55 protein-coding genes are annotated in these 56,935 nt (G+C 59.7%); 23 read left to right on the top strand and 32 right to left on the bottom strand.

All coding sequences use genetic code 11. The annotated features are described in order from the left end of the window. The 3 genes from HZA03_07880 to HZA03_07870 form a co-directional block, all read right to left on the bottom strand. Positions 1–884 (bottom strand): aspartate carbamoyltransferase catalytic subunit (locus HZA03_07880; protein ID MBI5637872.1); only part of this gene is annotated, 884 nt, incomplete at its 3' end. Next, positions 884–1,423, bottom strand: a complete 540-nt coding sequence (gene pyrR / locus HZA03_07875) for a bifunctional pyr operon transcriptional regulator/uracil phosphoribosyltransferase PyrR (GenBank protein MBI5637871.1) — start codon at positions 1,421–1,423, stop codon at positions 884–886. The genes pyrR and HZA03_07880, both read right to left, overlap by 1 nt. A gap of 330 nt (positions 1,424–1,753) precedes the next feature. Further along, positions 1,754–3,190 (bottom strand): hypothetical protein, encoded by a 1,437-nt coding sequence (locus HZA03_07870; protein ID MBI5637870.1) that lies wholly within the window; start codon positions 3,188–3,190, stop codon positions 1,754–1,756. Positions 3,191–3,626: 436 nt separating this feature from the next. Here HZA03_07870 and polA point away from each other — a divergent pair, with 436 nt between their 5' ends. Further along, a complete protein-coding gene (gene polA / locus HZA03_07865; GenBank protein MBI5637869.1) occupies positions 3,627–6,329 on the top strand; it encodes a DNA polymerase I in 2,703 nt (900 codons plus the stop codon). Between the two features lie 17 nt (positions 6,330–6,346). On the opposite strand, the gene HZA03_07860 is transcribed toward polA, so the two are convergent. The 7 genes from HZA03_07860 to HZA03_07830 form a co-directional block, all read right to left on the bottom strand. After that, positions 6,347–6,562, bottom strand: coding sequence for a hypothetical protein (locus HZA03_07860; GenBank protein ID MBI5637868.1), 216 nt, complete (start codon positions 6,560–6,562; stop codon positions 6,347–6,349). Positions 6,563–6,693: 131 nt separating this feature from the next. Next, positions 6,694–8,052 (bottom strand): DNA repair protein RadA, encoded by a 1,359-nt coding sequence (gene radA / locus HZA03_07855; protein MBI5637867.1) that lies wholly within the window; start codon positions 8,050–8,052, stop codon positions 6,694–6,696. Beyond that, on the bottom strand, positions 8,049–8,867 hold the full coding sequence (locus tag HZA03_07850; GenBank protein ID MBI5637866.1) for a hypothetical protein: 819 nt from the start codon (positions 8,865–8,867) through the stop codon (positions 8,049–8,051). Before HZA03_07850 ends, radA begins: the two co-directional genes overlap by 4 nt. A gap of 308 nt (positions 8,868–9,175) precedes the next feature. Beyond that, positions 9,176–9,781 (bottom strand): hypothetical protein, encoded by a 606-nt coding sequence (locus tag HZA03_07845; GenBank protein MBI5637865.1) that lies wholly within the window; start codon positions 9,779–9,781, stop codon positions 9,176–9,178. 8 nt (positions 9,782–9,789) lie between these two features. Next, positions 9,790–11,448, bottom strand: coding sequence for a S8 family serine peptidase (locus HZA03_07840; protein MBI5637864.1), 1,659 nt, complete (start codon positions 11,446–11,448; stop codon positions 9,790–9,792). A gap of 170 nt (positions 11,449–11,618) precedes the next feature. After that, positions 11,619–12,410, bottom strand: coding sequence for a response regulator (locus tag HZA03_07835; GenBank protein MBI5637863.1), 792 nt, complete (start codon positions 12,408–12,410; stop codon positions 11,619–11,621). Positions 12,411–12,430: 20 nt separating this feature from the next. Further along, positions 12,431–13,204, bottom strand: coding sequence for a response regulator (locus HZA03_07830; GenBank protein MBI5637862.1), 774 nt, complete (start codon positions 13,202–13,204; stop codon positions 12,431–12,433). A 225-nt stretch (positions 13,205–13,429) separates the two neighbouring features. Here HZA03_07830 and HZA03_07825 point away from each other — a divergent pair, with 225 nt between their 5' ends. The 4 genes from HZA03_07825 (at position 13,430) to HZA03_07810 (ending at position 16,610) form a co-directional block, all read left to right on the top strand. Beyond that, positions 13,430–13,903: a DUF3015 family protein gene (locus HZA03_07825; GenBank protein MBI5637861.1), complete on the top strand. Its 474-nt coding sequence runs from the start codon at positions 13,430–13,432 to the stop codon at positions 13,901–13,903. Between the two features lie 26 nt (positions 13,904–13,929). Beyond that, positions 13,930–15,816: a DUF4105 domain-containing protein gene (locus HZA03_07820; protein MBI5637860.1), complete on the top strand. Its 1,887-nt coding sequence runs from the start codon at positions 13,930–13,932 to the stop codon at positions 15,814–15,816. A 135-nt stretch (positions 15,817–15,951) separates the two neighbouring features. Further along, positions 15,952–16,194, top strand: a complete 243-nt coding sequence (locus tag HZA03_07815) for a type II toxin-antitoxin system prevent-host-death family antitoxin (protein MBI5637859.1) — start codon at positions 15,952–15,954, stop codon at positions 16,192–16,194. Continuing rightward, positions 16,191–16,610, top strand: coding sequence for a type II toxin-antitoxin system VapC family toxin (locus tag HZA03_07810; protein ID MBI5637858.1), 420 nt, complete (start codon positions 16,191–16,193; stop codon positions 16,608–16,610). Before HZA03_07815 ends, HZA03_07810 begins: the two co-directional genes overlap by 4 nt. A 33-nt stretch (positions 16,611–16,643) precedes the next feature. Here the strand turns inward: HZA03_07810 and HZA03_07805 are convergent, their stop codons facing one another. The 7 genes from HZA03_07805 to HZA03_07775 form a co-directional block, all read right to left on the bottom strand. Beyond that, entirely contained in the window at positions 16,644–17,411 is a 768-nt protein-coding gene (locus HZA03_07805; protein MBI5637857.1) for a formylglycine-generating enzyme family protein, read from the bottom strand. Positions 17,412–17,935: 524 nt separating this feature from the next. Continuing rightward, a complete protein-coding gene (purE, locus tag HZA03_07800) occupies positions 17,936–18,400 on the bottom strand; it encodes a 5-(carboxyamino)imidazole ribonucleotide mutase (GenBank protein ID MBI5637856.1) in 465 nt (154 codons plus the stop codon). Positions 18,401–18,429: 29 nt separating this feature from the next. After that, positions 18,430–19,212 (bottom strand): ABC transporter permease, encoded by a 783-nt coding sequence (locus HZA03_07795; GenBank protein ID MBI5637855.1) that lies wholly within the window; start codon positions 19,210–19,212, stop codon positions 18,430–18,432. Continuing rightward, positions 19,205–20,125, bottom strand: coding sequence for an ABC transporter ATP-binding protein (locus tag HZA03_07790; GenBank protein MBI5637854.1), 921 nt, complete (start codon positions 20,123–20,125; stop codon positions 19,205–19,207). The genes HZA03_07795 and HZA03_07790 overlap by 8 nt, the downstream gene beginning before the upstream one ends. Before the next feature lie 93 nt (positions 20,126–20,218). After that, positions 20,219–20,719, bottom strand: coding sequence for a nuclear transport factor 2 family protein (locus tag HZA03_07785; GenBank protein MBI5637853.1), 501 nt, complete (start codon positions 20,717–20,719; stop codon positions 20,219–20,221). A gap of 59 nt (positions 20,720–20,778) precedes the next feature. Beyond that, positions 20,779–22,539 (bottom strand): cobalamin B12-binding domain-containing protein, encoded by a 1,761-nt coding sequence (locus HZA03_07780; protein MBI5637852.1) that lies wholly within the window; start codon positions 22,537–22,539, stop codon positions 20,779–20,781. Between the two features lie 467 nt (positions 22,540–23,006). Further along, entirely contained in the window at positions 23,007–24,491 is a 1,485-nt protein-coding gene (locus HZA03_07775; GenBank protein ID MBI5637851.1) for a leucyl aminopeptidase, read from the bottom strand. Between the two features lie 92 nt (positions 24,492–24,583). On the opposite strand from HZA03_07775, the gene HZA03_07770 reads away from it, so the two are divergent. Next, positions 24,584–25,075 carry a hypothetical protein gene (locus tag HZA03_07770; GenBank protein ID MBI5637850.1) on the top strand — a complete coding sequence of 164 codons (492 nt, stop codon included), beginning with the start codon at positions 24,584–24,586 and terminating at the stop codon, positions 25,073–25,075. Positions 25,076–25,108: 33 nt separating this feature from the next. On the opposite strand, the gene HZA03_07765 is transcribed toward HZA03_07770, so the two are convergent. From HZA03_07765 to dnaK, 3 genes are all read right to left on the bottom strand, one after another. Beyond that, complete coding sequence (locus HZA03_07765; protein MBI5637849.1) at positions 25,109–26,449, bottom strand: PAS domain-containing protein; 1,341 nt, start codon at positions 26,447–26,449, stop codon at positions 25,109–25,111. Positions 26,450–26,539: 90 nt separating this feature from the next. Continuing rightward, the gene (locus HZA03_07760) at positions 26,540–27,457 is read right to left on the bottom strand and encodes an ankyrin repeat domain-containing protein (GenBank protein MBI5637848.1); all 918 of its coding nucleotides are present in this window, start codon (positions 27,455–27,457) and stop codon (positions 26,540–26,542) included. 20 nt (positions 27,458–27,477) lie between these two features. Then, positions 27,478–29,394, bottom strand: coding sequence for a molecular chaperone DnaK (gene dnaK / locus HZA03_07755; GenBank protein ID MBI5637847.1), 1,917 nt, complete (start codon positions 29,392–29,394; stop codon positions 27,478–27,480). 192 nt (positions 29,395–29,586) lie between these two features. On the opposite strand from dnaK, the gene moaC reads away from it, so the two are divergent. From moaC to HZA03_07735, 4 genes are all read left to right on the top strand, one after another. Further along, positions 29,587–30,063 (top strand): cyclic pyranopterin monophosphate synthase MoaC, encoded by a 477-nt coding sequence (gene moaC / locus HZA03_07750; protein ID MBI5637846.1) that lies wholly within the window; start codon positions 29,587–29,589, stop codon positions 30,061–30,063. Positions 30,064–30,896: 833 nt separating this feature from the next. After that, a complete protein-coding gene (locus HZA03_07745; GenBank protein MBI5637845.1) occupies positions 30,897–31,145 on the top strand; it encodes a DUF4926 domain-containing protein in 249 nt (82 codons plus the stop codon). A 250-nt stretch (positions 31,146–31,395) separates the two neighbouring features. Continuing rightward, on the top strand, positions 31,396–31,926 hold the full coding sequence (locus HZA03_07740) for a macro domain-containing protein (GenBank protein MBI5637844.1): 531 nt from the start codon (positions 31,396–31,398) through the stop codon (positions 31,924–31,926). A 23-nt stretch (positions 31,927–31,949) separates the two neighbouring features. Next, positions 31,950–32,423: a hypothetical protein gene (locus tag HZA03_07735; GenBank protein MBI5637843.1), complete on the top strand. Its 474-nt coding sequence runs from the start codon at positions 31,950–31,952 to the stop codon at positions 32,421–32,423. 37 nt (positions 32,424–32,460) lie between these two features. Here HZA03_07735 and HZA03_07730 read toward each other — a convergent pair whose 3' ends face one another. The 3 genes from HZA03_07730 to HZA03_07720 all read right to left on the bottom strand — a co-directional run bounded on the left by HZA03_07730 (position 32,461) and on the right by HZA03_07720 (position 33,729). After that, the gene (locus HZA03_07730; GenBank protein ID MBI5637842.1) at positions 32,461–32,859 is read right to left on the bottom strand and encodes a type II toxin-antitoxin system VapC family toxin; all 399 of its coding nucleotides are present in this window, start codon (positions 32,857–32,859) and stop codon (positions 32,461–32,463) included. After that, the gene (locus tag HZA03_07725) at positions 32,846–33,103 is read right to left on the bottom strand and encodes an AbrB/MazE/SpoVT family DNA-binding domain-containing protein (GenBank protein ID MBI5637841.1); all 258 of its coding nucleotides are present in this window, start codon (positions 33,101–33,103) and stop codon (positions 32,846–32,848) included. Before HZA03_07725 ends, HZA03_07730 begins: the two co-directional genes overlap by 14 nt. 95 nt (positions 33,104–33,198) lie before the next feature. Then, on the bottom strand, positions 33,199–33,729 hold the full coding sequence (locus HZA03_07720) for a flavoprotein (GenBank protein ID MBI5637840.1): 531 nt from the start codon (positions 33,727–33,729) through the stop codon (positions 33,199–33,201). 199 nt (positions 33,730–33,928) lie between these two features. Between HZA03_07720 and pabB the strand changes: the two genes are divergently transcribed. The 13 genes from pabB (at position 33,929) to HZA03_07655 (ending at position 46,158) form a co-directional block, all read left to right on the top strand. Continuing rightward, positions 33,929–35,308, top strand: a complete 1,380-nt coding sequence (gene pabB / locus HZA03_07715; GenBank protein ID MBI5637839.1) for an aminodeoxychorismate synthase component I — start codon at positions 33,929–33,931, stop codon at positions 35,306–35,308. Between the two features lie 89 nt (positions 35,309–35,397). Then, positions 35,398–36,462 carry a branched-chain amino acid aminotransferase gene (locus HZA03_07710; GenBank protein ID MBI5637838.1) on the top strand — a complete coding sequence of 355 codons (1,065 nt, stop codon included), beginning with the start codon at positions 35,398–35,400 and terminating at the stop codon, positions 36,460–36,462. A 34-nt stretch (positions 36,463–36,496) separates the two neighbouring features. Next, complete coding sequence (locus HZA03_07705) at positions 36,497–36,805, top strand: nucleotidyltransferase domain-containing protein (GenBank protein MBI5637837.1); 309 nt, start codon at positions 36,497–36,499, stop codon at positions 36,803–36,805. Beyond that, positions 36,795–36,959, top strand: coding sequence for a hypothetical protein (locus HZA03_07700; GenBank protein MBI5637836.1), 165 nt, complete (start codon positions 36,795–36,797; stop codon positions 36,957–36,959). The genes HZA03_07705 and HZA03_07700 overlap by 11 nt, the downstream gene beginning before the upstream one ends. Beyond that, a complete protein-coding gene (locus HZA03_07695; GenBank protein MBI5637835.1) occupies positions 36,956–37,939 on the top strand; it encodes a site-specific DNA-methyltransferase in 984 nt (327 codons plus the stop codon). Before HZA03_07700 ends, HZA03_07695 begins: the two co-directional genes overlap by 4 nt. Then, complete coding sequence (locus tag HZA03_07690; protein MBI5637834.1) at positions 37,936–38,937, top strand: HNH endonuclease; 1,002 nt, start codon at positions 37,936–37,938, stop codon at positions 38,935–38,937. Before HZA03_07695 ends, HZA03_07690 begins: the two co-directional genes overlap by 4 nt. Positions 38,938–38,988: 51 nt before the next feature. Further along, positions 38,989–40,311 carry an FAD-binding protein gene (locus tag HZA03_07685; protein ID MBI5637833.1) on the top strand — a complete coding sequence of 441 codons (1,323 nt, stop codon included), beginning with the start codon at positions 38,989–38,991 and terminating at the stop codon, positions 40,309–40,311. Positions 40,312–40,437: 126 nt separating this feature from the next. Then, a complete protein-coding gene (locus HZA03_07680; protein ID MBI5637832.1) occupies positions 40,438–41,007 on the top strand; it encodes a ubiquinol-cytochrome c reductase iron-sulfur subunit in 570 nt (189 codons plus the stop codon). Positions 41,008–41,019: 12 nt separating this feature from the next. Further along, a complete protein-coding gene (locus tag HZA03_07675) occupies positions 41,020–41,823 on the top strand; it encodes a cytochrome b N-terminal domain-containing protein (protein MBI5637831.1) in 804 nt (267 codons plus the stop codon). Positions 41,824–41,836: 13 nt separating this feature from the next. Then, positions 41,837–42,646 carry a hypothetical protein gene (locus HZA03_07670; GenBank protein ID MBI5637830.1) on the top strand — a complete coding sequence of 270 codons (810 nt, stop codon included), beginning with the start codon at positions 41,837–41,839 and terminating at the stop codon, positions 42,644–42,646. A gap of 11 nt (positions 42,647–42,657) precedes the next feature. After that, positions 42,658–43,911, top strand: coding sequence for a cytochrome c (locus HZA03_07665; protein ID MBI5637829.1), 1,254 nt, complete (start codon positions 42,658–42,660; stop codon positions 43,909–43,911). 76 nt (positions 43,912–43,987) lie between these two features. Further along, a complete protein-coding gene (locus tag HZA03_07660; GenBank protein ID MBI5637828.1) occupies positions 43,988–45,769 on the top strand; it encodes an FAD-dependent oxidoreductase in 1,782 nt (593 codons plus the stop codon). Next, complete coding sequence (locus HZA03_07655; protein ID MBI5637827.1) at positions 45,769–46,158, top strand: CBS domain-containing protein; 390 nt, start codon at positions 45,769–45,771, stop codon at positions 46,156–46,158. Before HZA03_07660 ends, HZA03_07655 begins: the two co-directional genes overlap by 1 nt. A gap of 302 nt (positions 46,159–46,460) precedes the next feature. Here the strand turns inward: HZA03_07655 and HZA03_07650 are convergent, their stop codons facing one another. The 9 genes from HZA03_07650 to HZA03_07610 all read right to left on the bottom strand — a co-directional run bounded on the left by HZA03_07650 (position 46,461) and on the right by HZA03_07610 (position 56,752). After that, positions 46,461–47,240, bottom strand: coding sequence for an undecaprenyl-diphosphate phosphatase (locus tag HZA03_07650; protein ID MBI5637826.1), 780 nt, complete (start codon positions 47,238–47,240; stop codon positions 46,461–46,463). A gap of 222 nt (positions 47,241–47,462) precedes the next feature. Further along, complete coding sequence (gene lpxB / locus HZA03_07645; protein MBI5637825.1) at positions 47,463–48,593, bottom strand: lipid-A-disaccharide synthase; 1,131 nt, start codon at positions 48,591–48,593, stop codon at positions 47,463–47,465. Positions 48,594–48,601: 8 nt separating this feature from the next. Continuing rightward, on the bottom strand, positions 48,602–49,987 hold the full coding sequence (locus tag HZA03_07640; protein ID MBI5637824.1) for a YchF/TatD family DNA exonuclease: 1,386 nt from the start codon (positions 49,985–49,987) through the stop codon (positions 48,602–48,604). Between the two features lie 5 nt (positions 49,988–49,992). Then, positions 49,993–51,273, bottom strand: a complete 1,281-nt coding sequence (locus HZA03_07635; protein MBI5637823.1) for an adenylosuccinate synthase — start codon at positions 51,271–51,273, stop codon at positions 49,993–49,995. A gap of 36 nt (positions 51,274–51,309) precedes the next feature. Continuing rightward, on the bottom strand, positions 51,310–52,533 hold the full coding sequence (hisZ, locus tag HZA03_07630) for an ATP phosphoribosyltransferase regulatory subunit (protein ID MBI5637822.1): 1,224 nt from the start codon (positions 52,531–52,533) through the stop codon (positions 51,310–51,312). Further along, a complete protein-coding gene (locus HZA03_07625) occupies positions 52,530–54,119 on the bottom strand; it encodes a phosphoglycerate dehydrogenase (GenBank protein ID MBI5637821.1) in 1,590 nt (529 codons plus the stop codon). Before HZA03_07625 ends, hisZ begins: the two co-directional genes overlap by 4 nt. Further along, complete coding sequence (locus HZA03_07620; GenBank protein ID MBI5637820.1) at positions 54,119–55,267, bottom strand: alanine--glyoxylate aminotransferase family protein; 1,149 nt, start codon at positions 55,265–55,267, stop codon at positions 54,119–54,121. The genes HZA03_07625 and HZA03_07620 overlap by 1 nt, the downstream gene beginning before the upstream one ends. A gap of 110 nt (positions 55,268–55,377) precedes the next feature. After that, on the bottom strand, positions 55,378–55,893 hold the full coding sequence (locus HZA03_07615) for an RDD family protein (protein MBI5637819.1): 516 nt from the start codon (positions 55,891–55,893) through the stop codon (positions 55,378–55,380). Further along, a complete protein-coding gene (locus HZA03_07610; GenBank protein MBI5637818.1) occupies positions 55,886–56,752 on the bottom strand; it encodes a hypothetical protein in 867 nt (288 codons plus the stop codon). The genes HZA03_07615 and HZA03_07610 overlap by 8 nt, the downstream gene beginning before the upstream one ends. Between the last annotated feature and the right edge of the window lie 183 nt (positions 56,753–56,935).

The following is a 56,935-nucleotide window of genomic DNA, read 5'->3' as shown; positions in this document are numbered from 1 at the left end:
TGCGTGACCTGCGAAAGGATGAGGCTGTAGGGGCCGTCCGCCACGTCGGAGGCTATCTCCACCCCCCGGTTTATCGGGCCGGGGTGCATTATCAGCACGTCGGGCCGCGCGCGTTTCAGCACCTTCGCCGAGAGGCAGAAGTGCTCGCTGTATTCCCGCAGGCTGGGGAACAGCCCCTGCTGCATCCGCTCGGTCTGGATGCGGAGCATCATCACCACGTCCTTGTCCGCCACCGCCGCGCGGATGTCGTGCGTCACCTCCACCCCCAGCGCGTTCACGCCGTGGGGGAGCAGCGTGGGGGGGGCGCACACGGTCACCTCGGCCCCGAACATCTTCAGCGCGTTGATGTTGCTGCGCGCCACGCGGCTGTGCAGGATGTCGCCGACGATGGCGACCTTGAGGTTTTCCACCGTCCCTTTTTTCTCGTGGATGGTCATGAGGTCCAGCAGCGCCTGCGTGGGATGCGCGTTGGCGCCGTCGCCGCCGTTGATGACGGAGCAGCCGGCGATTGTCGCGGCGTAGGCCGGCGCGCCGGGACTGCCGTGGCGGACCACGATGGCGTCCGGCTTCATGGCGGCGATGTTCAGCACCGTGTCCTTGAACGTTTCGCCTTTGGTCACGCTGCTGGAACTGGTGGAGATGTTGATCACGTCCGCCGAGAGCCGCTTTCCGGCGATCTCGAACGAGGTGCGGGTGCGGGTGCTCGGCTCGTAGAAGAGGTTGACGATGGTTTTGCCGCGCAGGGTGGGAACCTTTTTTATCTCGCGTTCGGAAACGTCCTTGAACTTGTAGGCGGTGTTGAGCAGCCCCATGATCTCGTCCGCCGTGAGGTCGGCTATCTGGAGCAGGTGCCGCCCCCTGAATTTTTTCTCCACCGTCTCCATCAGGCGCCCTCCACCACGGCGAGGTCTTCGCCGTCGGTTTCGGAAAGTTTCACCCGCACCCGCTCGCCGCGGGCGGTGGGGATGTTTTTGCCGATGTAGTCGGGGCGTATCGGCAGCTCGCGGTGGCCGCGGTCCAGCAAAACGGCCAGTTGGATGCGCCCCGGGCGGCCGATATCCATCACCGCGTCGATGGCGGCGCGGATGGAGCGGCCGGTGAAGAGAACGTCGTCCACCAGGATGAGCGTCTTGCCGTTGATGTCGTGGCTGATGTCGGTGCGGCCGGCGTTGAGGTCCGGCCCCTTGCTCTGGATGTCGTCGCGGTAGAAGGTGATGTCCAGGCCGCCGCACGGCACGTCGACGCCGGTGATGGTTTTTATCTTGTCGGCCAGGCGGCGGGCCAGCGGCGCGCCGCGGGTGATGATGCCCGCGAGGATGATCTGGGAACAGTCGGGATTTTTTTCGGTGATCTCGTGGGCCATCCGGGCCAGTGTGCGGCCCATCTCCGGCGCGGAAAGAACGGTCTTGGCGGCGGGGGTCATGGCCGCGCTCCGGCGGCCCGTCGTGGGGCGGTGTGCATCGTGGTCTCCTTTTGTGGGCCTCTCGGAACCCGTTTAAAAAGGTTTTTAATTTATCTGAGGGCAAATTTTATCAGCTTTGCCGCGCACGGGCAACGGAAAGCATGGAGAAATTTTTTGCGCATCCGCAACCCGCTGAAAAATATGCTTGGTAGGTACACAATTCATTGTGTACATTGCCGCGTAGCGGCAACCTGTCGGCCGCGGGCCGATGACACGCAGGAATGCGTGTCCTACCAAAATCGCGCAAAAAAAAGGGGGCGGTTGCCCGCCCCCACGTGATGGCGTTGCGCCTTACGGCATTTTGAAGTAGACGATATCTCCCGGCGTGGTGGTGGTGGGGTTGTAACCGGCCACCGACTGGCCGTCCAACACCCCCTGCATGTCGATGATGGCGATGTGGGTGCCGCTGCCGCTTGCCCAGAGGGCCAGCGCGGTCTGCGTGGTATAGGTCGGGTGACCCGAAGGGGTCAGATAGGCCCCCGCGCCGTGCGGATCGTAACTGCCGTACCAGGAAACGGTCGCCGAGGTATTATCCGCGGCCGACGGCATGCTGACCGGTGTGGTGGTGACGGAAGAAAAGCCGAGCGTGGTTGCCGGGTCGGCAAGCTTGCCGACGACGAACGTGGTGCCGCCGTAACCCTTCCCCATGAAGACGAGGTGCTTCGTGCTTTCGATGGCGAGGTTGGTGTATTTGCTGAAAGTGGTGATCCGGCTGACCGCGGTGGAGGGAAGCGTGTAGCTGTAGTAGCCGTTGGCGTCCAGCGTTGTGCCGAGCGTCAGCTTCGAAAGGTCGACGAACGTCGTCCCGGTTCCTTCGTCGGCCAGCACCGCCACATGGTAGACGGTATCGACGGCGATGTGGTCGATGTAGCTGGAAACGGTAAAGAGCGCCTTGGTGGCGGTATCGGGGATGTACATGTTGCCGGTGGCCACATCCACCAGTTCCAGCGCGTTGCCGTTGGTGGAAGAATATTTCCCGCCGGTGAGGATCAGGGAGCGGCTGGTTCCGCCCAGCGTGATGGCCGGCTCGTAGCCGAAGTTCTCGTTGATCTCCACGCCGCCCTTGTTCGCCCCGCCGGCGATGGCGACGGACTTTATCTCGCGCACCTTCGCGGGGGCGGTGGAGGTTGCATAGTCGATGATCTCGAAACCGTCGCCGGTCGCCGCGACGGCGTATTTCCTGGTGGTATCCATGACCACGCCGGGGATCAGGGCGCTGCCGCCGCTCCACGAACCGGTGGTGACGGTGGCGGTGTCATAGGCCGCCACTTCCGTGGCGGTGGAAAGCTTGAAGAACGAGATGGAGGTGCTGGTATAGCTGTAGGCCAGCCCCAAATCGTTCGCCGGGTCCACCGAGGTGCCGTTCACCGGCGCGGCGGCGGCCGCCGCGGTTTTAAGCGTGGTGGTGATTTTGGTGGCCGATATGGATGTCACCGAAAGCGCTCCGACGGCCGTGCCGGTGTTGGGGAGCGTTACCAGCGATGCCTGGCTGCTGCCGGCCGTTACGCTGGCGGCTGCCGTCGGCGTGACCGCGTAGGTTGCGCCGTTATTCGAGTAAACCGCCGTGGAGCCGGAGCTTGACGCCGAACTGCCTACGGTTGCGGTCGTAGTTGTGGTGGTCGTGGTGGTGGTTGCCGCCGCTCCGCCGCCACCGCCGCACGAGGCCAAAAGGCCAACGGTTCCGATAACCGCCAGCGCCATGATAAATCCATTACGAATCTTCTTCATTTACACCCTCCTTAATATTTCGGGACCGCTAAACTTTACGATTACAGGAAATAGCTGCTTCATCCCCCCCCGGTTCGCATAATTATCATCCTTAATAGGCTCGTTACGCAATACCCCTAAAGGGTTATTTTTTGGCGGGTACACAATTCGGGAGGCGCGGAAGGATTTTTACAATCCGCGCCGGATGTGGCCTATAGGCCATCATGGGTACATCGGCCCGTGGGCCGACAGGCCTGGCGCATTGCGCCAATGTACACATTGAAATGTGTACACCTACCGGCCGTATTGGCAAAAGAGGCGGTTCTTTGCGACAATGGCGCTATATGAGACTTGGAGCCATGCCCCCAATTGCCGCCGCATTTTTATTCCGCCGCTCCCCCAGGACGGCAAATTAGCCTCGGCGCGCCGCGCCGGCTTTGACGGTATAATCTTCCGCATGACCCGCAAACGTCTCTTCATCATCGACGCCGCCGGTTTTTACTACCGCGCCTTCTACGGCCTGCGGCTCCACCTCTCCGCGCCGGACGGCACCCCCACCAACGCCGTCTACGCGTTTAACCGGATGCTGGCGAAAATCATGAAGGAGGAAAAACCCGACCTGCTGGTGGTGGCGCTGGATTCGAAGGGAAAAACTTTCCGCCACGAACTGTACGCGGACTACAAGGCGAACCGGCAGGCGATGCCCGAAGAGCTTGCCGTCCAGATACCGCTTATCGAACAGCTCATCGACGCCTATAACCTGCCGGTGCTCAAGCGGCAGGGCCTCGAAGCGGACGACCTGATAGGCCACGCCGCCCTGCACGCGGCCGATGCGGGGTACAGCGTCACCATTTTCAGCGGCGACAAGGATTTGATGCAGCTCGTCGGCGGGCATATCGCCATGTTCGACCCGATAAAGGAAAAGCCGATCGGCCCCGCCGAGGTGAAGGAAAAATTCGGCGTCGCCCCGCCGCAGGTGGCCGATGTGCTGGCGTTGATGGGGGACAGCTCCGACAATATCCCCGGCGTGCCGGGCATCGGCGAAAAAACGGCGCAGGCGCTCATCGCCGAATATCGCAGCGTGGAAAACCTGCTGGCGCACGCCGCCGGCATCAAGAAACCGAAGCTGAAGGCGGCGCTGACCGAACACGCCGATACCGCCCGCCTCTGCAAGGTGTTGGCCACCGTCAAAACCGATCTCGACCTGCCGCTGGACTACGAGGCATGGCATCAGGGGGAGCCGGATACCGCGCGGCTGGCCGCGCTGTTTGAAAAACTCGGCTTCAAGACATTTCTTGCTGAATTGGGGCAAACGTCCGCTCCGGCCGCCGGAAGGGAAACCCCGGTTCCGTCTCAAAAAGAAATCGCAAAACATTACCAAACCATCTATACGGAGGATGAACTTGCGGCGGCGGCCGCCGTCCTCAAGCACAGCGGCGGATTCGCGGTGGATACCGAAACCACATCCACAAACCCGGTGGACGCGGCGCTGGTGGGCATTTCCCTGTGCGCCAAAGAGGGAGAGGCGTGGTACCTGCCGCTGGCGCACGATTACCTCGGCGCTCCCGCGCAGCTGCCGAAGGGGGCGGCGCTGAAAATGCTCAAACCGCTGTTGGAGGATGCCGCCATCCCCAAGTACGGCCAGAACCTGAAATACGACATCACCGTGCTGGCGGGCGAAGGAATTTCCGTGAACCCCGTCGGGTTCGATACGATGGTCGCCTCCTACCTCACCGCGCCGGAAGAGCGGCGGCACGGCCTTTCATACCTCGCCCAAAAATATCTTGGGCTCGCCATGATTGAATACGCCGATGTGGCCGGCAAGGGGGCCAAGCAGGTGACGTTCAACCAGGTATCCATCGACCGCGCCGCCGAATACTCCGCCGAGGATGCCGACATGGCGTACCGCCTCACCGGCATGCTGAAAGCGGAGATCGAGGCGCACGGGCTGAACGACCTCTACTACACCATCGAACAGCCGCTTATCGGCGTGCTGGCGCAAATGGAGCAAAACGGCATAAAACTGGACGTCCCCCTCATGAAGGGCTATTCCCGCACGCTGGAAAAAAAACTCAAGGCCCTCGAAAAGGATATTCACGCCGCCGCGGGGGAGGAATTCAACATCGCCTCCCCCAAGCAGCTCTCCGCCATCCTGTTCGATAAATTGGGGCTGGCGAAGCAGCGCAAGACCAAGACCGGCAGCTCCACCGACCAGGCGGCGCTGGAAACGCTGGCGATGGAGCACCCCCTGCCGGCGCTGATGCTGCGCCACCGCGTGTTGAGCAAGCTCAAGTCCACCTACGTCGATCCGCTCCCCGAAATGGTTTCGGCCAAGACGGGGCGCATCCACACCTCGTTCAATCAGGCGGCAACCGCCACGGGGCGCCTGAGCTCCTCCGACCCGAACCTGCAAAACATCCCGGTGCGCACGGAGGAGGGGCGGGAGATACGCCGCGCGTTCGTGGCGGAAAAGGGATGCCTTCTGATTTCCGCCGATTACTCGCAGATAGAGCTGCGGATTCTGGCGCACCTGAGCGGCGATGCGCTGCTCACCGAATCGTTCAAAAACGACGAGGACGTCCACACGAGAACGGCCCGCGAGATATTCGGGGCCATCGGCGGCGCGTCCCCCGAAATGCGGCGCGCGGCCAAGGCGGTGAATTTCGGCATCATCTACGGGCAGACCGCCTTCGGGCTTGCGCGGGAGCTGGCGGTTTCCCGGCGCGAGGCGCAAGGGTATATCGACGGCTATTTCGCCCGCTACCGCGGCGTGCGGGAATTCATCGACGCCGCCATCAAGAAGGCCCACAAAGAGCGGATGGTCCGCACCATGTACGGCCGCAAGCGTTCGTTTCCCGATATCGGGTCGGTTAACCGCGCCGTGCGTGAAATGGCGGAGCGGATGGCGGTGAACACCGTGGTGCAGGGCTCGGCCGCCGACCTCATCAAAAAGGCGATGCTGGACATCGCCCCCCGGCTGGCCGCGCTGCACGCCAAAATGCTGCTGCAAGTGCATGACGAGCTGATCTTCGAAGCGCCGGAAAAAAACATTGAAAAGGTCAAAAAGGCGGTGCGGGAACTGATGGAAAAAGCCGCGCCGCTTTCGGTGCCGCTGAAGGTGAGCGTGGAATCGGCCCCCAACTGGGGCGACATGCACTAGCCGCCCGCGCGGCGGGGTCAGGCGTTGTCGGGGTTTTTTATCGCCTGTTTCCTGGCGGCGCGCTGATACCCGTCTATGAAAAAGTTGATCGAGCGGCGCACCACCTCGGACTGCGACAGCCCCAACTGCTCCGATACTTTCCGCAGCGGGTGAAGCTGCTCCGACTCAAGGTGAAACGTCCGGGCCACCATCTCCTTCTTCCGCAACCCCTGAAACATCTCCATTTTGTCCATGCCGGCCTCCCCCGCTATTTCCATGAATATGTAAAACCGGCGCGGCCAATGCCGCCGCGCGCCATAGGTGAACTAATTTATACCATAAGATAGGCAATATTGAAATGGGCGGCGGCGGGCGCGGAACGGGGTCAGAACATCTCGTCCGAAAGCGCCCCCACGTGCTCGATCCGGACGAGGGCGAGGCCCGCGATGTTCTTCACATCGCCGGCGCCGGTTTTGGGGATGAAGGCGGTGGCCATGCCCATCCGCGCCGCTTCCTTGAGCCGCTGTTGCAGCGAGGCGACGGGGCGGATCTCCCCGCCCAGCCCCACCTCGCCGATGAAGACGGAGCGTTGTTGCGCCGGACGGTTGCGGTAGCTCCCCAGCAGGGCGGCGGCGAGCGCCAGGTCGGCGCCGGGGTCGTCCACCCGCACCCCTCCGGCGGCGGAGACATAAATATCCTCGCCGTCCAGCATGACGCCGGCCCGTTTTTGCAGGATGGCGGCCATCAGGATGATCCGGTTGTAATCGAATCCCACGACGGTGCGGCGCGGATTGCCGAAGGTGGTGCCGGTGACCAGCGCCTGCAGTTCCACCAATATGGGGCGCGTGCCGGAAAGGGTGCAGGCGATCACCGAGCCGCTGACCGCTTCCGACGCGGGGGAGATGAATATGCCGCTCGGATCCTTCACCTCGCGCAGCCCCTCGCCGCGCATCTCGAACACGCCGATCTCGTGCGTGGAGCCGAAGCGGTTCTTCACCGAGCGGAGGATGCGGAAATAGTGGTCGCGGTCCCCTTCGAAATAAAGCACGGTGTCCACCATATGCTCCAGCACGCGCGGACCGGCGATGGCTCCTTCTTTGGTGACGTGGCCGACCAGAAAGGCCGGGATGCCCGACCGCTTGCAGGCCTGCATGATGAGGGCGGCCGATTCGCGCAGTTGCCCCACGCTTCCCGGCGCGGCCCCCAGCAGGGATGTGTAAACGGTCTGGATGGAATCGATGATGACCAGCGCCGGTTTCAGCGTTTCGATCTGGGCCACGATGGTCTCGACGTTCGTTTCGGGATATACCAGCAGCGGCGCGTTGCCGATGCCAAGCCGGTCGGCCCGCATCTTTATCTGCGCGGCCGATTCCTCGCCGCTGACGTAAAGCACCGCGCCCTTGAGCGCGATGGTGCCGCAGAGTTGCAGCAACAGCGTCGATTTGCCGATGCCGGGGTCGCCCCCGATCAGCACCAGCGAGCCGGGAACGATGCCGCCCCCCAGCACCCGGTCCATCTCCTCCATGCCGGTCGGCAGGCGCGTCCCCTCGCTGAGCGGCACGGATGCCAGCGGCTGGGGGCGGCTCCCCTCTTCCGCCAGTCCCCGCCGGGTTTTCAACCCCTCCGGTTTCACCGTCTCTTCAACCAGCGTGTTCCAATCGCCGCAATCGGGGCAGCGCCCCACCCATTTCGGCTGGCGCCCGCCGCAGTTTTGGCAGGCGTATGCGGTTTTAGGTTTTTTCACCGCGCCCCCCGCCACTGGCCGCTGAAAATGCCCCAGTGGATCGCGGCGCGGTAGAGGAACGGATACCAGAGGTATTGCGGCTTGCGTTTGGCGATGCAGTAACCGATATCTCCCGCCAATTCGCGCAGGGCGGCGGCCAATTCGGCAACCAGGCCGTGCGCCTTGCCCGCCGCCGCGCGGTCGGCCCCGAAGGCGCGCGCGTTGTGCAGCACCTCTTTCAGCGGGAGAAAGCTGTCCTGCATGGCGATGGCTTCCGGCACATAGACCGGCGCAACGCCGTTGCGCCAGCACCAGACGGCCGCGGGGTCGTGTACCGCCTCTTCCGGGAACGGTTTGGCCAGCAGCGCGGCGCGGCTGATGGCGCACTGGTCGATGGTGAGCGCCGCCGACGCGCCCCGCTGCGGGTAGCGCCTGCGAAGGTCTTCGATGATGAAGTAGTTGCCGCCGGGCGCGGTGATGTTCCGCCCGAAGGCGGCGTCGGCCCCGTGCGCCAATGGCGCGGTGAGCCGCTTCAGCCAGTGATCGTGCGTGGGGAGCACCCGGTCGGTGAAGAAAACGATATGGTCGTTTTCCAGGCCGCGCACAACCTCGTTGAGCCGCGCGCCGAGGGCGGGCGCGTCATCGCGGATGAGCGTTACCGCCGCCTTCGCCATCGCCGGGAGGATTTTCGCCGCGCCGCGGCTCCGGTCGATGATCGCCAGATCAAAGCCCCCTGCCTGCCGGTGCATGATGCTCCAGATGTCGGGGGAGTGGAATTTTCCGTCGGGGGGGAGAATCAGCACCGCCGCCGGTTTTTTTTGGGTCTCGGATGTCATAGCGTTATTGATTATCAGTCACGCCGCCGCATTTCACAACCGGCGAAAAAAGCCACTCCTGTCGTCCTGAGCCGGAGGCGAGGGAGCGGCGGAACAAAAAAGCGGCGGCGAAGCTTGCGGAGCCAGCCGCGTACAAGCCGCCGCGGAAATGCCCTTCAAGGGCGAAGGATCACTTTCCGGAAAGAGATTCTTCGCTACGCTCAGAATGACATGCATAAATAGTTTTTCATCAGCCCGCTAAAGGGGGAGCAGACGTTTTCCCTGGTGCGCGGGCGGGATTTTCCGCGCCACCGGAAACCGGAAACAGGTCAGCGGGTGGAGACTTCCTTCCACCAGTTCGGGGTGGCGGAAACCACTTCGCCGGATTGCTGTATCTGGTTGGCGAGGTCGAGCGATGCCTGGCCGGGAGCGCTCTTGATCGCGTACCAGTTTTCGCCGATGGCGAGCTTTTTATCGACCGCCAGCCCCTTGGCGGCGGCCCAGCCGTTCACCTGCGCGGCGGTCCAGCCCGCCTTGAAATTCACCAGCACCCCGCCCGGCAGCGCCATCAAGCGTCCGGCGGCGGAGCCCCCTTCGTGGAACACCGGCGAAATGGACGCCTTCGGGGCGGCGCTTGCCGCCGCCTTGTACGAGCCGGGCTGCACGCGGTATATCGTCGCGCCGCCGCCGCTTTTTGCGGATTGCGCGCCGGGGATGGCCGATTTCACGGCGTTCGGCGTTTGTCCGAACTCCGCCACCAGCGTATCGTCCAGCAGGAGCGCGCGTTGCCGCCCGCCGTCATAATAAAAATTTCCCGCCGGGCCGGCGGCCAGGGCGAAGGAAACGGAGAGGGCGCAGAACGCCAGCGCCGTCAATGTCATTTTCACGGTCATTGCCTGTTTCATGGCTTCAAATCCTTTATATGTTGTGTTCATGCCCCGCCTCAGTGTCCGTAGACCGCTATGTTCCAGGAGGTGAGGTTCCCGGTGTCGGCCACCAAACCGTCGCTGACCGAAAGCGTCCATGTGCCGTCGGCGGCTTCGTTGACGAGCCGCGCCACGCCGAACCGGAATCCGCCGTTGAGCAGATTGCCGCAAGCGACGGCGACGCTGTTGGCGGTGCAGCCATGCGGCAGGGTCAGCGTGCTGATGGTTCCCGCCGGACTGGTGAGGGTGATTTTCAGGTCGCCGAATTGAAGGTGATTGCTGTCCACCGTTACTTCGACGAACTCTATTTTGGAAATGCCGCTGCTTGCCAGCGTAATGGCGCTGGTGGTGACGGCGCCGTACACGGCGGAGGTGGTGCCGGTGCCGTCGGCGATTGCGGCGGCGGTGATGTTGCTCCCCGCTTTGGATACGAGTGTGGTGGCTCCCCCCACGCTGGTCCAGCCGAGCGCGGCGTTTACCGCTGCTTGCGCGTCGACTGCGCCGTAGCCGTATTTTTCGTTGATGTGCAGCGGGGTGGCCGCGCCGTTGACGCCCCACCCGGCGTCGGTGGCGTCGTTCTTGCGGGCGGTGGTGGCCAGGATTATCCGCACGTCGCGGAAGGTGAGGGCGGGGTTGGCCTCAAGAATCAGCGCCACGGCGCCGCTCACTTCGGGCGTCGCCCCCGATGTGCCGTTCATGCACTTGGTGTAGCTGGTGTCGGTATAGTCGCTGACGCCCGCGGTGGCCGCGGTGTTTGACCCCGCCGCGCCGGTGATGTCGGTGGTGGTGAGGGTGTGGGTGGAGCAAAATTCGCCGCCGTATGCGCTCACCAGAACGTTCGAGCCGGGTTCGGAATAGGAGGACTTCTGCCCCTTGTCGTCGAGAGCCGCCACGGCGATGACGCCGGCGTAGTTCGCCTGCCCATCGTAGTCGGAGCGGTCGGTGGGCGCGCCGTTGCCGCCCGCCCAAGCGTAGACGATGCCCTTATTGCTCCGGCCGGTGGTGATGCCGGTGTTGATGGCCGTCTGCCATGTGGCGCTTGATGGCTGCAAGGTGCCGGTGCCGTCCGTCGCGCCCCAACTGTTGCTGGAAACGCTGTTGGTGGTTGCGCCGCGGGTCATGGCGTCGGCCTCATTCGCGCCGACGGCGGCTTGCAGCAGGTTGTAGCCGACCAGCTTGGCGGCCATCGCCACGCCGACGCCCCCTTTGGAGTTGCCCCCCGCCGCCGCCGCGAGGCCGCCGCAGGAGGTGCCGTGGGCGCTGTTTCCGGTGATGAGGTTGCTGACGGGAGCCGCGCCGGTGAGATAATCCCAACTGTCGGCCAAAACCGCGTTGGGTGAAAGGTCTTCATGGACTATATCCAGCCTGTCGTCGACGATGGCGATGCGGACGCCGGTTCCCTTAAAGGAGGTCCATACCTTTTCCACGTTCAGGTCTTCCCCGGCGGTTCCCGCTCCACCGGCGGTTCCGGTCTGGCCGGTGTTCTTAAGGTGCCACTGGTCGGCGAAAAACGGGTCGGTCGGCGCATAGGCGGCGTTGCCGGTCACGCTGGTGACAGTCGTTGTGGTTGTGGTGGTAGTTGTTGTGGATGTCGATGTGCTGCCGCCGCCGCTGCCGCAAGCGGCAAGCGCAATGGCGGACATGGCCGCCGCGCAAAGACGAACAAATTTTTTCATTCCTGGTTTTCCCTTCAAGTTTTTATTCCGCCGAATCCGCCGCCAGCCCCAAAACCGGGCAGGCAGGTACATTTTTCATCGACAACCCGTATATGTCAATTACCTGAAAGGATAATTTTTCGGCGCGCCGGTTTTCCGGCCGATATTTGCCGCATAACACGCCGCGCCGTTCAGCCGCCGGCGGGTTCCCCGCCGTCGGCGATGAACTCCGGCATTTCGGCGGCCAGGCGCGCCACGAGTTGATCCAGCCGCCCGCGCGATCCCGCGTCCATCGCATTCGGCCCGAAGTGAAAGGCGCAGACGCAATGCGGCTCGTCCTCCCCTATTTCGTCGACCGCTCCCTCGATGCGCAGCAGCGTGGCATCCGCCGGGCCGATATCGAATGCGCCGGTCTTTCCGGCCGCCTCGAACGCGATATGCACGCGGTAGTTGCCGTACAGCGTGTGCAACGGCGCGTAGGGAAAGCGTCCCGCCAGCCCCCCCGCGCTGATGTCCAAAACCTCTCCCCGCGTTTCCTCCCCGTCCAGCGTCATCGTCAGCGTGTGGGGGGGGAGGCTGGAGTAGCGTTTCGCCTTGCGGCGCACCGCGTCGGTCCACGAGGTGCGAACCGCCATTTCCAGCTCGTCGGGCTTGAACGGCTTGAGGAGATAGCGCACCGCGCCGTGCTGGATGGCGTCGACGCGGGTGCGGTCGTCCTCATGGGAGGAGACGACGATCACCGGCATCTGGCCCAGCTTTTGGCTGTTTTTGATGAAGTCGAGCAGCACGAGGCCCGAGGTGTGGGCCAGCTCCACCGCGGTAATGACCATGTCTATTTTGAGCGCTTCCAGCAAGGCCATCGCCCGGCGGCCGTCCTCCGCCTCGTACGTGGCAACGGCGCCGAAGCGGGTCTCCAGCACGCGCCGGATCATCGAACGCGTCCACGCCGAATTGTCCGCCACGAGAATATTGAGATCCCTCATTCCCGCCCCTTTCCGCCGCCCTACTTGTCGGTGATCGACTCCGGCTCGAACGATGCCAGCCACCGTATCAGCTCGTTGAGCTTTTCTTCCACTTTCCGGTCGATGGTATTCGCGCCGAAGTTGAGCGCCACCTGGCACATCTTGTCGGTGATGGCCATGCTCGCGCTGTCGGCCTCCATCCGCACGGCGGTGCCGAACAGCGGGTTGATCGCCCACGGCTGCTTGCCCGGCCCGCTGTCGAATTCCAGCGAGAGCTGGTATTCGCCAAAAAGCTTGATGCTGTCGGTGTACTCCATTTTCACCAGCGCGCCGAGGCGGCTGATGTTTATCACCTGCGCCGAAAACGCCTTGCCCCCCACTTTCACCATCATCTGGTGCGTCGGCAACGCGGAGAACCGGTCGGCCTGCCGCTTCGCCGCGCCGTTCCACGACTTGCGGACCCGGTCTTCCAGTTCGGCGGCGGTGAACGGCTTCACCAGGTAATGGGTGACGCCGTTCTGGATGGCGGTCATGATGAAGTCGCGCCCGCCGTGCGAGGTCATCATGATAAAAGGGATTTCCTTCCAGCGGGGGGAGTTGCGCACCTGGAACAGGAACTCGTCGCCGCTGACGTTGGGCATCTCCCAGTCGGAAAGGATGATGTCGATGGATTGCCCTTCCAGCACCTTGCGGGCCTCCACGCCGTCGCCCGCCTCGAATATCTGTTTGACGCCGAGTTTTGCTTCAAGGACTTTGCGCACCAGTATGCGCAATGTGGGGGAATCATCCACCACGAGGAATTTTACATCCCGCAAAAGCCAACTCCTTAACTTAAAAAACGAAAGGCCCTGGGCGGAGCCGCTCCTCCTGATTACGCTACTTCATATTCTATCCCGTAACGGCACCCCTAAATCAAGTTTCTCTTTAACCGGCGCCGAAGGAAGATTGAGGCCCCCCCAATTCATCGTGATAGCTGCCGCGAAGTGTAATAGAATAAGCTGGCGTTAACGTACATAACCACCGTTTAAGGAGGACATCGCATGAAAAAGACCCTGCTGGCGCTTGCAATCGTCTCCATCGCCCTCGTTTCCTTCTCCGGCACCGCGTATGCCGACAAACGCAGCAACACCGGCTGCGGACTCGGCCATCTCATTTTCAAGGACTCCGGTGAAAGCCTTGTCATTCAGGTGCTGGCGGCCACCACCAACACCAGTTTCGGCACCCAGACGTTCGGCATCACCACCGGCACCTCCGAATGCGACCAGTTCGGCAAAGTGGCGCAGAACGAAAACCTGAACCGCTTCGTCTCCGGCAACATGGAAAACCTGGCGAAAGACATCGCCATGGGCAAGGGTGAAACCCTCGACACCGTGGTCGAAATGATGAACGTCCCGGCTTCGCAAAAGACCGCCGTCTACGCGAAACTGCAGGCCAACTTCGGCGCCATCTACACCTCCGACAAGGTGCAGGCCGGCGAAGTGGTCGACCGCATCTCCGCCGTCATCAACGGCTGATCCCGTTCAGCCGAAAGGGGAAGGAAATGAATAAAATTTCCTTCCCCTTTTTTATTTTGTGCGCGCTGCTCGCCGTTCCCCTTCACGCCTCCGCCGACGACGCCTACCGCGAAGAGCTGCTCCAGAAGGCGCGCGCCCTCAACCTGCACAATGAACGCTATTGGGACATCCTGCTCCACTACCAGCCGCGCGGCGGCGGGCGGAAAAGCCTGGTGGACGACCCCAACTTCTTTCTCTCCCCCCAAGGCAAGGCCAATCCGCGGGCCGAGATGGAAGCGGACATCGCCATGTTTTTCTTCCCCGCGCCGGCGGGAACCGACCCGCTCCGCTGCGAATACATCGCCCGCTACGAGTGGCTGAAAGAGCGTCTGGCGATAGACGAAACGAGGCTCCCCGGCGGCGCGTGCGCGGCGTTTGACGAATTTGTGAAGGAGGCCGATCCGCAATCGGCGGTTCTCGTGTTTCCCGCCGCGCACATAAACGGACCCGCCTCCATGTTCGGCCACACGCTGATACGGGTGGACGGCCGCCGCGAGAGCCGCCTCGTCAGCTATGCCATCACGTACGCCGCCACCGAGGTGGATACCAACGGCTTCCTCTACGCCGCCAAGGGACTGTTCGGTTTCTACCCCGGCCGCTACACCATCCTCCCGTACTATGAAAAAATCCGCGAGTACAACGACATCGGCCAGCGCGACATCTGGGAATACAACCTGAACCTTACCCGGCCGGAAGTGCTCCGCATGCTGCGGCACGCGTGGGAACTGCGCGACCGGTACGCCGACTATTACTTCTTCGACGAGAACTGCTCCTATGTGCTTCTCTTTTTGCTGGAAAGCGCCCGCCCCGCGGCGCACCTCACGGACCGCTTCCCCGTTTCGGCGCTGCCCATCGATACCGTCCGTTGGGCGCGGCGCGAGGGGATGGTAACCAGCCTCGTTTACCGTCCATCGCTGGCGACAAAAATTTTGCGCACCGAAGCCGCGTTCACCGGCGATGACGTGCGGCTGGTCAAAGATATCGCGGAAGGGAAAATTTCCCCGGAAGAGGGATTGCGGAAACCGCTGCCGAAGGAAACATTGGCCGGCATCGCCGATACCGCCGCCGACCTCGCCAACTACATGGCGGCGAAACGCGAGATAACCGAAGACGAATTCACCAAACGCTTCATCGATACGCTGCGCGTCCGCACCACGCTGGGGCCGGCGGCGGACAACACGGCGGCCGCGCCGCCGCCGCCCGACGAAGGGCACGAATCGGCGCGCCTCGGCATCGGCTTTGGCGCGCGCGGCGGCGCGCGGTTCGCCGAATTCCGCTGGCGTCCCGCCAACCACGACCTGCTCGACCCCGATGAAGGCTACCTGCCGGGGGCGCACATCGATTTTCTCGGCGCCACCCTGCGCGCCTACGACGGCGGACGGGAAGAACGCCTCCGGCTGGAAACGATGGATTTTGTGAACATCACTTCGCTCTCCCCCTTTAACCGCTTTTTCCGCCCCACATCGTGGAAGGTTAATTTCGGCCTCGCGCAAGGAACATTCGCGGACGGGAGCGAGGGAATGACCTTCCGGCTCAACCCCGGCGGCGGTTTGGCGGCGCAATGGGGAAATGCATTGTCGTACGCGATGGTGGAAACCGAGATACGCTACGGCGAGGGCTATGAGGACCGCTACACGCTGGGAATGGGCGGGGGAGTTGGCGTTTTGTGGCCGGTGACCGCCCGCTATAAAATCCATCTGCGCGGCAGGGCGCTCGATTTCTGGGTGGGAGACAAGCACAAGGCATACGAAGCGGCGCTGGAACAGCGGCTCACGCTTGGCGGCAACGCCGCCCTGAAACTGTTTTTGAACTACGCGAAGGTGTATGGCGTGGACCGCAACGAAGCGCTGCTCGCGCTTGACGTCTATTTCTGACCCGCTTTATTCACGATACGGCGGGCATGGCAACACAACCGGCTTGATGAAATAGGCCCGCGAAATTCCATTGATTTTAAGAAGGCTGGTCTATATACTGGTCTAAAGCCACAAAATGCATTGCGGGGGAATATTATGAAGAGGGAAATCGGGTCATATGAAGCTAAAACCAAGCTTCCTGAACTGCTCAGGCTGGTAAAAACCGGACAGCGGTTTACCATCACCAACCGGGGGGAAGCTGTCGCGGACCTGATTCCCAGTTTGGGCGCGAAGGCGAAGGACAAGGTTGCGGCGGTAAAGAAACTCAAGGCGTTCATGCTGGCTGACCCGGTGCGGGGAGTAAATATCAAGGCTCTCGCTGAAGATGGCCGCGCATGAGTTTCGTCCTGGATAATTCGGTGACGATGCGTTGGTTTTTTGGCGACGGCAAACCGCACGAACTTGCGTATGCCGGCAAAGTGCTTGATGCGATGAAAAACGGCAACGCCATCGTGCCCGTAACCTGGGGACTTGAGGTGGCAAACGTCATTGCCGGGGCGGAAGCAAAAGGCCTGGTGACTGAAGCGCGAAGCGGCGCTTTTCTTGAGATGCTGGAAGGCGTGGGTATCGAGGTGGACGCGGCCACATTTCCGCGCGCGCTGGCCGATACCCTTCAACTGGCGCGGCGATACAAACTATCCTCTTACGATGCCTCCTACCTGGAAGTGGCCTTGCGGCTGGGCTTGCCGCTGGCCGCCCTGGACGAAGATTTGCTGAAAGCCGCAAAGAAAGCCGGCGTGAAAAAGTTTGGTTGAAGTTCCAAAACGAGGTGAAGTGTAAAGTCCCCTTCAAGGGGACTGGGAACAACGAAAGCCGAAATGGGAGAAACTATCATCGGGACCGCCGTAGTTCCGGTAGGCCGCGCGCAGAGGACCCGCACTATTGCCCCACGAACCGCCGCGACAAACCCGTTCCTCTTTTTTATCGTTATACCAACTGTCCGTCCATTCAGACACGTTACCGCTCATATCGTACAAGCCCAGGCCGTTAGGCTTTTTCTTGCCCACAGGGTGTGTTTTACCAGAAGAAAATAAGCTCATCCCCCCACCGCCGGAATTATCTTTATACCAGGCATAGTCACCCAGTTCGCCCTCATTGCTCGTCCCGGCATAGATTTCGCCCTTCCCGCCGCTGGTTGCCGCATACTCCCACTCCTGCTCCGTCGGCAGACGCTTCCCCACCTTCGTGCAATAGGCTGCCGCTTCGTCCCAAGTCACCTGCTCCACCGGGCATGTGGGACAACCTTGGAACTTCGATGGATTGCTTCCAATAACCCGCTGGTACGCCTCCTGCGTTACCTCCGTCTTGTCCATAAAAAAACCGCCGTCCCCATGTTTTACAAATACCATTCCCTCAGGCGCGGACGGCGCGGCTTTCGCTGGGGCGGGCGCCGCCGCTTGCGCCTGCGGCGCGGCGGCCTGCCCCGAAACTATCCCCTGCAGGGAGCGCATGGCGGCAAAATCATCGCAGTTTTGACAGGGAACGTTCTTGGACAACACCACCGTGTCCTCGATCACGTTCTGTATCTTCAGCGAAAGCATGAAACCGCCCGCCATCTTCTTCACGTTGCAGACGGCGATCAATTCCGTCTGGAATTCCATGGCGATGTCCTGCAGGCACTTCGTGTCGTCGCACTCTTTCCCCGCCTTCGCCTCGGCGCTCCGCTGCTTGTATACCTTTTCGACCGTATCCTGCACCTTCTTACCGTAATACACCTTATAGGTGGTGGAAAGCGATTCGATAAGCGCGTTCTCGAAGTTCCCCACCATGTCCCGTTCCACGCCGCTGACGATGAGCGGCATCAGAACCACCGCCTCCTTCTTCGATTTCTCCTCCTTGGCCGCGGGAAGGGCCGAAACCGGTTCGGCGGCTGTGGCTGGCTCCGGAGCGGCTTTCGAAGGTTTCTCCGTTTCTTGGGCTGAGGTTTCTTTATTCGGGGGCTTGCGGATTATTAGGTCGGCGAGACTCCCGGCAAAGGAAACAGAGCCGAATGCGAAAATGGCAAATATGGAAATAACCAGAGCGCGGTACTCTTTCATCTTCCCCCCCCATTTACAGCATCATTCCACAAGGGCGGCGGTCAGAGGCCGACGGCGTCGGCCTGTTCCTTGATGAAGCGGCGGTTTTTTTCGGCCAATTCCGGATTTGAAAGCGCCAATATCCGCACCGCCAGATAGGCGGCGTTTTTCGCGCCGCTGTTTCCTATCGCCATGCCGGCCACCGGCACGCCGCCCGGCATCTGCACGGTGGAAAGAAGGGCGTCCATCCCCTGCAGCGGGCCGCCGTCCATCGGCACGCCGATCACCGGCCTGTCCGTGTGGCTGGCGACCACCCCCGCCAAATGCGCGGCGAGGCCGGCCGCGGCGATAAATATCTTCACCCCCGCCTTGTGCGCCTTGTCGACGATCTGCGCGGTGCGCGCCGGCGAGCGGTGCGCGCTGGTGACGTGTACCTCGAACGAAACGCCGAAATCTTTCAGGATGTCGGCCGCCTTTTCCATCGCCGCCATGTCCGACTTGCTGCCCATCATTATCACAACGTCCATCGGAATCCTCCTTTTGTCAGGCGCCCCTTTCAGGGGGCGGGAACCAGCCGCCGTTTCACCAGCCGCATGGCGCACCAGATCAGCGGCGGCGCGCAGGCGGCCAAACACAGGATACCTATTATAGGCATAACCGCGCCGCCGCCGTGGAAAAGATAGCGGGCGATGTTCACCGCGTGCGGCGTGGGGAAGATCAGGAAGCTGTTCGCAAGCCACGCGGGGAGCTTCGCGGCCGGAAACCAGATGCCGGAAAAGACCAGCATCGGCGTGAGAAACAGCGTGAAGAAGTAATTGAAGAACTCATAGCTTTTCGACACCGCCGTGATGCACATGGTGAGCGCGGCGAACACCGTGCCGAAGAGCGCCATCTCGATAAGCAGGAACGGCACGGCCACCCACCGGTCGAACAGCCCCAGCGCCGCCAGCACCAGCAGCAGGATGCCGCTGCTCATCAGCCCCTTGGTCGCCCCCCAGAGGATTTCCCCCAGCACGATGTCCTCTATCTCCAGCGGCGTCGCCATCACCCCGTCGTACACCTTTTGCTCCGCCATGCGGGTATACGCGCCGAAGGTGCATTCGAAGGCGGCGGCGTTCATCGCGGCGGCGACCATCATGCCGGGCGCGATCCACTGGAGGTACGGCACGCCGTCCACCTTCTCGATCATCCCCCCGATGCCCGCGCCGAGGCCGAAGAGGTAGAGCAGCGGCTCGCCGATGTTGCCGACGACGGAGGAGAGGTAGTGGCTGCGGAAGACGTCGAAATTCCGCTGCCAGAACCGGAACGCGCCGGTGAAGCGGGCTTTCGCGCTATTCATTGAGCGTCCTCCCGGCGAGCTTCAGGAAAAGGTCTTCCAGCGTGGCGCGGCGATGCACGATCATCCGGTGCTCCAGCTTCATAACCTCCCGCGCCAGCTTCTTGCACTCGCCGCTGTAGAGGTAGAGCGTTTCGCCATGCACATCGTAGTTCCCGCATATCTCCCGCACCGCGCCGATGGCGGCGGGCATCTTCCCTTCTTCCACATGTATCTCCACCACCTCTTCGCCGATTTCGCGCGCGATGAGCTCCCGCGGCGGCCCTTCCAGCAAAATCTCCCCGCCGTTCATGATCGCCACGCGGTCGCAAAGCTGTTCCGCCTCCTCCATGTAGTGGGTGGTGAGGATCGTCGTGATCTGCTGGCGCTTGAGCATGTTCAGCCGCCGCCAGATGAGGTGGCGCGCCTGCGGGTCAAGCCCGGTGGTCGGCTCGTCCAGTATCAGCAGGCTTGGATTGTTGATGAGCGCGCGGGCGATGGCGAGCCGCCGCTGCATCCCGCCGGAGAGGGTGGCGAGGCGGTCGTCCGCCTTCGCGTCGAGCTGCACAAAGGCGAGCAGCTCGGCGGCGCGGCGGCGGGCTTCCGGCGGCGGTATCTCGAAGTAGCGGGCGTAGGTGAGCAGGTTTTGGCGGACGGTGAGATCGCGGTCGAGGTTGTTCTCCTGCGATACGACGCCGATTTGCGCCTTGATGGCGGGGCGGTCGAGATCGATGTCGCGCCCCAGCACGTTCAGTTCGCCGCCGCAGCGCGGCAGCAGCCCGTGAATCATCCGGATGGTGGTGCTTTTACCCGCGCCGTTGGGGCCGAGGAACCCGTAGCATTCGCCGGGGCGGATGGCGAAATCCAATTTTTTTACCGCTTCGAACGCCCCAAACGAGCGCCGCAGCCCTTTTGCCGATACCGCATCCATGGGCATAGCTTAATATTGTTGAGGCCGGATTGGATAAAGAAAAATCCGCTTTTTCATGTACCGTGCGTTGAGGGGAAAGAAGGAAGCGAAGTCCCTTCTTTATGGATTGACGGCTTTTTGATAGCGGTCCAGCAAAGCCGCGTCGTCAATGCTGCCGTGGTGGTGCGCTTGCGCCCAGCGGCCGGCGGCTGAATCATAGAGAAAGACGCGCGTCGTGCGGATGGCGAGGTTAACGGCGGCTTCCCCCTTTACAAACTCGCCCCGTTCGCGCCCCGCGAAGATGGCGGCATCGCGGGTGAGGTACAGGATGATATCGTAAAACTCCACCCAGACCCGCGAAGGGCCGTTGAATATTTTTTCATACAGGGCGGAGATCGGCTCTATCCCGCGCATCATTCCACCGAGCGGATTATTAAGCTGACAGAGCGGGTCATTCAGCCATACTTCTTTGAGCAATCCGGGTGAGCGGCTGTTGAAGGCGCAATAGAATGTTTCCACCGCGGCCAATGCCCCCTCTTTGCCGGGGTTTTTCGCTTCCGCCATGCGGTCTTGGGAATTTTTCCCAAAGGTGAGACTGAGGGGGATGATTTCCAAAGTCATTTGATGCGGTGGAGGAAAGTCATCAATGATTACTTTCCTCCACCTTTCGGCCCGGCGGCTCAGCCGGCGGTGACGTCGGCGGTATCTTCCACCAGCGGCATGCCGGGCGCATGCGTCCAGCGCTGTTCGTCGGCCGCATGGCTCTGCATGGTGCGGTCGGGATAAGTCATCCGGACGGTCTTCGGCTGGCGCATAACGTCGCCCCCCTTCGCCATGGCGCGGATTTTTTCGCTCACCGCGAGCACCCGCACCGCGCCGGACATGACGCGGTCCAGAACCGTCGGCGCGCCGAAGGTTTCGCTGAACGCGGCGCGCAGCTTTTTGGCTTTTTCGCGCGCGGCCCCGTTTGGCGCGTGATCCGCGGCGGCGGCAAGGATCGGGCGGAACTCCAGCGCCGATTCACGCATGGCCTCCAGCCGTTTCCGCATGAATTCGTCCACGGCGCCGGGTTTGCCCCCCTGCACGTAGCGCAGCACTTCGGCGTTCCAGACCAAGCCCTTCGCTTCGCGCTCGGCTGTTTCGCGCTGAACGGTGAGATACCCCTTGAGGTAGGTTTGCGCCATGCTTATCACGCCGGGGCCGTGCGTCTGGAATTTCTTGATGAAGGCGTTCCGGGTGTAGACGGCGGTCTCCTTCGGGGTGAAATGCGGATGGTGGAACCATATCTCGTCCTGCCCGTGCTGTTTCGGCCACGGCACGTCCTTGAGCAGCTTTCCCGCCGCGTCGTAATCCTTGTAGAGCTTCGTGCCGGGTATCGGGCCGAACTCCATGAACTGCAAGAGGTCCGATTCCAGCGAGATGGCCCAGTCGATGTCCTCGTGGATCGATTCCTTGTCGTGGTGCTCCATGAACAGGATGGCCGAGGCCAGCACGGTGATGCCGTGGTTTTGCAGGTCGGCGATCAGCTTGTGCAGATCGACCCCCTTGGTCTTGTCGAACACGTTGGCCTTCGATTCCACGCCGATCCAGAGGAATTTCACCCCCAGCCGGACGAGAAAATCGATCCCCAGCTTGCCGATGGTCTCGGCCGACGAGAAAGTGGCGAAGGTGTAGGCCTTGCCGTGCCGCTCCATCTCCTCGAGGAGCTGGCGCGCGCGGCGCGGGCTTTTGCAGAAGTTCTCGTCCATCAGCGCGAAATCGGTGACCTTCATCGCTTTCTCGGTTTTTTCGCAGGCGTCGAACACCTCGCGGCCGCTGAACAAAAAGGCGGTGTAGCGTTTCTCGAATTTGTGCGCGGTGGCGCAGAAGCGGCAGGAGTTTTGGCAGCCGACGCCGGTGACGATGATGCCGGCGTCGCGGACGATGGGCCCGCCGTACACGAACTTCCGCACCGCGGACGGGCAGACGGGATGGACGATCTTCCGGTCAACCGGCTCGCCGAAATAGCGCCGCATCCATGCCACCCCTTCGCCGCGGCAGGCGTCGTCGAACGTCAATATCTCTTCCAGGTTCGGGATGGAAGTGCCGTGGCCGCCGAGCAGTATCTTGGTGTTGGGGGATTTCTCGCGGATGTAATCGGCCATCCGCTTCGCCTTCATCACGTTCGGAACGATGAACGATATGCCGATGTGGGTATATTCGCCGCTGTCGACTTCGCGCGTAAAATCCTTCCACCAGGGAAAATCGAGCACGGTGGCGGGCACCTGCACGTTTTCGGCTATCAGGTAGAGGCCGAAACTGGGGTTGTTGGAACGGGGGGAGTGGATGCCCTGCTCGCGCGTCACCTGGTTATTGAGAAGCTCCATCGTGCAGAGGGCCTCGCCGTATTCGTCGCTGACTCCAAAGGGTTTGAAAACCCCGGTAAGAAGCAGTTTGTTCATATCCCGTCCTTTTCAATGTATGTTGCGTTTGGGGCGTAAAGCCCTTTGGCAACGGCTCTTTAATGGGAAGTTGTGATGGGCTGATGACAAGCGCCATCGGCCGATTCAATCTTCCCGTATTAGAAAGCTCTTAAAAAATATGGTTGCCGTTTAAAAGTAAGATGGAGAACCGTTTGTGTGCGGTTTCTCCTATCAGTATAGTCAAGTAATCGTGCAAATTTAGCATAAACCGGCAGATATAGATACTGAAATTCCACAACCCGTTGAAAAGACTGATCCGGTGTTCATGGCTCTTGCCTTTGGCGGAAAGTCTCCCCGCCCCGCCTCAGCAAGGAGGGCTTCCCCGTGAAAAGGGGGTTAAAAACCTTCCCCGTATCCCCTCCTTACCCAACTTCGGTGGAGCCGGCCCGGTTTGCCATTTTCTTTCCGGAAAAGGGGGCGGGTATGCGGCCCGCGCCCCGCCGTCGTTATTTTCTGTAGTTCTTCAAAAATTCAATCAGGTGGCGCGGGCCGAGGCCGTTGCTGCCGCCGGTTTGGTACGGCGCGGCCGGTTTTGCCGTATAGGCGGTGCCGGCGATATCGAGGTGCGCCCACGGGTAATCGGTGAACTTCTTCAAAAAGCGCGCGGCGGTGATCGCGCCGCCGTAGCGGTCCCCCACGTTCTTCACGTCGGCGACCGTGCTCTTGATCTGGTCGTCGTATTCCTCCCACAGCGGCAGTTCCCAGCAGCGCTCGCCGGTTTTTTCCCCGGCGGCTTTCAGCGCGGCCACCAGTTTTTCGTCGGTGCCGAAGAGGCCGCTGGCGCAGCTTCCCAGCGCCACCATGCAGGCCCCGGTGAGGGTGGCCAGGTCCACCACCGCGCGCGGCTTGTACCGCTTCGCGTAATCCAGCGCGTCGGCCAAAATCAGCCGCCCCTCCGCGTCGGTGTTGATGATCTCGATGGTGATGCCGCTGGCGCTCCGGGCGATATCGCCCGGCTTCACGGCGCGCCCGCCCGGCATGTTCTCGGTGCAGGGGACGAGGCCGGCGATGTTCATCTTGAGCTTGAGATGGCCCACCGCCGCCATCGTGGCGATAACCGCGCCGCCGCCCGACATGTCGAATTTCATGTCTTCCATGCTGCCCGATGGTTTTATCGAGATGCCGCCGGTGTCGAACGTGAGCCCTTTCCCCACCAGCACCACCGGCTTTTGGTTCTTCGGGCCTTTCATGTGCTCCATCACGATGAACTTCGGCTCCTCGGCGCTTCCTTTGGCCACCGCGAGGAACGAACCCATCTTCATCTTTTCCAGTTCGCGCCGTCCGTACACGCGGCACTTCACGCCGGCCTTGCGGCACGCGCGCGCGGCGGCGTTCGCCAAAAACGAGGGGGTGGCCACGTTGCCGGGGTGGTTCCCCAGATCGCGCGCGAGGTAGACCGCGCGGCAGGTTATCTCCGCCGCGCCGAGCCCCGCCTTGATTTTGGCCCCCTCTTTTCCCGGCGCGAAGAAGGCGGTTTTCAGCCCGGCGCCGCCGTTATCGTCTTTCTTGCGGTAGGCGGTGAACGTGTACTGCGAAAGCAGGATACCCTCGGCGGCGGCCTGCGCCGCGTCGTCCGCCGGGAACTCCATCGCCAGCCCCTCAAGCGAAAGCGCCAGCGTTTCGGCCCCCGCCGTTTTCGCGGCGCGCGCGGCGGACGCGGCGGCGCGGCGGACGGTCTCCAGTGTGCATTCGTCCTTTTTTCCCAATCCCGCCAGCAGAATGGTGTCGGCGGGCAGCTTGCCCAGCGTATCGATGGCGCGCACCGATCCTTTTTTCGCCGTGAATTTTTTACCCTTTAACAGCGCGGCGATGCGTCCCCCAAGACGGGCGTCGACGGCTTTGGGCGCGGCATCCCCCTCGAACATGAACAGGATGGCGGCCCCCGCCCGTATCCGCTCCAGCGGCTTGTCCGTGATTTGCAGTTTTACCATGGCGATTTCTCTTTCTTCATCGTTATCAAAGGCGTTATACAATGGCAATTAACGAAAACGAGTATAGTATATTTCCTGGAGAATTACGAAAGATGAACCGACCGCTTTTGCCGCTGTTGCTTGCCGCGGCGCTCCTGTTTGCGCCCGCCGCATACGCGGGCGAGCGCGCGTTCGACGCCATCTCGATTGAATACAACATCAACGCCTCGCCGCAAATACACAGCCGGAAATTCAGCTGCAAGCTGGACTATTTTCAGGAAGGGATCGTTAAGATCATCCAGATAAAGAATTTCATCAACAAGAAATCCGATCCCGATGTCATCGTGAAAATCGTCTCGTCAAACGACAGCGCCGCCAGCATTCTCTATAACAGCAAGATGGAAGTTATAACGGAATACCCGCGCGGACAATTCGTGAACGAAAACCTGTTCACCTTCACCGGCGGCGACGACAAACGGAAAATCGCCGGGAGCTGGTTCGTCGATCCCGACTATCTGATGAGCGATTTTACCATGCGGGACGAAAGAGGCGCACTGCTTTACAAAGAGACGGTGATTTACACCGCCAAGTCTCCATCCCGCTGACCACCGCCGCCAACGGAGCGCGGTTCCGTGCGGTCAGGCGAGGGGGAAACGCAGGGTGGCCACGGTGCCGCCGCCCTCTCCGCCGCTTTCCAGGGTAATGGCGCCGCCGTGGTGCCGCAAAGCCATCAGCGCGATTGTGAGGCCGATACCGAGGCCGCCCCCCCGAAACTTGTACTGCCCGGTGGAATGGTTAAGCGGGTTTTCAAGCGAGAAGAACGGCTCGAAGGCCGCCTGTATTTTTTCCGCCGGTATGCCGGTTCCCTGGTCGGCGATGGCGATGACCGCCTCTTTTTCTTTCGTGAAACCTTTCACCGTGACCGTGCCGCCGTTGGGGGTGTATTTCACGGCGTTTGAAAGCACCTCGCGCAGGGCCGCTTCCACGATGGCGGGGTTGCCATGCACCCGCGCATCGTGCGCGAGGCCGTCCATGTCCATCGCCAGCCGCACCGCCCGTTTTTCATGTTCGATCCCTTCAATGGTCTTGTTGATCGCCCGCAGCGCGTGCAGATGGATCAGGAACGCCTTGAACGTTTCCGGCGGGGACGGGGCGCTCAAGGCCGCCAACAAGCTGGTGGTATCGGCGATCCGGGAAAATTCGTCGTACCCCTCCTGGACGCATTTCGCCACCTCGCCCAGGCGCGCCGGGGCGTCCGGACCGCTTCCGGGGTTGGCGACAAGGGTTTTGACGAGGCGGAGCTTGGTGAGCGGCGTCAGCATCTCGTGCGACGTGACGGCGGCGAAATAGTCGCGGGCGTTTTTCAGCGATTTTTCCCGCGTGATGTCGCGTCCCAGGATGACCAGCCCCTTGCGCGTGCCGTCCGGGTGGAAAAGCGGCGTTTTGATGACATCGAAATGGAGCAGCCGTCCGTCCGGCTGGGGGATTTTTTCTTCCACGCGGATGGGGCCTTCGTCCTCCCACGCCTTTTTATCGGTCTCTTCGCAGTGGCGGAGCGCCGGATGGTGGAAGTTGTCCGGCGGCGCCAGCTCGGAATCCCGCTTGCCGCGATAGCCGTTATTTTCCAGATCGAACAGTTTCAGGCCCGCATCGTTCACCACCAGCCAGCGCCCATCGCCGTCCTTGAAGTAAACGGCGTCCGGCATCGCGTTGATAAGCGCCATCAGCCGTTCCTCGGCCAGTTGGCTTTCGGATTCGGCCCGGCGCGTCCGCCGGATGTTTTCGGTGGCGGGGCGGTAGATGAAAAAGTAGGCAAGCACGCTCCCGATAAGGCTCAGCAGGGCGGTATCCACAAAGGTCTTGAAGATGTTTTCCGGCTCCATGCCGAACAACGGGGGGATCAGCAGCTCGGCGCCAAACTCGGTCGCTATGATTATGGCGATGAACCGCCCGAAAAGCGCCAGCCCGCCCCGTTCCATTTTCCCCCTGCCTCCGGTTATTTTCCGAAAGTATACAGCGTTTATCAACGGTTGCATACCGGGCGCGGCGTTCCCGCAAGGCCGGGAGGGTTATTTTTTTGGTTTGGCCTTTGAAAGAAGCGCCGCCACGGCCGCGTGATTTTCTTTTTTCGCGATTGTCAGGGCGGTTTCGTTCCGCTTGGCGCGGATGTTCGGGTCGGCCCCTTTTTCAAGGAGTATGCGGGTAATCTCCGCGTCGTCCAATTTTGCGGCCCACATAAGCGGCGTCCACCCGCGCTCGTCCACGGCGTTTACATCGGCGCCCCTTTCCAGCAGCGCCTTCACAATGCCGGCCTGATTCGCCTCGGCCATATTTATCATATTCATAAGGAGGGTCTGTTTGCCCGTATTGTCTTTCACGTTGACGTCTTTTGAAAGCGGAAGGAGATACTCCACCATCTCCACAAGCCCTTCGTACGAAGCGGCCCAGACCGGCGTTACCCCATTCGCGGCGGCCAGATTCGGATCAGCCCCCGCATCGATCAGCGCCTTCACAACATCCATCCGGTTTTTCCCCGCCGCTTCCATCAATGCGGTGGCGCCGTCCTTGTCGGTACGGTTCACATCGGCCCCCTTTTTCAGCAACGATTGCACGATTTCGAGGTATCCCTCCTCGGCGGCCATCGAAAGGACGGGGTTGCCGTGCGAATCGGCGGTATTGGGGTCGGCCCCCGCTTCAAGCAGGATATCCACGCCCTCGTCATCGCCAGCGAGAATGGTAAACAGGATGGCGGTCTGCCCGTGTTCATCCGTGTAGTTGGGGTCAAAACCGTCCGCCAACATGGCTTTCAGCGTTTCGGCATCCCTTTCCTGCGCGGCTTTAAGGAAGGAGGCCGCGGCTTCGTTGCCGGATTTAACGGACTGCTCCCCTCTGGCGGCCGGACTGGAAACATCCCCCTCTTTCAAGGGGGACGCCGGCGCGGCAAGGGGAATGGCGGCAATAACAAGCGCGATCAGCATCCGTCTCATGGCGGTACTCCAAAAGGAAGTTACTTTTTCAAATCCTCGAACTCGGCGTCGACCACATTTCCCTGTCCGTCCGCGGCTCCGCCGGGACCTGCGCCGCCCGCCGGCTCTTGCGGTCCGCCCTGCGGGCCTCCCGCGGCCCCCGCCGCCGCGTAGATGGCTTCGGCCATCTTGTGGCTGGCGTGGCGCAGCTTTTCCGCCGCGCCTTTGATCGCCGCGGTGTCATCTCCTTCCATCGTCTTCTTTGTGGCGGCCAGTTCGGCCTCCACGCCGGAAACGAGGTCGGCCGGAACCTTATCCTTGTTTTCGGCCAGCGTCTTTTCGGTCTGGTAGACCAGCGAATCGGCCAAGTTGCGGGCATCGGCCGCCTCGCGTTTTTTCTTGTCCTCTTCGCGGTTGGCTTCGGCGTCCTTCACCATGTTCTTGATCTCGTCCTCGTTCAGGCCGGAGGAGGAGGTGACGGTGATTTTCTGTTCCTTGCCGGTTCCCTTGTCCTTCGCCGATACATGCGCGATGCCGTTGGCGTCGATATCGAAGGTCACTTCTATCTGCGGCACGCCGCGCGGCGCGGCCGGGATGCCGTCGAGGTGGAAGCGTCCCAGCGTGCGGTTGCCCGCCGCCATTTCGCGTTCCCCCTGCAGCACATGGATTTCCACCGAGGTCTGCCCCTCCGCCGCCGTCGAGAAGACCTCGCTTTTGCGGGTGGGGATCGTGGTGTTGCGTTCGATGAGGCGCGTCATCACGCCGCCGAGCGTTTCGATGCCGAGCGAGAGCGGGGTAACGTCGAGCAGCAGGATGTCCTTCACCTCGCCGCCCAAGACGCCGGCCTGAACGGCGGCGCCGAGCGCCACCACTTCGTCCGGGTTCACCCCTTTATGCGGCTCCTTGCCGTAGTAGTTCTTCACCATCTCCTGCACCTTCGGGATGCGGGTGGAACCGCCGACGAGGATCGCTTCCCTGATTTCCTCCGGTTTCAGCCCGGAGTCGCCCATCGCCTGTTTCACCGGCCCGAAGCTTCTTTGCAGGTAGTCGTCTATCATCGCCTCGAAGCGGCTGCGGGTGAGCTTCATGCTCAGGTGCTTGGGGCCGCTGGCGTCGGCGGTGATGAACGGCAGGTTGATCTCGGTCTCGGCCAGGGTGGATAGCTCCATCTTCGCTTTTTCCGCCGCCTCTTTCAGGCGTTGCACCGCCATCGCGTCCTTGCTGAGGTCGATCCCCTGGTCTTTCTTGAATTCGGCGGCCAGCCAGTCGATGATCCGCTGGTCGAAGTTGTCGCCGCCCAAATGGGTGTCGCCGTTGGTCGCTTTCACTTCCACCACGTTGTCGCCCACTTCAATCACGGAGATGTCGAAGGTGCCGCCGCCGAGGTCGTACACCGCCACCATGTGGTCTTTGGTCTTGTCCATGCCGTAGGCAAGGGCCGCGGCGGTCGGTTCGTTGATGATCCGCTTCACGTCGAGGCCGGCGATGCGCCCGGCGTCTTTGGTGGCCTGCTTCTGCGCGTCGTTGAAGTAAGCCGGCACGGTGATGACCGCTTCGGTGACCGGCTCGCCCAGATAGGCTTCGGCCGCTTTTTTCAGCTTCTCCAAAACCTTGGCCGAGATTTCCGGCGGGCTGTAGAGCTTGCCGCTTATGTCGATGCGGACGTCGCCGTTCGGTCCCTCGACGACTTTGTAGGGAACCATTTTCATCTCTTCGCGCACTTCGTTGAACTTGCGGCCCATGAAGCGCTTGATGGAATAAACGGTGTTATGCGGGTTGGTTACCGACTGGCGCTTGGCCACCTGGCCGACGAGGATTTCCCCGTCTTTGGCGAAAGCGACCACCGACGGCGTGGTGCGCGCCCCTTCTTCGTTCACGATGACCTTGGGCTGGCCACCTTCCATTACCGCTACGACGGAGTTGGTGGTTCCCAGGTCGATACCTATAATCTTGCCCATTATTCCTCCAAAGCTTTTATTGAGATGCTTGTATTTCCGTAGCTAATCAATAAGACTTTCCCGGCCCCCGGTCAAGGTTTTGGGGCGGTGAAAGATAAATAATTTTAATGGGTTGCGCCGGTGGCGCGGCGCCAAGCTATTTATATGATATTTAAGGGGTAAAGCCGGTGCAAAGCTGTTAGTATCAAAAGCATGGCATCAAAAAAACAGCTTACGCACATCAACAGCAAGGGGGAGGCGCACATGGTCGACGTCTCCGCGAAGAAACCGACGCGGCGCCGGGCGCTTGCGGGGGCGTTTATTAAAATGTCCGCCGGCACCATTGCCGCGCTGAAGGAAAAGCGCGTTCCCAAAGGTGATGTCTTCGCCGCGGCCCGCGTGGCCGGCATCATGGCGGCAAAGAAGACCGCCGATATTATTCCGCTGTGCCACCCGCTGGGGTTGGACGCGTGCGAGGTGCGGTTCAATTGGACCGATGGGGGCGTGGAGATTTTCGCCGAGGCTGGCGTGTTCGGCGTCACCGGGGTGGAGATGGAGGCGCTCACCGCCGTGTCGGTGGCGGCGCTCACTATTTACGATATGTGCAAGTCGATGGACAAGCGGATGAAGATCGGCGACATCTGCCTGCTGGAAAAAGACGGCGGCAAGAGCGGCCCCTTCAGGCGGTGAAGGATGAAGCTTCCGATTGACATTGTTATCCCAAATGAAAAGTTGACCGGATACCTCCTCGTCCCAAGAATATGGTTGGTACCGCAGGATTCATCTGCGGTTGTTCCCGAAGGGGGCAAGCATTCTTGGCCCTTGCGGGCCAACAACAGAATGAATTCTGTTGTACCGACGCAACACGTTTCCTTAGCCGGAGATTTGGGTCTCTCAAGCCGGGTTTACCCCCACAAATCCACATGATCTGAAAAAGGAGTTGGCCGCCCTTGCGCAAAAAGCGGAAGCGGTGGAAGATGGAGACGGCGAATACGGCGCATTTTACAGAACCGACGGCGAACTGACCGGCCCTAACGGGCGAAGCTTGCCGGTGACCGCCATTTGGATGCGGCGGAAAGCTGACGGTCCGGAGTTTCAAATACGGTACCTCTATTTTAATTATGCTAATTAAAGAAACATGGGTCTTGGCGGTATTGTTCATGATTGCTGTAGAAATAGTATGCTTGGCATCGATCATCGTGCTAAATATGAAGCTGCTAAATCATGTCAGGAAGTTATACCCGTTAGAATTTGAATGGTTTGTCGCCAATAACCATATTAATTATGGGCTTTCCTTCTTTCTTTTTAACAGGTTGCCTGCGCACAGTCATATCTTAGATGACACCTTAGTGAAGCATTTTAGGAAAAGTATCATTTGTTCAGCGGTGTTGTTCGTGTTCATCTTCTTTCTGCTATTCCCCATGCTTTATTTCAAGCGTTTGTAAGCAAAAATGGGGAACCGGAATATGCGGAATGGAGGGTAGTTTGTTTTATTACGTTGAAACCGAGAAAAGGGAGATGAAATGAAATTTCCGCTCTATGAACAGGTGGCGTTAGCCGTGGACGTGCCGGAATTCAACCTGAAAAAAGGGGATATTGCCACCCTTGTGGAAACAGTCCCCCATCCTGCGGGAGGCGAGAACGGCTGTGTGCTGGAAGTATTCAACGCGCTGGGTGCTTCCATCGCGGTCGTCACGGTTCCAGAATCGCATTTGGAGCCATTGCGGGCGGATGAAGTATTGACCGTTCGCCACATGGCGAAAGCAATTTAGACGGCGGCAAGGGCGGCGCCTTCAGGCGGTAAAAAGGGGAAGGGAAATCATTTATGAATGTCATCCTGAGCCGCGGGCGAGGGAGCGGCGGAATAAAATGCGGCGGCGAAATGCGATGGAGCCAGCCGCGTACAAACCGCCGCGGAAATGCCCTTCAAGGGCGAAGGATCCCTTTCCGGAAAGGGATTCTTCGCGGAGTTTACACTGAGCGAAGCGAACGTGCTCAGAATGACACCGAAACGGTCGGAAAGTGAAGATCGGCAAAAGCGAAATTGAAATCGTCGAGGGGGACATCACGCTCCTCGACCGCGATGCCATCGTCAACGCCGCGAACGATCAACTGATACTCGGCGGCGGCGTTGCGGGGGCCATCCGCCAGCGCGGCGGACCCGCCATTCAACAAGAATGCAACGCCATCGGCGGCACGTTCGTGGGCGGCGCGGTTATCACCACCGGCGGCAACCTCAAGGCGCGGCACGTCATCCACGCCGTCGGCCCGCGCATGGGGGAAGGGGGCGAAGACGAAAAGCTGAAAAACGCCACGCTGAACAGCCTGAAAGTGGCGGATAAAAACGGCCTCAAAAGTATCGCTTTCCCCGCCATCAGCGCCGGCATTTTTGGTTTTCCGATGGATCGTTGCGCCGAAATAATGTTGAAAACCACAACGGAATATCTGGAAAAAGAAAAAACCGGGCTGACGCTGGTTACCTTCTGCCTTTACGGCCCGCAAGCCGAAGCCGTGTTCACCGAAACCCTGCGGCGGATTTCGGAAAAACCGTAAAGTGGCGGCGTCTTGCCGCCGATATGCAAACGATGCGGGTAAGGGAAGTAGTATTCATTTTTGCGGCGCTGATGCTTGCCGCGTGCGGCAACGCCAACACCGCCAACAATTCAACGGCGGGGCCAAGCGTGTATGACGCGCCGCTCGGCAGCAATGCCGTATTGCTCAACGATACCGGGATGAATCCCCGCGCCGGCATCGATCCGGCGGCGCCGGTGGCCGGGGGGTGCTTGGTGCGGTTTACAAATATCAGCGGCAACGATATCAACTGCTCAAATGCCGGTCTTTACGCGAACCAGACGGCCTGCCAGCTCAACCCGTATTACGGCTACGCGAATTTTCTGGTGCAGAGCTGTCCCACCGGCAATTTGATCGGCAGATGCGTCTATCCCGGCCACACGATGTACTACTATGCGGGTTACCAGATCATCTCCCCCAACACGCCGGTGAGCGCGCTCGTGACCGGCTGCGCCGCCAGCGGCGGCGCCTGGCTGTAACGCCGCGCGGAATGGCGGAACCGGCGAAATCGCGCGATTACCGGATCAGCCGTATCTTTGGATGAAATTTTAGGCCCGCCCACGCCTTGTCGGTGGTGAGCGCGGGCCAGCCGGTCTGCTGGGAAAGAGCTAGGCAGGCCCGGTCTCCCAACGAAAGCCCCGCGGCGGCGGTTTTGGAGTACAACGCGCCGGCGATCTCCGCCAACGGTTTGTCGAACGGCGTTACCGTCAGGCCCAACTCGTCCACCGCGCCCACCGCTTCGCGTTCGGGTGTGCCGCGGGCCACGAGCCGCCCGATCACTTCGCTGTAATTCACGGCGCAAATAAGGGTTTCGCCGGAAGCCATTGCCGCCACCACCGCATCCTGTCCCGGCTCGGCGCGCAATACGGCAAGGACGGCCGAGGCGTCCAGTACGGCGCCGTCAGCCGCGCTCATCCTTACCCTCGCGCCGGCGTTCCTCTACCAGTTCGTCCGCGAGGGACTTTTTGCCTTTGACGTACTTGGCGACGATTCGCTGAGCCCGCTCCACGGAACGCCGGACGCTGCTGATAGTCGCATCGCCCGTTTTATCCACGCGGATGACGATATCATCGCCGATGTTTATGCCGAGCGCCTTGCGCGCCTTGGCGGGGATCACCACCCGGCCGCCTTCAGAGAGTTTGGTTTTGTATGTTTCCATGTCCATAGTATATGACAAGTTATGTAATTTTGACATTTTATTCATTCATGCAACTAATTTATTGTCTGACACTATGGCCGGTGTAAATGCGTGTTTCACCTCTTCAGTGAAATAACCTCGGCGATGGCGGCGGATAGTTCCTCCGGCGTGGCGGCTACCTTGACACCGGGAAACGTCTTCAGCTTCTCCACATTTTCAAGGTCGACCGGGCGCGCGTAAAGCCGTATCGGCTTCGTGGCTCCCATCGTGTCGATGACCTCCTCCACGTCGGTCGGCAGCACCACGATGGGGACGCGGCACTTGCCCGCCTGCGCGAAGAGCGTGGTTATCATCGTATCGCTGATGCCGTGGACGAACTTTGCAACGGAGTTCGACGTGGCCGGGGCTATCACCAGCAGATCGTATGTCCCCGCGGCAAAGGCGCGGCAGGCGAGCGTGCTGGCGCTCTTGTCTATGCGCGGCGGCGATGGCGGCGCGGCGCCGTAGAGCTTCAACACCTCCGCCCCCGCTTCCGAGGCGAAGAAATCCACATCGCCCAGCCCGGCGGCCGCTTCCAGCGACTCGCGCAAAAAATGTCCCGCGCCGGTTATGCCCCATGCGATCTTCGCCAACGTCTTTCCTCCCATGCGCTTTTTCCCGTCCATGTTACTATTTTCCTGCCAGGGTGTTGAAAACCTGATAATGCATGTCATTCTGAGCGTAGCGAAGAATCTCGTTCCGGAAAGAGATCCTTCGCCTATGGCTCAGGATGACACATGCCCGCTTACGCTCCTTCATAATGACATGGAGGTTTTTCAACACCCCGCTAAATCATAGCAGGAGACGATGGTGCCTATCGCCAAAATCAGGGAGCTGCTCGGCGGGGCGGGACTTTTCGCCGCGCCGCGCGTCACGGAAGCGGTGTTTTACGACCCCGTGCGGTACCTCGCTTCAATATCGAAGGGGGAGGGGGACTTGCTGCTGAGCGGCGGCGATGACCCGGAAGGGAAGGGGCGTTACTCATATGCGGCGGCGCGGCCGCTCTTCATCTGCCGCATGAAGGGGGAGCAGGGGATGATCATCGCCGGATTCAACCGGCATCCGTTCGCCGGATCGCCGCCCGATGTCATCGCCGCGCTCGACGCATTGTTCGGCGAATATCAAAAACCGGAAAAGGATGGCCGCGTTTTTAACGGCGGGCTGGTCTGGCTTTTCAGTTACGAGATGAACCGGTTCTACGAGCCGCGTCTCGCCGGAACGCCCGCGCCGGAGAGCGGCGATTTCTGGTGCGCCTTCTATCCTGCCGTCCGGGTGTTCGATCACAAGGAGAAAAAAGCGTGGGACATCGTCTGGCGCGAAACCGCGCCGCCCCGGATCGGCTGCGCCGTGGAGGAAGTGGCGCATTTGGGGCATTTTGAGTGCGATGAGGGATTTGAAGGATTTGCGGCAAAAATATCAAAAATAAAACGCTATATAGAACAAGGAGATGTCTACCAGGTTAATCTCTCCCGGCGGCTGGTGGCGGAGTTTCACGGCTCCGGTCTTTTGCTCTATTCGCGGCTGGTCCGCCTTGCTCCCAGCGCGATGGGAGCCTACATCGATGGCCGCGGTTTCAAGCTGCTCTCCGTTTCGCCGGAGCTTTTCTTTAGCGTCCGCGGCGGCGTGATTGAAACCGCGCCGATCAAGGGAACCGCCCCGCGCCACGCCGATCCCGCGCTGGATGCCGCCGCGCGCGAGGCGCTGCCGGCCTCCGTGAAAGACCGCGCGGAAAACCTGATGATCGTCGATCTCATGCGCAACGATCTGTCGAAGGTCTGTGCGCCGGGAAGCGTGACCGTGCCGGAGATGTTCCGCGTGGAAACGCTGCCGAATGTGCATCACCTCGTCAGCACCGTGCGCGGCGCGTTGCGCGATGGCGTGCGGTTGCCGCGCCTGCTGGCGGCGCTCTGGCCCGGCGGATCGGTGACCGGCGCGCCGAAAGTGCGCGCGATGGAGATTATCGCGGAACTGGAAACAACGCCGCGCGGCTTTTATTGCGGCAGCGTGGCGGCGTGCGGCATGAACGGCGGCATTGCCGCGTCGCTGCTGATCCGCACGCTGTACTGCGCGGACGGCGTGGGGGTGTTCCGCACGGGCGGCGGCATCGTGGCCGATTCCGACCCGGCGGCGGAATACGCCGAGACCGAACACAAGGCGCGCATTATCACCGGCCTGGCGCGGGAGTGAAGGCGGCGGCGCCCTAAATCAAGCCCTCTATTGCATCCGCCGGTTTGGCGGTAGAATGTTCTCCTGACTGTTATGCAACGGAGAGGAATATGAACATCACGGTGACCAAAGCCCCCGCCAGCCGGCGCGCGCAGGCGAACCTTGAAAACCCGGCGTTCGGCGAAGTTTTTTCCGACCATATGTTTTTGATGGAATACCGCAACGGCGGCTGGGGAGAGGCGAAACTCCTCCCCTTCGGGCCGTTGCCGATGCTCCCCTCGATGAGCGCGCTCCACTACGGACAGATCGTATTCGAGGGCCTCAAGGCCTTCCGGCAAAAAAACGGCGCGGTGGCGCTCTTCCGCCCGGAAAAATTTTACGGGCGGTTCGTCCGCTCTTGCCGCCGCCTCGCCATTCCGTCCATGGGCCGCGAACAGTTCATCGGCGCCGTCAAGGCGGTGGTGCGCGAAGACGCCGGCTGGGTGCCGCACAAGCGGGGGCATTCGCTTTACCTGCGCCCCTTTGTGTTCGCTTCGGAGAGTTTTTTGGGGGTGCGCGCCTCGCGCGAATACACCTTCATGGTGATCGCCTCGCCGGTGGGGAATTACTACAAGGAAGGGGTGAAGCCGGTGCGGCTGACCACCAGCGCCGATTACATCCGCGCCGCCAAAGGGGGGCTGGGGGATGTGAAAACCCCCGCCAACTACGCCGCCTCGCTGCTGGCGGCCGAAGAGGCGCGCGATGAGGGTTTTGCGCAGGTGATTTGGCTGGATGCCATCGAGCGCCGCTACCTTGAAGAGGTGGGGGCGATGAATATTTTTTGCGTGATCGGCGACGAGTTGGTCACCCCGCCGCTGGAGGGAACCATCCTTCCCGGTGTTACGCGTCTCAGTGTGCTGGAGTTGGCGAAGGCGTGGGGCATCAAGGCGGTGGAGCGGCGCATCGCCATCGACGAACTTTTTGACGCGCGGGAAAAGGGGAGGCTGGGCGAAGTCTTCGGCAGCGGCACCGCCGCCGTGATATCGCCCGTGGGTGAACTCCGCCACGGCGGCAAAACGCTGACGGTGAACGGCGGCAACATCGGGCCGCTGGCGCAGCGGCTGTATGACGCTATCACCGCCATCCAATACGGAGAAGCCGAAGACACCTTCGGGTGGATGGAGAAAGTGGTTTGATTTTTTTAAATCATATTGATGTAGAATTTATCATATGGACGCTCAGTTGGAAGAAATCGTTTCCCGGATTAGCGGAGCCATTCACCCGGAAAAGATAATTCTTTTTGGTTCACGGGCGCGCGGTGGCGCGAGACCGGACAGTGATTATGATCTGCTGATAGTTTATGACGGCCCTCTCTCCAAAAGAGATGTGAAAATCACCGTTCGCCGACTTTTTTCTTTACCGGGCTTTTCGATGGATTTGTTTGTAATTTCTTCAGATGAATTCGAGCGTCAAAAGAAAGTAGTTTCCACCGTGGGTAGAGTGGCATTTCTTGAAGGCGTGCTATGCCATGGACGATAAAGCAGTAACGGTGATTCGCTGGTTAGCGAAAGCTGGTGGAGATATATTCACCGGCCGCTTTTTATTTGTGGAAACTTTTAAAGGTGGTGGACAAAAAAAGCTCTTCATAAAGATGCGATTAAGTTTAAAATCACTGTTAAAATGTTGTGCATGACGAAGAATAATTTCTTAAAAACAAAAGGGTTGGAACCATTTTACGCTACAAAATATGGCTATGCCTTTCATGATGATGTAATCACCTTTCTTGAAAATATAAAAGATAATTCCGTAAATTTAATTATTACTTCACCTCCATTCGCGCTAAAAAGAAAGAAGGAGTATGGCAATGAAGATGAGGATAAATATGTTGATTGGTTTCTTTCTTTTGCGCCCCATCTAAAAAGAATTTTGAAAGAAAACGGTTCTTTTGTTCTTGATCTTGGTGGAGCATATATACCCGGTTTTCCGGTACGTAGCGTTTATATGTTTGATTTGCTGGTTCGGCTGGTAAAGGAAACCGGGTTTTATCTGGCACAGGAATTTTATCATTACAATCCCGCCCGTCTGCCAGCACCGGCTGAGTGGGTTAATGTGCGAAGAGTTCGCGTAAAGGACTCCGTAAACGTTGTTTGGTGGCTTTCCAAATCACAAAATCCAAAGGCAGATAATAAAAAGGTGCTCAAGCCATACAGCGAAAGCATGAAAAGCTTGTTAAAGAATGGCTACAAGCCTAAATTACGGCCTAGCGGCCATGATATATCCGACAAATTTTCAAAAGATAATGGCGGCGCCATCCCGCCTAATTTGCTCGAATTGGCGAATACCGATTCAAATGGACAATATCAACATCTATGCCGTCAGCATGGCATAAAGGCCCATCCGGCCCGCTTCCCTTCCGCTTTTGCGGAGTTTTTTATCAGATTCCTCACTGATGAAGGAGATTTAGTTTTTGATCCGTTCGGTGGTTCCAATACCACTGGCTACGCAGCCGAGCAGATGAAAAGGCAGTGGTTTATTTGTGAGCTCTCCAAAGAGTATCTGGAGGGCAGCAAGTTCAGATTCATCGAAGAAGAGAAAGATAGTTTCGGTGAAAGAAAAAGGCGGGTTAACAAGGCGGAAATTCTTAGCCCGGCATTATTATCGTTATTTAAATGAAAAACACCAAATCCAAGAAAGATTTATTTTCCATAATTCTTTCCGCCATCGATGCGGGAGGGTGGAAAGCCCTTATCGTCGAAAAAAATCATCCATTTTTTCTTAAAGCGATCAAGCGTCAAGGTTCTGAGCAAGATAATCTTAATTTGCGGATTTATATATGGAACTGTACCCATGGTGGCGGCGCAGCAAGGTCAAAGGATGAATATCGCGTTCAGTTAACGGGAGTGGTTCCAAAAGATAAGGAAGGAGAGACCACGCTTCTTTTAGGATGGCATGATGGTTATCAGGTTTTTGCCGGCTTTGACATAACCCGCCATGCTGGCCAAAGCTCAGCATCCCCTTCCATCCAAGTAAAAGAACATACCTTGATAAATGCCCACCAGCATTCCTTCTCCCTGTATGAAAGATCTAATGGCGAAATTGCTGTCGCGTTTAGGCCTGAATATTTAATTGATTACGCATTAAATATGGCGAAGTTCCATGGTTTTAAAACCGGTCGACCGGCAGAAATTGAATTGCTCAACAAAGTCGATGACCTTAAAGACGATGAAATAGCCGCTATCAAAAATAAAGACCGAAAAGAAGTAATCACTAACATCAAAAGAAAATACCGTGAATATGATTTTAGAAACAGGGTTCTAAGCGCATATAGTCACAAATGCGCGATGTGCGGCATTCAATTAAAGCTGATCGAAGCCGCTCACATCCTCCCCGTTTCATGCAAAGGAAGCACGGATGATACTTTTAATGGGGTTGCTTTATGCGCTCTTCATCACCTTGCCTATGACAATAATCTTGTTTCATTTGACAAGAAATATCGGATCCGTTTAAGCGAAAGCCGGTTGCAAGTATTAGGCAAAGCAAATTTGACCGGCGGCATTGATGCTTTTACAAATAACCTTCTTTCCGCTATTCATTTGCCCGCTGATAGAAGAGATTATCCCAGACCGGAAATTATTGAGGAAAGCAATAAGCTGAGGGCTTGGGAACCATAAATGTCTCTTCCACTCCATATATTTAACGAACTTAGGGCGGCCTGCGGCGACATGACCGCGGACCGCGAGGAGCTGCTCCTCTATTCATTCGACGCCACGAAGATACGGCATATGCCGGATTGCGTGCTCTTCCCCCGCTCCACCGGAGAGGTCGCCGCCGTGGTGAATATCTGCGCCCGGCACGGCATCCCGATCACCCCGCGCGGGGCCGGCACCGGCTACACCGGCGCGGCGGTTCCCGTCCAGGGCGGCGTGGTGATGAACTTCGTGAAGATGAACCGCATCCTGAAAATCGATGACGCGGCGATGTATGCCGAGGTGGAACCGGGCATCGTGAACGCCGAACTGGGAAAAGAGCTGGCCAAGCACGGCCTCTTTTATCCGCCCGACCCGGCAAGCCTGAAGAGCAGCACCATCGGCGGCAACGTGATGACCGGCGCGGGCGGCCCTTCGGCGGTGAAATACGGCGTCACGCGCGATTATGTGATGGGCCTCACCGCCGTCTTTATGGATGGCAACGTGGTGGAGACCGGGATCAAATGCGCCAAAGGGGCGGTGGGATACGACCTTACCCGCCTTATGGTTGGCAGCGAGGGGACGCTTGGCATTATCACGAAAATACGGTTGAAGCTGGTGCCGCTGCCGAAAACGGTGGTGACGGCCATGGCGGTATTCGATGACCGCCGCGCGGCGGTGGATTCCGTGACGGAGATACTTCGCGCCCGGCTGGTGCCGCGCACGCTGGAATACATCGATAAAACCGCCATTCGCTGCGTGGAGGAATATCTGCAAGCGGGGCTGCCCACAGACGCCGGGGGGATGCTGCTGCTGGAGACGGACGGCGATCCCGAGCCGGCCTTGAAGGAAATGGAAGGGGTCGAGGCGATCTGCGAAAAACGGGGCGCGCGCACGTTCACCATCGCCCGCGATGACGCCGCGGCGCAGGGCTTTTGGAAAGTGCGGCGCTCCATCTCCGTCTCGCTCAACCGCTTCCGTCCCACCAAAATCAACGAGGATGTTACCGTGCCGCGCAACCGCATCGCCGAACTGATGGAACGGTTGGACGAACTGTCGCGCCGCACCGGGCTGCCGATTATCAATTTCGGCCACGCCGGCGACGGCAACATCCATGTGAATGTGATGACCGACGCATCTAACCCCAAAGAGTATGCCCTGGCGCTGGCAACCGTGGATGAGGTGCTGCAGATAACGCTCGACCTGGATGGCACCCTTTCGGGTGAGCACGGGGTGGGATTGGTGAAAATGCCCTATATCGAAAAAGAGCTGGGAAAATCCTGCGTGGAAATCAGCAAACGCTTGAAAAAAGCGTTCGATCCCGCCGGAATCCTGAATCCGGGAAAGCTATTTTCCTGAGTTCAGGGGGAAACCGCGCCTTAAACGTTTTGCTGAAAAACTGTTTACATTTTCCCGTTTGCCATGATATAAAAACCGGCACTTGCCATACTGCCAGACGGAGAGGGAAAAATGGGAGGACGGGAAATGGCTGACGAAGATTTGTCGCGCAGGCGATTTTTCAATTTGGTCGGATGGGGATCCATGCTTGCCTTGTTTGGCGGGGTGGGCGCCGCTACGGCCAAGTTTTTCTACCCGGGCGTTCTGTACGAACCCCGCTCCACCTTCAACGCCGGCAAGCCGGAAGAGTATGTAGCCCCCTCCGGCAACGAAAAGGTGGTGGTTGACGAGCGCTGGAAAAAGAACCAGCGCGTCTGGATACTCCGCAACGATAAAGGCATGTACGGTCTGGTCGGCGTCTGCACCCATTTGGGCTGCACGCCGAACTGGTTTCCCAGCGAAGGGTTGTTCAAGTGTCCCTGTCACGGCTCCATTTTTAACGTGGAGGGCGAACCGATCGGCGGTCCGGCCCCCGAACCGCTCTACCGCCCCAAAATTTCGTTGGCGCCGGACGGCTCCATGATCGTCACCACCGGTCTTTTGGGCATCCGCCGCCCCAACCTGCAAGCAGTGAAGAAATATGCCGATATTTACTTCCATGACGATGAAAAAGCGTACATCACCAAACCACCGTACTTCCTTCCGTTGAAAGCATAAAGGCAGGCAACCATGTCAGAACATCAAAGCCAGCGCAAAACTCCGGCGCAAAAAACGCTCGATCTCATCTCCGCCATTTTGACCGACAACCCGATTTACAAGTCAATCTTCCGCACCGGCTACCCGAGCACACTGCTCAAGCGCATGGCCGTCATGCGATCCAGCTTTTATATGCACATTTTCCCCACCAAGGTTGGCGAGCATGGCCTCCGCCTGCGCTACTCCTGGTGCATGGGGGGTATCACCTTTTTCCTGTTCCTGCTCCTGACGCTCACCGGCGTCCTGCTGATGTTCTACTATGTGCCGGAGGAGCACCGCGCCTTTAACGACATGAAAGATTTGCGTTTCATGGTGCCATTCGGCGTCATCCTGCGTAATATGCACCGCTGGGCGGCGCACGGGATGGTGCTGGCCGTGATGCTGCACATGATGCGCGTTTTCTACACCGGCTCTTACAAGGCCCCCCGCCAGTTCAACTGGGTGGTGGGCGTTCTCCTGTTGCTGTTCACCCTGCTGCTTTCGTTCACCGGCTACTTGCTGCCGTGGGACCAGCTGGGGTTCTGGGCCGTGACCGTGGGCACCAACATGGCCTCCGCCTCGCCGCTGGTTGGATATGAAGGCCCCTTCCACGAACTGCTCGGCGTGCAAGTTGATAATGATATCCGGTTCGCCATTATCGGCGGCACCCGCATCGGGCCGAACGCGCTGGTGCGCGCCTATGTGTGGCATTGCGTTGGCATCCCGCTGGTGGCGACCTTGCTGATGGTGTTCCATTTCTGGCGAATCCGCAAAGACGGATTCTCGGGTCCTTTGTGAGCGCGTGGAGGTAATGGTGGAACAGGAACTCAGGTCCGACAAATCCGGCTACATGCTCATGAACAAGCCGGGGTATCCCCGCGTTTCGTCGTGGCCCAACCTCGTGTGGGTCATTTTCCTCATGATGCTGTTCATCACGATCCTGCTATGGGGCGTTTCCTTCCTGGCGTACGCGCCGCTGGAGGAAATGGCGGAGTGGGCCAAGACCCCCAATCCCGCGAAAGCGCCGTGGTATTTCATCGGTCTGCAGGAACTGCTGGTCTATTTCGACCCGTGGATCGCGGGCGTGATGCTGCCGAACCAGATACTGATCGGCCTCATGCTTATTCCGTACGTCGACATCACCCCGGCCGAACAGGGACACTATGGATGGAGCAAGCGCCGCTTCGCCGTGGCGTATTTCACCTTCGGCATGGCATTCTGGTTCGCCCTCATTTTCGTCGGTCAGTTGCTGCGCGGCCCAAGCTGGGAAGTTTACTGGCCGATCATCGATTACGATCTCACCGGCCACACCTGGACCCGCGAAGGGGTGCCGCTGAAGCAGGGGGCGCTCAAGCTTGCCTCGCTTTCCACCGGCACCGGCATGGCGCTGCTTATCGGCTTCTTCAGCATCGGGATGATCCTGCCGTTCATGGTAACCAAGCTGTTCCCGAAATCGCGCATGGTGCAGGAGCTGGACGGCTATTTGAAGGAACTCGGCTACATCAAGTACTTCGTCGTGCAGAGCCACGTTTTGCTGATGGTCGCGACGGTCGTGAAAATCATCCTGCGGCTCGGCTTCAACATCAAGTACATCATTGAAACCCCGTGGTTCAAAATTTAGAGTAGGCGGCCATGATTGAAAAGATTGTCGTAGCGATACTCGTTGTAAACATCCTCGGCTTCATCGTCCTCTGGACGCGGAACCAGAATCTGCTCTATGCCATCTTCGCCGCATCGCTGCTTGCGCTGTTCGGCCTGACCGTAGCGAAGGAATACGCCGCCGAATGGCGCCACTACCAGCACGAGTACATCGAAATGGCCATTGAACGGGAAAAGAACCCCGAAACCGCCGAAACGCTGAAACGCACACCCCTCAAAATTCTCCAGGTATGGAACAACGAGCTGGGCATAACCGACCGCTGCGTCTCCTGCCACCTGGGGTACGACAATCCGGCGTTTAAAGACGCCCCGGAACCGTTCCGCTACCACGCGGCGGCCCGCGAACACGACTTTAACAAAATCGGCTGCACCATCTGCCACCAGGGACAGGGACACGCCACCGAAAAAACCGAAGCGCACGCCCACCACATTTCTCACTGGGATTTCCCGATGTTGCCGAACAACATGGTGCAAGCCTCCTGCCCGCAGTGCCACGAGGAACTGTTCCGGCCCGGATACCGCCTGAAAGGGGCCGAGATGATCACCGCCTCGCGCGACCTCACCGAGGGCGTAAACGAACTTGGCGTCAAATGCACCTCCTGCCATACGATCCGCGGCGTGGGCGAAGTGCTTGGACCCGATCTCACCGAGTTTGGCGACAAGACCGGCCACGAATTTGACGGAACCCATGTGATGAAGTACGTGGAAGGGGAAAAGGACAAATACAACTGGACCTTGCAGCACTTCAAGGATCCGGCCAAGATCACCCCGAACGACCCGGAGCTTAAGCTGGAAGAAACCGTGATGCCGAACTACGGTTTAACCGATGAACAGGCGCACGCCCTCACGGTCTACGTTTTCAGCTTCCGCACGCCGAAGCTGCCGGCCAAGTACCTCTACCACAACAGCCAGCAATACATGAAGAAGGGGGGCGAAACGGCTTCCTTCATCGGCGACTACGAACGGCAGTTCCCGAATATCAATTCCCTGCCGGGCGGCCAGCGGCTCTTTATCAAGTCGAAATGCTGGTTCTGCCATACCATCGAAGGCAAGGGGGGCAAGATCGGACCCGACCTCACCAAGGTGGGCAACCGGTATGACAAGGATAAAATGCTGGAGTTCTGGAACAATCCGTCGAAGATGGCCAAGCACTCCCTTGGGGTCAAGTTCAACCTTGATGAAAGCCAGATGGAGCAGATAGCCGACTTCCTGTTGACGCTGAAATAAGTTGCCTAACCGCCTGTTTATGCGTATCCTGAAATGAGGCACGACTGAGCAGGCGCGATGAATGAAAGGTTGAATTATGGCTTCGGAAACCAAGCGCGCATACGATTTTCTGTATGACCAGCGCTCCTACCAAGGGGTGCCGTGCCAGACCAACTGCCCGGTGCATACCGATGTCGAGGGCTACATAAGTCTAATCCGCGAAGGCGATTTCGAGGCCGCGCACCGCCTGATCCGGGAAACCAATCCTTTTCCCGCCGTGTGCGGCCGCATCTGCCAGCACTGGTGCGAGCGGGGCTGCAACCGCCGCATGATAGACCAGTCGCTTTCCATCATGTCGCTGAAACGGTCCGCCACCGACTACTCCAAAGACACGTTCAAGCTGCCGGAACAGCGTTACAACACGCTGGAGCGGGTGGCGATCATCGGCGCGGGTCCGGCCGGCCTCACCGCCGCGCACGATCTGGCGAAGCTGGGCTACCGCCCCACCGTATTCGAAATGTTCCCGCATCCGGGCGGCATGATGCGTTACGGCATCCCGGCCTACCGGCTGCCGCGCGAGGTGATCGATTTCGAGGTGGAATACATCAAGCGGCTCGGCGTGGAAATCCGCTACAACACGGCGGTGGGGCGCGATATCCACTTCCACGAGATGCAGGCGGAATTCAAGGCGATCCTTATCGCCGCGGGCGCGCACAAGGCCGTACACCTGAAAGTGCCGGGCGAAACCCTGAAAGGGGTCTACCACGGTTGCACCTTCATGCAGTTGGTGAATCTGGGCAAATCGCTCCCGCCAATGTCCGGCAAGACCGTCGCGGTCATCGGCGGCGGCTTCACCGCGATGGACGTTTCCCGCTCCAGCATCCGCCTCGGCGCGAAAAAAGTGTATATCGTCTACCGCCGCACCCGCGCGGAAATCCCGGTTAACGAAAAGGAAATTACAGAGGCCGAGGACGAAGGGGTGGAATTCCGCTACATGGAGGCTCCGCTGGAGATCGTCTCCAACGACGGCGTCAACGTCAGCGGCATCAAGCTGATCAAGTCCGAGATGGGCGAGCCGGACTCCTCCGGACGCCGCAAGCCGGTGCCGGTGCCGGGTTCCGAATTCATCCTCGAATGCGACTATGTCATGCCGGCCGTTTCCCAATCGCCGGACATGTCGTTCATCTCCCAAAAATCCGGCCTGCGCCTCACCAGTTGGGGAACGCTGGACGTGAACCAGCGGTTTGAGACCAACCTGCCGGGAATCTTCGCCACCGGCGACTACATCACCGGCACGCGCGACGTGATTAACGTCGTGGCGGACGGCCATCGCACGGCGATCAGCATCGATTCCTACCTGCGCGGCACCCGCGGCGAATACAGCCGCTCGGAAGACCTCCGCCTCAAGGAGGACCAGACGCCGGTGAAACTGGCCGCTTACGACAATATTGCCCGCCACCACGCCGAAAATATCCCGCTGAACCTGCGCCTCAACACCTTTGAAGAGGTGGAGCGCACCTTGACGAAGGAAGAAGCGATGCTGGAAGCCGCCCGCTGCTTCCAGTGCAGCCACACCTGGCGCTACAACTCCGACACCTGCATCCTGTGCAACAACTGCGTGGACGTGTGCCCGCAAAAGTGCCTCGGCATGGCGGAGCTGACCGAACTGGAATTCAGCCGGCTTTTCAACGAGAACATCAGCCTGAAAGAGCAAGGCATCACCGGCATCGAGATCGACCGCGACCTGTGCATCCGCTGCACCTTCTGCGCGCAGGTCTGTCCGACCGACTCCATAGACTTCACCACCTATGAAAAGCCGGAAGTCCGCGTGCAAAGCACAATCGGATCGTTCAAAACCGAGGTTAAGGGGAAGAAGTAATGCTGAAAGTCAAAGACCGCATGGCGCCGAAGCTCAACACCATTCCGGAAGGGTCGTCCGCGCTCGACGCGGCCAAGTACCTCACCGAGCACAGGTTCTCCTCCATTTTCATCGCGCGGGGGGAACAGGTGGTCGGCATGCTGACCGATACCGATTTGGTGCGCAAAATCATGGCGGCCGGGAACGATGGCGCCAAAACGAAGGTGGAGGAAATCATGACCACCACCCTGTTTTCCATCGACCTCAACGCGGCTTTGACCGAAGCGAACGACATGATGGACAAACACCGGCTGCGCCACCTCGCGGTCACCGAGAACGGCAAGATCATCAGCGTCATTTCAATCCGCGATCTCATTCATCCCGCGTACACCGACGGCGAGGGCTGGTAAAGCTTTCGCCGTTTCCAGTACCGTGGTTGGCTTATTCCCTGGGGAGGGGGGGCCAGCCACGGTTTTTTTTTGCCCTGAAACAATTTCAGGGCGCCATCGGGGATTTTCCGGCGGCCGGCTAACCCGCTTTATTCACGGCACAGCGGGTGCAAACGCCAAGTTTTTGAAAGAACGCGGCGGTGAAGAATTTTTCGCGGAAGACATACTTCAGTATGCCGACCAAGAAAAATTCGAGCCAACGCGCAAGATTTCAAAAAATTGGCGTTTGCGGATTATTCATGGTTCCCCATGAATAATCCGGGCTAACCGTGAAGAAGCCAGGCGATAAGGACGACGGCGGCCAGCGCGAAGCGGTAATACACAAAATTGTGCAACGGGTGTTTGCGCAGGTAGTTCATCAAAAATCCGATGGCGAAAAAGCCGGAAACCGCCGCCGCCACAAACCCCGCGCCGACCAGCGACATATCGAACGACTCGTGATTTTTTGCCATCTTCAGCGCGTGCAGCAGCGTCGCCCCGGCGATGATCGGGGTGGAGAGCAGAAACGAGAAGCGGGTGGCGGTCTCGCGCGTGAGGCCGCTAAAGAGGCCCGCCGTGATGGTGATGCCGCTGCGCGACACGCCGGGGATCAGCGCCACCGCCTGCGCGCAGCCGATGATGACGGCGTCTTTCAGCGTTACGTCGCCATCGGTTGCGCGGTTCTGCTCTCCCCTCTTTTCAGCGGCCAGCATGATGAAGCCGACCCCCACAAGCGTGAAGACGATGATTATCGGGCTCCGCAATGCGTGCTCCACCCATTTTTGCAGCAGAATACCGGCGATACCCGCGGGAACGGTGCCGATGATGACCAGCATCAACATTTTGTGGTCTTTCAGGAGGAGGTTTCTCCAGTCTTTCCAGAAGTAGGCGATAAGGGCAAAGAGCGTGCCGCCATGCAGCGCCACGTCAAAGCTGAGCGTATCCAGTTCCCCGCCCCAGCCGAAAAACCAGGGGAAAAGAATAAGATGCGCCGTGCTGCTGACCGGAAAGAACTCCGTCAGCCCCTGCACCAGCCCAAGAACTATCGCCTTAAATATTTCCACGCTTACGGCTCCTGTTTGTTCTCAATTCCGTGTCATTCTGAAGGAGCGCCGGCGACTGAAGAATCCCTTTCCGGAAAGAGATCCTTCGCCCTTGAAGGGCATTTCCGCGGCGGTTTGTACGCGGCTGGCTCCATTGCATTTCGCCGCCGCATTTTATTCCGCCGCTCCCTCGCCTGCGGCTCAGGATGACATACATAAATAGCTCTTCAATAGTCCGCATATTCAAGATTTGTTTAATCGTGATGCGATAATCGCCGCCGCGCGCTTGGCCGCGCCGGCATCTCCCAACTGGCGCCGGATGGCATCCATCTCCGCGCGTTTTTCACGCAGGCGCTCCGGCGATGAAAGCAGCGCGGCGGCTTCGGCCGCCACCGTGGCTGGAACAAAACGGCTTTGGAAATATTCCTTCGCCACCTCGCGCCCGGCGATAAGGTTCGGCAGGCCCGCATATTCCACATGAACCAACAGCTTCGCCAGCCAGTAATTTATGGAGGAGGAGCGGTAAACGATGATCATCGGCGCGCCGAAAATGGCGGCTTCCAGCGTGGAGGTTCCCGATTTCGTGATAAGCAGATCGCAGGCGGCCATCACATCGTGCGAACGCCCTTTGACGATTTTCACATACGGCCTATCACCCGCCGCCTCGCGTATTTTCGCATCGGACATATGGTGCGCCACCGGCAGGACGAATCCGGCGTCGGGGCGTTCCCGTCTGATGATGCCGGCGGTTTCCAGCAGCGTCGGCAGGTTGTAGCCGACCTCGCTGTTGCGGCTGCCGGGGAGCATGCCGACAAGCGTTGAGCATCCCGGCGGCAGAAATTCCCGCTTGAGCGCGGCGCGGTCTTTGGTGAAATCGATTTCGTCCAGCATCGGGTGGCCGATAAAGCGGGCGTCTATGCCGCGCTCTTTGTAAAACGTCTCTTCAAAGGGGAGGATCACCAGCATGGTGTCGACCCACCGTTTCACCGCGCGTATGCGGTAACGCCGCCACGCCCAGAACTGCGGGCAGACGTAGTAGAAAACCGGCACCCCCGCCCCGTGTCCCGCGCGGGCGACGCGGAGGTTGAAATCGGGATAATCGATCAGGATGATGGCGTCATAATCGCGCCGCTTCACGCGGGCGCGCACATCGTTCAGAACGCCGAGGAAGTAAACGATTTTTTCCAGCATCTGCACCACGCCGATGCTGGCCATATCCTTGCAGTGCTGGATGAGGCGCAGACCTTCGGCCGCCATCCGGTCGCCGCCGACGCCGTGGAATTCGGCATCCGGCATGACGGCCTTGATCTCGCGCATCAAGCGCGCGCCGTATATTTCGCCGCTCTCCTCGCCGGCAATAATCAAAAACCGCATGATCGCCGTCACCCCACCATGTCGAGGCGGCGAAGGCGGAATTTTACCCGGAGCGTTTCCTCCGCCAGCCGCCGCACCGCGTCCATGTCGACCCCTTCAACCGGGCCGACGGCGCTCACCACCGTTTCGGGCAGCAGATCGCGGCACCGTTCGGCAAAGGCGATCAGCGCGGGGAATGCGTTCTGTTTGTCGAGCGGATGGCAGATGCGGTTGTAGCTGGCCTGATCCGGCGCGTTGAGCGAGATGGAGACGGTGTCGATCAGCCCCGCCAACTCCGGCACGATGTCGCGCTTATTGAGCAGGCTTCCCTGTCCGTTGGTGTTGAGCCGCACTTTAAGACCGCGTTTTTTCATTTCCGCCGCGACTTCCTTGACGACATCCAGCCGGATGGTCGGCTCGCCAAAGCCGCAGAGCACCACTTCATCGGGGCGCTGGCCGCCGATGGCGGCGATGATATCGGCGGCGGACGGGTCTTTATCGATGCCGAGGTAGTGTCCCTGCACGGTGGGGTCTTCAAGGCGCGGGCAGAAATCGCAAACGTTGCTGCATTCGCGCGTGACGTTCACATAGAGGGAGTTGCGGATTTTGTAGACGATCTCCGCCTGTTGCGGCGTCATGCCCAGGAAAAGTTTTTGAAAATTGCCGTAGGTGAGGCGCGCGAGGTCTTCCAGCGTTACGCCGCGGACGGTGGCGAGCGTCTTGGCGGTCTCGATGATGTAGCCGGGGTCATTCCGCTTGCCGCGCACCTTTTGCGGGGCGAGGAAGGGGCAGTCGGTTTCTATCAGCAGTTTTTCGGGCGGCACCACCTTTGCCGCATCGCGCAGGTTTTGCGCCTTCGGGTAGGTTACGTTTCCGGCGAAGGAGACGTACATCCCCAGTTTTACGGACTCTTCGGCCTCCTTCGGCCCTTCGGAAAAGCAGTGCATCACGCCGCCGATGGCCGGATCAAATTCTTTTTGGAGAATGGGGAAGATGTCGGCGAAGGCGTCGCGGCAGTGAATGATTATTGGTTTTTTTGCTTCGCGCGCGATTTTCAAATGACGGCGGAGCGCCGCTTTTTGTTCCGCCGCGCCGGTGCGGTGGCGGAAGTAATCGAGGCCGGTTTCGCCGATGGCCACCACCCGCGGATGCCGGGCGAGCGCGGCGATGGATTTGTAATCGGCTTCGGATATGTTTTCGACATCGTTCGGATGTACCCCGGCGGCGGCGTACATGTTGGGATACCGCTCGGCCAGCGCCACCGCGCCGTGCGCGGAGGGGATGTCGTAGGCCACGTTCAAAATAAGGTGATCGGTCAGGCGCGCGGCGACTTCGTGGATGTCGCCGTCGAAATCGCGGTTGTTGAGGTGGGCGTGCGAATCGGCGAAATGGGGAAGGCGCGCGGACTTTTCCATCGGCGTCATTTCCCCTTCACGATGGTCGCTTCCCTCCCCTGCCCCGTCGAAACGATGGTGATCGGCGCTTCGGATTGCTCCTGCAGGAAATCGATGTAGCGCTTGGCCTTGTCCGGCAGCTTGGCGTAATCGGTGATACCGGCGGTCTGCGCCCGCCAGCCGTCGAATTCGCGGTAGAGCGGCACGGCCCGTTCGAGGATGGAAACGTCGTCGGTGATCCGTTCCACCGTTTTGCCGTCCACTTTGTAGGCGATGCATACGTGGAGCGATTTCATTTTGTCCAGCACGTCCATCTTGGTGAGGGCTATTTCGTCCACGCCGTTTATTTCGGTGGCATAGCGCGCCACCACGCCGTCGAACCAGCCGCAGCGGCGGGGGCGGCCGGTGGTGGCGCCGAATTCGTTCCCCTCGTCCTGTATCTGCGCGCCGACTTCATCTTTCAGCTCGGTGGGAAACGGCCCCTCGCCCACGCGGGTGGTATAGGCCTTTATCACGCCGATGACGTTGTCAATTTTATTGGGGGCGATGCCGAGGCCCACGCAGGCCCCGCCCGACGCGGTGTAGCTGGAGGTGACGTAGGGATAGGTGCCGTGATCGAGATCAAGCATCGTCCCTTGCGCCCCTTCACAGAGGATGTTCTTGCCGGCCTTGATGCCATCGGCCAGCAGCTTGCGGGTATCGCCGATATATGGCGCAAGCTTGGGGGCGAGCGCCAGCACTTCGTCATACACTTTTTGCGCGTTTAATTTTTCGCTGTGGTAGTAATTCTCGAAAAGGCAATTCTTCATGTCTATAAGCTGCCCGATGGCGTGCTTAAGCTTCTTTTCATCGTAGAGATAAAACATCGGGATGCCGATCCGCTTGGTTTTGTCGGCATAGGTGGGGCCGATTCCCTTGCCGGTGGTGCCTATTTTGGTTTGGCCCTTGCTGCTTTCGTTGGCCTTGTCCATCACCTTGTGAACCGGCAGGATGCAGTGCGCGCGCGGCGAGATGACCAGCCGGCCGCCCACTTCGATGTTGCCCGCCCTGAGCTGTTCGATTTCGAGAAACAGCGATTCGGGATCCACCACCACGCCGGAGCCGATGAGGCAGGCTTTTCCCGGACGGAGGATGCCGGACGGGATAAGGTGCAGCACGAATTTTTTGCCGTTCACCACCACGGTGTGGCCGGCGTTGGCGCCGCCCTGGTAGCGGGCGACGATATCGCTCTTATCGCAAATCAGGTCGACGATTTTGCCTTTGCCCTCGTCGCCCCACTGCATTCCTACTAAAACCGATACAGGCACGTTTTTCTCCTTGCTGCTTGGCGTTTGCCGGAAAAATCAGATTTCCAGCTTGCCGGCTTCCACCCCGGTGGCGGCAGTGATGATTTTAAACCCGTTTCCGCCCGCCGGGACGAGGATTTCGGCAATGTTCATTTTTTGGGCGAACGCCAGCGCATCCTTGAGGCCGAGGTTTGCAAGCGGGACGATGACGGAAAATCCCTTCGCCCGCAATGCGTCGGCGGCGGCGGTGTTTCCGGCATCGAGCAGGAGGTAGTCGGCCCCCTTCCAAAGGTTGTTCCCCCCTTCGCGCATCAGCGCGTCGACCACCATGTCGATATCGAAGGCGAAGCCGACGGCGGGGATATCCGGCCCGAAGCGTTTTACCAAGTTGTCGTAGCGTCCGCCGTTGCCCAGCGGCGCGCCGGCGGCGGAGAAAAGCTCCATAATAACGCCGGTGTAGTAACCGAACCCGCGCATCTCCCCCAGGTCGATGGAGAGTTTTTTTCCAAATCCGTTTGACGCCAGCGCATCGTAAATGGCGGCCAGGTTGTCCAGCGCGGCCAGCGCGGCGGCGTCGTCCGCGGCGATGGCGCGCGCCTTGCCGATGACTTCCTTGCCGCCGAAAAGCCCGGTCAGCGCGACGATCCGCTCCGCCTGCTCCCCTTGTACCCCGGCGGCGGCCAACTGCCCCCGGAGCGCGGTTTTGTCTTTTTTGGCCAGCGAGGTTTTAATGCCCTCCATTTGCATGGCGGGAAACGGCTTAAGAAACGAATTGATGACGCCCGCGTGCCCCAGCGAAAGGGCGCAGCCGCCGGGGAACGCTTTTTCAAGCACCGCCTTGACGCTCAGGACGATTTCGATATCGGCTTCCGGCCCCGCGTGGCCGACAATTTCCAGCCCCGCCTGGTTGATAACATACTGCTCCCCCTTCCCCTTCTTGGCGTGGCGGAAAACCGGCCCGCTGTAGAAGAGCCGCAACGGCAGCGGCCGTTGCGCAAGATGGGTGGCGGCGGAACGCGCGATTTGCGAGGTGATGTCGTTACGCAGCGCGATGGGGCGGCCCGACTCGGCTTCGCTGAAACGGATGATCCGGTTGCGCTCGTCTTCCGAAAGGCCGGCGGCGGCCGACTCGTAGTAATCAAGCAGGGGAGTATCGATCTCCTCGAACCCGCGCGACCGCAGGGTAGCGTGAACCGCCTGCTCCAGGGCGCGGCGCCGGGCCGCCTCCTCGAACAGGAAGGTTCTCGTCCCCTGCGGTATCGCGGTCGGATTCAGCTTCAAAGCTTGATGGCCCAGGCTTTCAGTACATTTTCAATTTTCAGCAGCCCGTCGATAACATCCTTGGAGACTTCGGAGTCAACGCTGATAAGGCTCACGGCCTCCTTCAGCGGCGCGGTGCGCCCGAGGTTGAACTGGCCGATGTTGATCTTGTTCTTTCCCAGATAGGTGCCCACCGCGCCGATGACCCCCGGCCTGTCGGTGTTGGTGAACATGATGAGGTTCCCTTCGGGAATGGCGTCGATGCGGATGTCGTTGATGTTCACGATGCGCGGCTCGTTCTTGCCGAAAATGGTGCCGGCCACGGTCTGTTCCCCCTGGTCGGTCACCACGCGGAGCGAGAGAAGGCCCGCGTAGTCATGCACTTTTTTGCTGACGGTGGTCTTCACGTCTATGCCGCGCTCCTTGGCCAGGAACGGCGCGTTGACGTAGTTCACCTCCAGCCCCATGACCGCGAGGAAGCCCTTGAGGGCGCTGGTGGCCAGCGGTTTCATGTCCACATCGGCGATCTCGCCGCTGGTGGCGATTTCGACTTCCTTAATTCCCTGTCCGCTGATATGGGCGATGAAGCGCCCCATTTTCTCGGCGAGGGAGAGGTACGGCTTGATTTTCTTGAGAACTTCGGGATCCACATCAGGCACGTTCACCGCGTTCATGATGATCCCCTGCTCGAAGAAGGTGACCAACTGTTCGGCGATGGCGACGGCGACGTTTTCCTGCGCCTCGGCGGTGCTGGCCCCCAGATGCGGGGTGCAGATCACCTGCGGCAGGGCCAGCAGCGGGTTGTCCGCCGCCGGGGGCTCCTGCTCGAACACGTCCAGCGCGGCGCCGGCCACATGGCCGCTCTTTACCGCTTCGGCCAGGGCGGTTTCATCTATGATGCCGCCGCGCGCCGCGTTGACGATGCGCACGCCTTTCTTCATCATGGCGAACTGTTTCGCGCCGACCATGTGCCTGGTTTCCGGTGTGAGCGGCGAGTGGATGGAGATGAAGTCGGCCCGTTTGTAGACCTCGTCCAGCGATACCAGCTCAACGCCCAGTTCGGCCGCCTTGTCTTTCGATATGAACGGGTCGAAGGCGATAACCTGCATCTGGAAACCCTGCGCCCGGCGGGTGACGATGGAGCCGACGCGGCCGATGCCGACGATGCCGAGGGTTTTGCCCAGCAGCTCGACGCCGATCAGCTTGCGGTCCCATTTACCGGCCTTGATGCCGGCGGTTCCCTGCGGGATGTTGCGGGCCAGCGCGCACATCAGCGCGACGGCATGTTCGCCGGTGGTGACGGTGTTGCCGCCCGGGGTGTTTTCCACCGCGATGCCGCGTTTGCTGGCGGCGGGGTTGTCCACGTTGTCCACCCCCGCGCCGGCGCGGCCGACCACTTTCAGGTTTGTCGCCGCGGCGATGACTTCCGCCGTCACCTTGGTGGCGGAGCGGATGACGAGGCCGTGGTATTGCGCGATGACGCCGAGAAGCTCTTCCTTCTTCATGCCGACTTTCACGTCGACATCGATGACGGAGCTTTTTTTCAGTATCTCGATGCCGTTGTCGGAAAGTTCGTCGCTGACGAGGACTTTGTATTTGCCGGTCATCACTTCACCTCGAACCCGTCGTGCAGCACCGCTTCCGCCGCGCCGACGCCCGCGCCAAACTGGACCTTGTGGCCGAATTTGTGCAGCGCCATTTCAATGGAGGAAAGGGCGATCACCATGTCGAATTCGCCGAAATAGCCGAGGTGGGCGATGCGGATGATTTTCCCTTCCCACTGGTCCTGCCCGCCGGCGAAAGTGACGCCGAAGTTGTCGCGCAGCGCCTTGACGAATTTCTTTCCGTTGACGGCTTCGGGGAGGTAAACGCCGGTCATCGCTTCGGTGGGCGATTTGGTGACCATCTTGAGTCCCAGCGCGTCGGTGCCGGCGCGCACGCCGCGGGCCAGCAGTTCGTGGCGCGCGAAGATCGCGGGGTAGGTTTCCTCTTCCATCATCTTGAGGGCTTCGAGGAGGCCGTTCACCAGCGACACCGCCGGGGTATAGGCGGTGGTCTTGTCCTTCAGGTTTTTGCGCTCTTTCTTGAGGTCGAAGTAGAACTTGCTGTTCTTCACCTTGTCGGCCTTGGCCCACGCCTTGTCCGAGAGGGCGATGAAGCCGAGGCCCGGCGGCATCATCATCGCTTTCTGGCTGCCGCAAATCAGGATGTCCACGCCCCAGTCGTCCATCGGGATGTCGAACACGCCCACGCCGGTGATGCCGTCCACGACGAGCAGCACGTCGCGCTCTTTCGTGATGGCGGCCAGTTCCTTAATCGGCATTTTAACGGTGGTGGAGCTTTCAGTCGCCTGTATCAGAATGCCCTTGATATCCTTGTCGGCGTCGAGGCGCTTCTTGATGTCCTGCGGGTCGACGGCATTGCCCCATTCGATTTTCACTTCGTCCACAACGAGGTCGAACGCCTGCGCGATTTTCGTCCAGCGCTCGCCGAACTTGCCGCCGTTGACCGATATGACTTTTTCGCCTTTGTTGAAGCAATTGACGACGGCGCTTTCCATGGCGCCGGTGCCGGAGGAGGAGAGGATGATGACATCCTGTTTGGTGTGGAACAGCCCCTTGAGCTTTTCCGCCGCCGCGCCGAATACCGCGCTGAACTGCGGTGTCCGGTGGTGGATGATCGGCTGGGCCATCGCCAGCAGGATTCTTTCGGGGACCGGTGTCGGGCCGGGCGAAAGCAGATAGTTCTTTTTCATTGCCACTCCTTATAAAATGCTAAAAAACACGTTATTCCCGTCTTTATGCCATCCAAACGCAGCCCGCTTCAAGCAGGCGGGTCAAGGGGGGTATTATAGAAAGGAAAGGGTCAAATTTCCAGCACTACCGTGCCGGCGAGTTTGTCGTGCCAGGACTGGCGGTGGCGATCCATCCCGGCCCACAAATAGCCCAACCCGAAGAGGAACCAGGAGGTGGCGTACCCCATCGTCCGGAGCGCCGCGCGGAAGCCGTCCACTTCTCCGCCGTCCAGCGCAACCACCTTTATTCCCAACACCTGTTTGCCGGGGGTCTGGCCGCCGTGGGTAAGGAAATAAACGAAATAAACGGTGTAAAACAGCAGGTAAAACAGGATGCTTGCGAGCACGAAGCGGATTTCGCCGTCCAGCCCGGCGCCATGAAAAGCCCGGTAAAACGCTCCCGCCCCCCATATGGTGAGGTATGCGGCAAAGTAACAAATCAGGTTATCGATAACGAAAGCGGCAAGCCGGACGAAAAAACCGGCATACGCCACCGGCGTATTTATTGCGGCGGGGGTAACGGGCGGGGCCGATATTTCTTCGAAAGTATAGGCGGCCAAGGCGGCGCCGAGGTGGGGATTAATCAAGCTTCAGATCGCTCAAATCGATATCGATGTCGAAGTCGTCCTTCTTCTTTTCGTCTTTTTTCGGCTCTTCTTTTTTACCCGCGCCGCCAAGGTCAACATCGTCAAGGTTGATGTCCAAGTCAAAGCCGTCCATGTTGAAATCGGCGGCGGGTTCGGCGGGCGCGGCGGCCGGAGCGGCCCCTTTGGCTGGAGCCGGTTTTTCTTCTTCCGCCGCAATTTCGATATCTCCCAGATCAAGCGGGAATTCGTCTTCCTTTCCCGCCGGCGTAACGGCTTCCTCGATTTCGCCGAGGTCGAGCGTTTTTGCGTCTTCCGGGGGCGCGGCGGGGGTTTCTTCCAATGAACCCAGATCAAAATCGATCCCCTCCAGGTCGTGGGGGGCGGTGACTTTATTATCGGCCGCATCTTCCTTCGCGGGTTCGGCAACGGCTTCAGCGCCGAGGTTTATTTCTTCCTCTTCCGCCGCTGGCAGTTTGATGGAAGCGGTTTCATCCGCCGATTCTCCCATGCCGCTCAGGTCAAGCTCGTCCGCTCCTCCCAAGTCGATGTCGGCGCCGATATTGGTGAAGTCGGTATCGGAACCGATGGCCGCCTCAAAGCCGGAAGTACCTGACATCTTGTCGGTTGCCGATGTTTCCGAGAATCGCTCGGTGCCATGATCTTCTTCCACCAGCGAAGCCGGTTCAGCCACCGCGGCTTGCGGCGATGCCTCATGGCGCAATGTCGCCATCAGACCGAGGGTGCTGTACTGGGGATAGTCAATCCCCATCTCGGTTTTGTGCAGCGTCAGGTCGTTACCGCACTTTTTGCAAGTATTGATATATTCAAAACTTGCGAAATTACATTTGGGGCACTTCATCTAGCTGTTTACTTTATCATATTTTCCGCTAATACCAAATACCAGCCTTTTCCAATATGGAATGAGTCTGAAGGGGGGACGTGATTCCAACATGAAATGAGTCTGAAAGCTGTTCATGATAGGGGGATGAATACCATCATGAGCCTGAACGAGTTACAGAGCATTGACCAATTGAACCTGTTT

The organism is Nitrospinota bacterium, assembly GCA_016217735.1.
In the GTDB taxonomy this organism is placed as follows: Bacteria; Nitrospinota_A; UBA7883; order JACRGQ01; family JACRGQ01; genus JACRGQ01.
The sequence above is the reverse complement of the archived record's forward strand: the minus strand, read 5'-3'. Positions and strand labels throughout refer to the sequence as shown.

Excerpts from the sequence above, each read along its gene's own strand:
- HZA03_07745 (MBI5637845.1), top strand. The coding sequence starts at position 30,897 with ATGAAATTTCCGCTCTATGAACAGGTGGCGTTAGCCGTGGACGTGCCG.
- HZA03_07825 (MBI5637861.1), top strand. The coding sequence starts at position 13,430 with ATGAAAAAGACCCTGCTGGCGCTTGCAATCGTCTCCATCGCCCTCGTT.
- pabB (MBI5637839.1), top strand. The coding sequence starts at position 33,929 with ATGGTGCCTATCGCCAAAATCAGGGAGCTGCTCGGCGGGGCGGGACTT.
- HZA03_07785 (MBI5637853.1), bottom strand. The coding sequence starts at position 20,719 with ATGACTTTGGAAATCATCCCCCTCAGTCTCACCTTTGGGAAAAATTCC.
- HZA03_07690 (MBI5637834.1), top strand. The coding sequence starts at position 37,936 with ATGAAAAACACCAAATCCAAGAAAGATTTATTTTCCATAATTCTTTCC.
- HZA03_07845 (MBI5637865.1), bottom strand. The coding sequence starts at position 9,781 with ATGAACACAACATATAAAGGATTTGAAGCCATGAAACAGGCAATGACC.
- HZA03_07640 (MBI5637824.1), bottom strand. The coding sequence starts at position 49,987 with ATGGAAAAGTCCGCGCGCCTTCCCCATTTCGCCGATTCGCACGCCCAC.
- HZA03_07725 (MBI5637841.1), bottom strand. The coding sequence starts at position 33,103 with ATGGAAACATACAAAACCAAACTCTCTGAAGGCGGCCGGGTGGTGATC.
- HZA03_07770 (MBI5637850.1), top strand. The coding sequence starts at position 24,584 with ATGAACCGACCGCTTTTGCCGCTGTTGCTTGCCGCGGCGCTCCTGTTT.
- HZA03_07705 (MBI5637837.1), top strand. The coding sequence starts at position 36,497 with ATGGACGCTCAGTTGGAAGAAATCGTTTCCCGGATTAGCGGAGCCATT.
- lpxB (MBI5637825.1), bottom strand. The coding sequence starts at position 48,593 with ATGCGGTTTTTGATTATTGCCGGCGAGGAGAGCGGCGAAATATACGGC.
- HZA03_07760 (MBI5637848.1), bottom strand. The coding sequence starts at position 27,457 with ATGAGACGGATGCTGATCGCGCTTGTTATTGCCGCCATTCCCCTTGCC.
- moaC (MBI5637846.1), top strand. The coding sequence starts at position 29,587 with ATGGCATCAAAAAAACAGCTTACGCACATCAACAGCAAGGGGGAGGCG.
- HZA03_07665 (MBI5637829.1), top strand. The coding sequence starts at position 42,658 with ATGATTGAAAAGATTGTCGTAGCGATACTCGTTGTAAACATCCTCGGC.
- HZA03_07610 (MBI5637818.1), bottom strand. The coding sequence starts at position 56,752 with ATGAAGTGCCCCAAATGTAATTTCGCAAGTTTTGAATATATCAATACT.
- HZA03_07810 (MBI5637858.1), top strand. The coding sequence starts at position 16,191 with ATGAGTTTCGTCCTGGATAATTCGGTGACGATGCGTTGGTTTTTTGGC.
- HZA03_07655 (MBI5637827.1), top strand. The coding sequence starts at position 45,769 with ATGCTGAAAGTCAAAGACCGCATGGCGCCGAAGCTCAACACCATTCCG.
- HZA03_07780 (MBI5637852.1), bottom strand. The coding sequence starts at position 22,539 with ATGAACAAACTGCTTCTTACCGGGGTTTTCAAACCCTTTGGAGTCAGC.
- HZA03_07625 (MBI5637821.1), bottom strand. The coding sequence starts at position 54,119 with ATGACCGGCAAATACAAAGTCCTCGTCAGCGACGAACTTTCCGACAAC.
- HZA03_07860 (MBI5637868.1), bottom strand. The coding sequence starts at position 6,562 with ATGGACAAAATGGAGATGTTTCAGGGGTTGCGGAAGAAGGAGATGGTG.
- dnaK (MBI5637847.1), bottom strand. The coding sequence starts at position 29,394 with ATGGGCAAGATTATAGGTATCGACCTGGGAACCACCAACTCCGTCGTA.
- pyrR (MBI5637871.1), bottom strand. The coding sequence starts at position 1,423 with ATGACCCCCGCCGCCAAGACCGTTCTTTCCGCGCCGGAGATGGGCCGC.
- HZA03_07660 (MBI5637828.1), top strand. The coding sequence starts at position 43,988 with ATGGCTTCGGAAACCAAGCGCGCATACGATTTTCTGTATGACCAGCGC.
- HZA03_07835 (MBI5637863.1), bottom strand. The coding sequence starts at position 12,410 with ATGAGGGATCTCAATATTCTCGTGGCGGACAATTCGGCGTGGACGCGT.
- HZA03_07805 (MBI5637857.1), bottom strand. The coding sequence starts at position 17,411 with ATGGCGGGCGGTTTCATGCTTTCGCTGAAGATACAGAACGTGATCGAG.
- purE (MBI5637856.1), bottom strand. The coding sequence starts at position 18,400 with ATGGACGTTGTGATAATGATGGGCAGCAAGTCGGACATGGCGGCGATG.
- HZA03_07675 (MBI5637831.1), top strand. The coding sequence starts at position 41,020 with ATGTCAGAACATCAAAGCCAGCGCAAAACTCCGGCGCAAAAAACGCTC.
- HZA03_07710 (MBI5637838.1), top strand. The coding sequence starts at position 35,398 with ATGAACATCACGGTGACCAAAGCCCCCGCCAGCCGGCGCGCGCAGGCG.
- HZA03_07870 (MBI5637870.1), bottom strand. The coding sequence starts at position 3,190 with ATGAAGAAGATTCGTAATGGATTTATCATGGCGCTGGCGGTTATCGGA.
- HZA03_07695 (MBI5637835.1), top strand. The coding sequence starts at position 36,956 with ATGACGAAGAATAATTTCTTAAAAACAAAAGGGTTGGAACCATTTTAC.
- HZA03_07815 (MBI5637859.1), top strand. The coding sequence starts at position 15,952 with ATGAAGAGGGAAATCGGGTCATATGAAGCTAAAACCAAGCTTCCTGAA.
- HZA03_07765 (MBI5637849.1), bottom strand. The coding sequence starts at position 26,449 with ATGGAACGGGGCGGGCTGGCGCTTTTCGGGCGGTTCATCGCCATAATC.
- HZA03_07670 (MBI5637830.1), top strand. The coding sequence starts at position 41,837 with ATGGTGGAACAGGAACTCAGGTCCGACAAATCCGGCTACATGCTCATG.
- HZA03_07820 (MBI5637860.1), top strand. The coding sequence starts at position 13,930 with ATGAATAAAATTTCCTTCCCCTTTTTTATTTTGTGCGCGCTGCTCGCC.
- HZA03_07795 (MBI5637855.1), bottom strand. The coding sequence starts at position 19,212 with ATGAATAGCGCGAAAGCCCGCTTCACCGGCGCGTTCCGGTTCTGGCAG.
- HZA03_07840 (MBI5637864.1), bottom strand. The coding sequence starts at position 11,448 with ATGAAAAAATTTGTTCGTCTTTGCGCGGCGGCCATGTCCGCCATTGCG.
- HZA03_07620 (MBI5637820.1), bottom strand. The coding sequence starts at position 55,267 with ATGAAAAAGAACTATCTGCTTTCGCCCGGCCCGACACCGGTCCCCGAA.
- HZA03_07680 (MBI5637832.1), top strand. The coding sequence starts at position 40,438 with ATGGCTGACGAAGATTTGTCGCGCAGGCGATTTTTCAATTTGGTCGGA.
- polA (MBI5637869.1), top strand. The coding sequence starts at position 3,627 with ATGACCCGCAAACGTCTCTTCATCATCGACGCCGCCGGTTTTTACTAC.
- HZA03_07775 (MBI5637851.1), bottom strand. The coding sequence starts at position 24,491 with ATGGTAAAACTGCAAATCACGGACAAGCCGCTGGAGCGGATACGGGCG.
- HZA03_07685 (MBI5637833.1), top strand. The coding sequence starts at position 38,989 with ATGACCGCGGACCGCGAGGAGCTGCTCCTCTATTCATTCGACGCCACG.
- HZA03_07700 (MBI5637836.1), top strand. The coding sequence starts at position 36,795 with ATGGACGATAAAGCAGTAACGGTGATTCGCTGGTTAGCGAAAGCTGGT.
- HZA03_07720 (MBI5637840.1), bottom strand. The coding sequence starts at position 33,729 with ATGGGAGGAAAGACGTTGGCGAAGATCGCATGGGGCATAACCGGCGCG.
- HZA03_07790 (MBI5637854.1), bottom strand. The coding sequence starts at position 20,125 with ATGCCCATGGATGCGGTATCGGCAAAAGGGCTGCGGCGCTCGTTTGGG.
- HZA03_07730 (MBI5637842.1), bottom strand. The coding sequence starts at position 32,859 with ATGAGCGCGGCTGACGGCGCCGTACTGGACGCCTCGGCCGTCCTTGCC.
- HZA03_07735 (MBI5637843.1), top strand. The coding sequence starts at position 31,950 with ATGCAAACGATGCGGGTAAGGGAAGTAGTATTCATTTTTGCGGCGCTG.
- HZA03_07850 (MBI5637866.1), bottom strand. The coding sequence starts at position 8,867 with ATGACATCCGAGACCCAAAAAAAACCGGCGGCGGTGCTGATTCTCCCC.